A 57,671-nucleotide genomic window follows, 5' to 3' on the forward strand; every position below is an offset into this window, starting at 1 on the left:
ATCCATACCCATATCCATACTCATATTCCTCCTTTTTTCATCTGACGGTAGTATTCTATGACAGAAAGCATGGATGGCTTGGACAAATGAAACGGTATGCTGAAAAAGAGGCATCTCATTCGGTATAAAAAACAGGATCATACCCGCCCGATAGAAAAGAGAGGAGATGATCCTGATATTGAGACCCTATTTGATAACCGCAATTGCAATGCCGTACCCTTTTTCAGAACTGTATAAGGCTGTCAGTTTCAATACCTTCCAACCTTCCGCGGCTTTAGTCCCGATTCCGTTATGAGCCGTGATATAATCTCCCGGGCTGACCGTACTGTCGACCCGTACGTAATGCCGGCCGTTGAGTCCGACAATGTGCCATTCGTCTCTGGCCGCGCGTGCTTCATAGTCAGCTTCAAGAGCCGGACTGCAGTCTGGGTTTTGTTTCGGCACGCGTACCGTTTCTCCTGTTTCCTCGTCAGTCACATTTTCGTATATGAAACCGCCGAACTCGTTTGTCAAAAAGCGGCTTTGCCATCCGAAGCTTGCGGCTCCTGAGATAAAAGCGGCTGTTTCTGAAATGACGCCGAGCATGTAATCTCCGACGTGAGCTGATTCAATTTTTTCGCCTTTCACTGTGACGATTGTCCCGGCGGGAATTGTCTGGCCGGTTACACTTTCAAAATATTCTCCGTACCCTGACAGGGAAGAGGTGACAGCTCCGGCGAACGTACCGTGGCCGCCCGCTGAATCCAATTTCCATTTGATGGACTGATGCCCTCCGGCAACCGTGTATGGTTCTTCCAATGTAATGCTTTCTGATGACAGAATCGTTCTGGAGACTTTGCTGCCCGTAATATGGACATTGTTTGAAGCGGCGATAAATGCCCTTGAACCTTCAGAACTTGAACCTCCGGAAGAGCTGATGATCGCATTTCTGTCACCTCTGGCTGTAATATCGCCTGTTCCCGCAATAACGGCGCTTGTCGGGTTGAATGCAAAACCGGAGCTGGTCGCGAGCTGTGCGCCTCCCTTTAAATTGACGGGGATCTGCTCATAAGTCTGTCCTTTTATAGATGCGGCCGCGCTGTAACCTTCCGCTTGCACCCCGAGAATGACGGCCTGACTGTTAGGGGACGTAATTCCGACGGAACCGCCGTCTCCGATCATCGTACCGTTCATAATATTTACGTTATATTGGCCTCCTCCGATTGAGATGCCTTTAGGAGATGACTTGTATATATCAAAATTTAAAATTTTAACATAATCGGTTTTATTTGATCCGCCGGATATATTGATGTCAACACCGGCTTGTGTAAAGCCGCGTATTTTAATGCCGTTGATCGTGATATTTTGACTGCGGTATTGAAGAGCCACGACTGGATTCCCGCCATAGTCGTATGAGGGATCACCAATAGCTGTGAATCCGTTTACATTAACGTTTTTATAGGCAGAGATGACCAGCGCCCTCGGGGTCACACCGTCATAGAGAGCATTGAATACCGGTTCAATCGCGGTGCAATCGGTTAAAGTAACATCATAAGCCGTCGTGCTTTCGGGGTCTGAGGCCTGATGATGGCCGATATGACGAATATCAAATGAACGTACATCACGATACGAAACATGACCGATAATATGAACATTTTGAGAAGCCGGCCACAGGCTGTGCGCCTTTACCTCAATCCCGCGGATATTTCCGCTCGTATAGTTATTTAAAAGCCATACATGTTTAGAGCCGTCGTCAATTTCAATGCCGTTCGAGTTTGCGCTGCCCTCAGCATGCTCTGTGCCGCGGGGGTTTCCGGAATGGCAGTTGGAAATGAAAATATACTCGCTGTAATGGGTGGTAATGCCGTCGTCTCCGGCGCCGTATGCCACACAGTTATCAATCCATATATATCGGCAGCCGTCTTTCGTCCATTCTGTTTCAGGCAAATGATCGTAAGTCGGAGATGTAATATCAATACCATGGAGACCCGCGTTAACCGTTTCAACATTCTTAATCCAGCCGTATTGCACATTAGCAAACGTTAAACAGCTGGAAAACTGTCCTCCTGGGTTCCTGACCCCGCATTGACGATCAGGATTCCAGTCTAAAGTCATGTTTTCCACAAAAATATTACGGTTTCCATTTTCGTAATCATCGTTAGTAATGACCCATTCGAATGCGGGAGTGTCCTCATGAAGCTTAAGCACGGTAATCCCTTGTCCCTCACCGGAAATGGTAGTCCATGAGGGGAGTTTTATCCCTTGAACCAAAAATTCTCCTGCGGGAACATTTACTTTGACCCGGCCGTTCCCGATCGCTCTCCGAAAAGCTTCTGTATTGTCCCGGCCGTCAGGGACCGCTCCGTAGTCCTCCACATTCACTTCCCGGGTGATTTTATTCATAAGCATTTCGTATTCTGTATCAAGCCGTTCTTTTAAAAGTGAGGTGACCATTCCTTCCGCCGTCACCCGGGCATCTGCGATCTCAAGATTATCATCCGTTGCGGAATGCTTAATAAAATTCTGCATCCTTGCTTTGAGATGCTCCAATTCAGAGGGCTGTGCAGGGCGAGACTGCAATGGGGCGTTTAAAGACGGATCAGGAAAGTTTTTAAATTGAACCATTCTAAAGACACCTCTTTCTTTTGATATAAGCGCCTGAGGCAGGGGACAGAAAAGAGTCGTGCGCCCTTTAAGCGCTTATTCTTCAAATTCTTTATTCAGAACGAAATTCCTTTTGAAACCAAGGTGAAATTTTAAAAAAGCTCTGTTGAAAGAACGGATATAAAGCTTTGTATTATTGTAATTGAAGCTGTCATGTGAAAATGGAGGAAAAACTGATAGGAGGGGCCCTCATTTTAGGTTTATTCTCATTGGCTTCGCAGTGCTTCCTCTTCGGCTGTATATACACCAAAATCAACATTCTTATCAGTTAAATGGTATAATGGGGCACGGATTGGTCATCAATACGACTGAAATAGGGAAGCAAAAGGAGCAGCGAACATGACTTTACAAATCAAAATTAAATATTCAGATGATACGCAAACGAGAATCAATAAAATTGAACAGGGCGATTGGATTGATTTGCGGGCAGCTGAAGATATAACAATCAAAAAAGGTGAATTCAAACTTATCCCGCTTGGAGTTGCGATGGAACTGCCGGAAGGATATGAGGCCCATGTCGTTCCGCGTTCAAGTACATATAAGCATTTCGGTATCATTCAGACAAATTCAATGGGAGTCATTGATGAATCTTATAAAGGCGACAATGACTTCTGGTTTTTTCCTGCATTCGCGCTTCGGGATACCGACATTTCCAAGGGGGAGCGGATCTGCCAATTCAGAATCATGAAGAAAATGCCTGAAGTGGAGCTGATCGAAGTAGACAAGCTCGGGAACAATGACCGCGGCGGACTGGGATCAACAGGCACGAAATAAAACGAAAAAAGACTGCTTAACAGCAGTCTTTTTTTTATGGAAACAGCAGTTACATTCAATTTGTTTCGGGGATTCTTGAATTGGGAAATCATACGTCACGTTCGAATTTGACTTCGAAATAAGCGGCCGCTCCGTAACCGTCTATGCCGGAGCAAATATTTGAGCCGGACGCCAGCCCAGCTCAGCATATTGATAAAATGATTTCCCTGCAGTCCTCACTCTCCTCCAAAACTGGAGAAGGGTTTCATTTTTATCATTTAAGCCTTCCGTCTCTTTGAACAGAAAGACTTTTTTAGGTTAAAGGATAGAAGTTGTTTTGATGTTTTTATTCTTCAAGATGAACGGAGGTTTTGTCCAACGTATATAATATTGTGACAAAAGTGTAAACAAAAGAAAGGATGATGTTATGGCAAAAAGGGTTAGGAGAGTAGACCGTAAAGCAGCTGGCAAAGAGGCAGAGCAGAAGAAACCGTCCAAAGTCACCCTGTTCTGCCGTTCGCTTCAAAGGCTGAAGCATTTGTATTGTAACATAAACATACAAATGCCATCAATAACCAAAAAAGGAATTTTAGTTTTAATTTTACCGTTTTTGCTTCTGCCGTTCTTTCGGGCTGATGCCGCTTCAGATATTTACGGCAGTTTCGAGGAATTAAAGCTGAATGAAAATCCTTCCGATTTTTCCATTTCAACGCGAGAGCATGACCCCTCTGTCCTCATATTAGCTATACACGGCGGAGGCATAGAGCCGGGGACCAGTGAGTTAGCCAGAGAAATTGCTGAAAACCGGAGTTTATATTTATTTGAAGGGTTAAAATCAGCCGGTAATGCGGCTCTGCATTTGACAAGTTCGCATTTCGATGAACCTAAGGCCGTGCAAATGGTGAAAGAGCACTCTCATGTCATTTCATTGCACGGTTACGGCAGTGACGATAAAAAGATAAAAATCGGCGGTACGGACAGAGAACGGGCCGAACTTTTGACCGATGTGCTGAAACGGCACGGGTATCCTGCCGTTCTTCTTGGCATAAATGATAAATATGCAGGCGTCAGTCCGAACAACCTTGCCAATCAATCTTCATCCGGATTGAGTATTCAAATCGAAATGAGCACCGGCTTCAGAAAATCACTATTTGACACTTTTACGCTGAAAAGCAGAGCATCCACACAAAATGGGACCTTTTATCAATTCACAAAAACGATTTCTGATTTTATCAGTGACAATTATTAATAAGCACGCCTATTTTGTCGGCGGGGCTTTTTCTTTTGAAATTTATGAAACTTTAAGTTCTTAAGATCGTATACATAATTGACAGGATGAAAGAAAAGAGGTGGGCAAATGAAAGTGATGATCGGGTCTATCATTCTTCTTGTCATCATCGGATTCGGTTTATGGCTGATGCTTAGTCCAATCTTTAAACAAGTGGGAAGCGGAGCCAAAAAATTCAAAAAGTCATGGGAGGAAGAAGATCAGCATGAGCGAAAATAAGCGCGGAAACACAAAAAAAATTATCGGCGGTGTGATTATAGGTGCAGCCCTTTTAATTGCGGGCGTTACAGCGTCACTATTCATTGAAAAAATACCGAATGGTTATGTCGGGGTTGTATACTCACCGAATGGCGGGGTAAAATCCGACACATTGGACCAAGGCTGGCACTTAGTCGGATTATTTAATAAAGTAACGGAATATCCGGTGCGTATGCAGACAGTGAATAATGAAAATATAAAAGTGGCAACCTCAGACGGTAAAAATATAGAAATGGATATCGCTTACAACTATGTCGTGCAGCCTGATAAAGTAGTCGATCTGTTTAACAAATTCGGAGCGGTAGACGTTGAAACGATTGAAAATACATATTTAAAAACAAGGCTGTGGGATGCGGCGCGAAAATCAATCAGCAAATACTCGGTTATTGACACGTACGGGCAAAAATCTGCAGAAGCCGCTGCCGATGTTCAAAAGAGATTTGCTGATGATATGAAGAGTCTTGGATTTTTAATTGATGATCTGACGCTTGGCGTACCGAAGCCGGATAAAGCCACACAGGAAGCTATCGATGCAAGGGTGAAGTCTTCACAGGAACTTGAACGGACACAAACTGAAATTAAAATAGCCGAAGCCGAAGCGAAAAAGAAAAAAATTGAAGCGGAAGGGATCGCTGATTATAACGAAATCATAAAGAAATCAATGTCCGATGAAATGATCAAATATAAATGGATTGAAAAATGGGACGGAAAAACGCCGAAAGCGACAGGCACAGACTCACTGCTGCAGCTGCCGCTGGACGATCAGAAGCAAAAATAAAAAGAGAAGGAGGCGATTGCGCCTCCTTTTTATGTTTTTTCCTGAGGGTCTTTTTCCGGCACTAATTCTTCAGACGCCTCGGTTTGATAGCTCCATAGCGTGCTATCCGTCTCTGTTGTGTCCTGATAATCTTCGGGAAGTACATATTGCTGCAAATACCGGTGAAAAAATGCCTCAAAAACAGAAATGCAAAGTGCAGAGATAACCGATGCCGCGGCAGGAGAGACATTAAATCCGCCAATATTCATAAGGAATATCCATAATATAATGAATGAAATTCCGAAATCAGCTGCAACGGCTGTGAAATTGCTTGTTCTCGGCAGAATCATGCAATCACCCGCAAAATAAGTGATTAAACTTAAGATCACTGTAATAAACAGAACGTTTAAAAAGGTTACTTGGTACATAAGATCCAGAACAATGTACAGTAAAGCAAGTGTGAGCGCCGTTTTAGAAGCGAAAGCAATTACGTGTTTCATTTGAACCACCTTCGTTATTTCGTTTAGTCTTCATTGTGAGCAATCCGCAAATTTTTAAACTGGTATATAGTGGTTATAAAGTATACGTTTTAATAAAATGTGAATAGACATCACAGGATTCGCAAGTTAAAATATGTAAAAAGGGGGATGTAAATGAAAAAATACTGGATATGTATTGCTGTTTTTTTATTATGTTTTAGCGGAATACACTCAGCTGAAGCGGCTACCACTGAATTCGGATCAAAAACAAGCTTCACTTTGGAGGGAAATGCAAAAGAGTTTCATATTGAAAATCCGGGGGCTGTAGCTGCCGACGATTACTTTTTAGGATATAAGTTCACCATAATGAACAACTCTTCGTGCGGTTTAAGCATGAAACTCCAGCGGATGGCGCTGAACGGGAATTTTTATACATTAAGTTCTAAAAACTACAGCGGCAGCTGGTTAAACCTCAGTGCCCAGGATAAAAAATCAATTGATCCGTATCACAAATACAGAATTCTGGTTGAAAGTTCTTCAAACGTCTGTGGCCCCGTCTATATTAAAGGGTTTTACGGTGTAGAGTATTATCATTTTGATTGAAAATAGATACTCGCTAAAGGCAGCGGGTTTTTTTATATTTAAATATAACTTATTGTACTATGTACTAAATATTCATATATAAATTTTAATGCACCCGCCCAAAGGAAACATAAATAAAAGTAAATTCATCACGCACAAATATACAAAGTTAAAAAATGAATGAAAAGTTTCTCGGGGGAAACATTATTAGTTGACTTCAAAAGTGTGATGTCGGATAATAAGGATGTAAGTTTTTCCTCCTTAGCAGATTCGTTTCTTAAGCCAGGGCGAATCTGCTTTTTTTATGCAAAAAAACCCCTTACAGAGGGGTTTTTTACGATAAATGAAGTTTAATAGAATTAATGTACGGCTCTGAATACGCCGATAACTTTCCCCAAAATGCTTACGTTTTGCAGGATAATCGGCTCCATCGTCGGATTTTCCGGCTGCAGCCGCACATAATTGTCTTCTTTATAGAAGCGCTTGACCGTCGCTTCATCATCTTCGGTCATAGCTACGACGATTTCTCCGTTATTGGCCGTGTTCTGCTGTTTGACAATGACGTAATCTTTGTCAAAAATGCCGGCGTCGATCATACTTTCTCCCATGATTTCTAACATAAAGACATGTTCGCCCGGAGGAACCATCCGGTCAGGAAGCGGAAAATACTCGTCGATATTTTCAACAGCCGTAATCGGAATACCCGCCGTCACTTTCCCGATGACCGGAACGTTTACGACCTGGCTTTTCGGAATGTGGACTTCTTCTTCATCCAATATCTCAATCGCCCTCGGTTTAGTTGGGTCCCGTCTGATCAGGCCTTTTGTCTCCAGCCGCGCCAAATGGCCGTGCACGGTTGAACTGGAAGCCAGTCCTACTGCTTCTCCTATCTCTCTTACAGAAGGCGGATATCCTTTCGTTTTTACCTCTTCTTTAATAAAACGCAGGATATCAAGCTGCCTTTTTGATAGCTTCGTCATATTTCGCACCTCAAAACGTCGATTTTAAGTAGATTATAGCATGATTTTCCTGACAGTACAAACATAGGTTCGAAAAAAACGATTGACAGAAACGTTTGTTCGTATATACTGAAAGATATAAAAAGCGAACAAACATTCTTATCGGAGGTTGTTTACATGGCGAAAGAATCTATTATATTTGTCGGACTGTTTACTGCGATTTTAAGTGCCGCTATTTTACTTGTCTCATGTGCGGGAAATGATCAGTCCCTCAGCCAATATGTTAAAATAAAGGTTCAGGACGGCGATACACTCTGGTCACTTGCGGATCATGTAGCAGAAAAGAAACACATTAATAAAGAAGATTTCATTGAGTGGGTGACGGAGAATAATCATCTCCAAACTGCTGATATAAAGCCCGGAGACGAACTTATTCTTCCGGTTAAGAAAAAGCATCCGGCCGTATATCAGCTGGCCATTGTCAATTAGAGAGGAAAGAGAGAAATGAAGGCGCTCATTTATGCCCGCGTAAGCACAAACAAAGAACAGCAGCAAACGTCATTAAAAAGACAGGAGGAGGAGCTCAGTGAGATCGCTGCTGCAAACGGCATGGAAGTCGTGAAAGTCATTTCTGAGAAAGCCAGCGGTTACGAAATGGACCGCGACGGAGTATTTGAAATGCTTGATGAAATTAAAAAATCACATATTGACGCGATATTGGTGCAGGACGAAACGAGATTGGGAAGAGGAAACGCCAAGATTGCGCTTTTGCATTGCATTTACAGGGAGAACGTAAAAATATATACGACGGCTCATAAAGGTGAACTGGAGCTTTCCGAAGCTGATTCGATGGTACTCGAAATCGTCAGTATTGTTGAGGAATATCAAAGGAAAATTCACAATATGAAAATCCGGCGGGGAATGAAAAGAGCCGTGAAAAACGGCTACAAACCTGAACGGAATCTGAAAAACAGACATGAAAACAGCGGAAAAGAAAAAAAAGAGGTTCCGGTTTCGGAAATTATCAGGCTGAGAGCCAACAAGCTTACCTTTGCAGAAATCGCAGCGACCTTAAGGGGATTCGGCTACGATGTGTCCAAAGCCACGGTTCACCGGCGGTTTCAGGAATATACCGCAGACACAGAAGGCAGCTGACGCGCATCAGTTGTAAAAAAGACTGCGTTTTAGTAGTATATAATCAACACGCACCAAAGGAGCTTATTATGATTTCTAAAGAAAAAATCGCAAGAATTAACGAATTGGCTCAAAAAGCTAAATCAAACACGATAACGGATGAGGAAAAAGCTGAACAGCAAAAGCTTCGCCAGGAGTATTTGAAAGGATTCCGCTCCTCAATGAAAAATACGTTAAAGAGCGTAAAAGTGATTGATCCGGAAGGCAACGATGTCACCCCTGAAAAACTAAAAAGAGAACAACAGAAAAATAATCTTCATTAAACAGAAAGAATACGGCAATACGTATTCTTTTTTCGTATATACTAATATCAGGATGTGCTTTACGACAATTTTCAACAAGTTTATCTCAAATTTAAGCTGAAAGAGTTGAGAAAAAGTCAGCATCGCTTTATGATGAAAAGGTACAACAATATGGAAGGGGATTATAATGGATACAATTGAAAAGAAATCAGTTGCCACCATTCGTACACTATCTATAGACGCAATTGAAAAAGCGAATTCCGGACATCCGGGCATGCCGATGGGAGCCGCTCCGATGGCATATACGTTGTGGACGAAATTTATGAATGTAAACCCGCAGAATCCGGGCTGGTTTAACCGCGACCGCTTTGTTTTATCAGCAGGCCACGGTTCAATGCTTTTATACAGCATGCTGCATTTAAGCGGATATGACCTCAGCATTGAAGACTTGAAACAGTTCCGTCAATGGGGAAGCAAAACACCGGGACATCCGGAGTTCGGGCATACAGCCGGAGTAGACGCAACTACCGGGCCGCTTGGACAGGGTATTGCAATGGCAGTGGGAATGGCAATTGCAGAACGCCATCTGGCTGAGACATATAACCGTGATTCATTCAACGTAGTTGATCATTATACATACAGTATTTGCGGAGACGGCGATTTAATGGAAGGCATTTCTTCCGAAGCCGCTTCTCTTGCAGGCCATCTTGAATTAGGCCGCCTGATCGTATTATACGATTCTAATGACATTTCCTTAGACGGCGATTTAGACCGTTCTTTCTCTGAAAATGTAAAGCAGCGTTTTGAAGCAATGAACTGGGAAGTTCTTTATGTTGAGGACGGAAACAACATTGCTGAATTGACGGCTGCAATTGAAAAAGCGCGCCAGAATGATAAAAAACCGACATTGATCGAAGTGAAAACGACAATCGGTTTCGGTTCTCCAAACCGCGCGGGCACATCCGGCGTTCACGGCGCTCCGTTAGGACAAGAAGAGAGCAAGCTGACAAAAGAAGCGTATGCTTGGACGTTTGAAGAAGATTTTTATGTTCCGGAAGAAGTATACGGGCATTTCAATAAAGCGGTAAAAGAAGCCGGCTCGAAAAAAGAACAGGAATGGAATGACCTGTTCGCGGCTTATAAAGAAAAATATCCTGAGCTTGCTGAACAGCTGTCACTCGGTATGAAAGGCGAGCTTCCTAAAGACTGGGATCAGGAAGTTCCCGTTTATGAAAAAGGCAGCAGCCTTGCTTCCCGCGCATCTTCAGGTGAGGTGCTGAACGGAATCGCTAAGAAAATTCCTTTCTTTGTCGGGGGATCTGCTGACCTTGCGGGTTCAAATAAAACGACAATCAAAAATGGAGGAGACTTCACGGCCAAAGACTACGCCGGGAAAAACTTCTGGTTCGGTGTCCGTGAATTTGCGATGGGCGCTGCATTAAACGGAATGGCGCTTCACGGCGGCCTCCGCGTATTCGGCGGCACATTCTTTGTGTTCTCTGATTATTTAAGACCTGCCATTCGCCTGGCGTCATTGATGGGTCTTCCCGTCACTTATGTATTCACGCATGACAGTATTGCCGTAGGAGAGGACGGGCCGACTCACGAACCGATTGAGCAGCTTGCTTCTTTACGCGCACTTCCTAACCTTTCTGTGATCAGACCTGCTGACGGAAATGAAACCGCAGCTGCATGGAAGGTTGCCGTTCAAAGCCAAGATCATCCGACAGCTCTTGTATTGACACGCCAAAACCTGCCGACGATTGATCAGCAGGCTGAAGAAGCGTATGCGGGCGTGGAAAAAGGGGCTTATATCGTTTCCAAAGCCCAAACGGAATCACCGGCCGCTCTTCTTTTAGCGACAGGTTCTGAAGTCGGACTTGCGATCGAAGCTCAAGCGAAACTGGCTGAAGAAAACATTCACGTATCTGTAGTCAGCATGCCGAGCTGGGACCGCTTTGAAAAACAATCGGCTGAGTACAAAAACAGCGTGCTTCCTCCGAATGTGACGAAACGTCTTGCGATCGAAATGGGTTCAAGCTTCGGATGGGGTAAATTTACCGGTCTTGAAGGAGACGTTCTCGCAATTGACCGTTTCGGTGCTTCAGCTCCGGGAGAAACAATTATGAAAGAATACGGATTTACTGCAGGAAACGTGGTTGACCGCGTGAAAAAACTTTTAAACAAATAACGAGACAAAAGAGGATGAGTCAAATCATCCTCTTTTTCCTGTTTATGCGACAAAAATAGAAGGAGCGGCGTAACAGTAATAGACAATTCTTTCTTTTCTCCTTTTGTATAATAGAAAGCAATAACGAAGCGCTGTAAAAGGGGATGAGGAAATGGAACGTCATTACTATACGCACCTGATAAAGGATGAGTTTGCCAACCACTACTTCGGGCGGGAAACGGCTATGTTTGAGTTGTTTCGAGACTATCATTGGACAGATCTGACGCCCCAGGAATATCAAATGACAGAAAAGCAAGTTCAATATATAACGGAACCGATTCCGGTGATACATATGCATCAGCGTCTCCAGCTGCATTTAAACCGAATGAGTTACAGCTGTTTGGATTCCATTTACCGGCTTACACTGCCTGGAGAAAAGGGCCGCGCCACCTTCATGATGAAAGACAGTTTAATTGAGATTGCGGCTTCGGGAGATTATGAGGCGGAAACGATTTTCTTTGAGATTCTGCGTAAAATCAGCCCCTGTTTTCTTGCAATGGATTTCAAGACACGGCGCTACGGGTGGTTAAATCCGGTCAGAGAAAGAAATTTTGTCTAAAAACGAGGAAAAAGAGATGTAAATGTTGTATAATAGCCTTTGGTTTAGTACACTTTAAACTAGACAACATGAAGGAGGAAATAAAATGACTTTATGGGTTGGCATCCTAGTGGGCGTTGTCGCATTGCTCATAGGTGTTGCACTCGGGTTTTTTATTGCTCGTAAATATATGATGAGCTATTTGAAAAAGAATCCGCCTATTAATGAACAAATGTTACGCATGATGATGATGCAAATGGGAATGAAACCTTCTCAAAAGAAAATTAATCAAATGATGAAAGCCATGAATAATCAAGCGAAATAATACGTACAGATTATGATATAGAGATACATGGTTATAAAAATAAAAAACCCGGAGAGGGTTTTTTATTTTGGCGTCATGTTTCACCCCAACTGCCGGTGTGCAGTTCTTTTTGGTATTGTATGAGAAGGTGGTCAAGCTCCTGGCTGAGTTCTATCGTAATGTTTGATGTCATTCCGTTTGTCATGACGATTTTAAGCAGCTCTGCCCGTTTTTTTTCAATTTCATTTAATAGATGCTCTCTAATCACAGGGATATATCCTTTCATACATAAATCTTTCACCTGAGTCGCTATTATTATATCCACATTTATACTGTTTTTCAAATAAGAAGGAGTATAATATCTCGATGTCAAATTAAATTATATAAGCTTTTTCTATAAAAAGTAATCCTTCTCGGAAAAGTGTTAAAAAAATGAAATGATTTTGTCATAACTCGAAGGGAGTGTGTCATCGTGAGTTTTAATTACTTTCTGACGTTTGGGGCCGGATTTCTGTCTTTCATTTCTCCATGCTGTCTGCCGTTGTACCCCGCCTTTTTATCTTACATAACTGGTGTCAGTATGGACGAGGTGAAAACAGAAAAGGTGATGCTGCAAAAGCGTGGCCTCGTGCATACACTTTGTTTTTTGCTTGGTTTCTCCGTGATTTTTATCGCATTGGGATATGGAACTTCGTTTATCGGCAGTTTTTTTACCCAATATCATGAAGCGATCCGCCAGTTTGGCGCTATCATGCTGATCCTTTTCGGGCTGATTACTGCCGGTGTGTTTCAGCCGAAATTCATGATGAAAGAGCGGCGCATTCACTTTAAGCGCCGTCCGGAGGGGTTTATCGGTTCGGTTCTGATCGGTCTTGCGTTTGCAGCCGGCTGGTCGCCGTGCAGCGGGCCCATTTTAGGGGCCGTGTTTTCGCTGGCCAATACAAATCCTTCTTCAGCAGTGCCGTATATGTTTTTATATGTTCTCGGATTTGCGATTCCTTTTCTTGTTCTTTCATTTTTTATTACCAGAATGAATTGGATTCGCAAGCATCAGCTGCTTATCATGAAAATCGGCGGCATTCTTATGATTCTGATCGGAGTTATGCTGTTTTTTAACTGGATGAGCTACATTCTGATCGTTCTGTCAAATCTTTTCGGAGGATTTACGGGTCTGTAACGGATTAATAACTTTTGAACTATTATATACCCTTTTGTTTTTGGTACAATAAGACTAGTTAATGTTAAATATGTGGAGGGGAATATGACACGAGTTTTAGTTGTAGATGACGCCAAGTTCATGAGGGTGAAAATCAGAGAGATTCTGGAATCGGCGAATTATACAGTTGCCGGGGAAGCGGCTGACGGTGAGGAAGCCCTGGCAGTATATCAAAAAATCCGTCCCGACCTGGTGACAATGGATATTACCATGCCGGTCAAAAACGGTATACAGGCCCTGCAGGATATTTTAGCTTTTGACCCGAAAGCCCGGATCATCATGTGCACCGCCATGCGGCAGCAGCGGATCGTTCTGGAAGCGATTGAATTAGGCGCTAAAGACTTTATCGTTAAACCGTTTGAAGCATCTAAAGTGCTGGAGGCCGTAGGCCGGGTAACGGGAACGTAAACGTGTTCTCTTTTCAAATTGGTTTTTTTTATGTTTTTGGAGTATAGTATATAGTATCAAACTCCGTGCAAGCAAAGGAATGATAAAGATGATGATTATAATTTCATCCGTTATTGCAGCGGCCATGGCAATTTCCGTGATGATCGTCAGGATTAAATCCTCCGACAAGCCCGCTTCACCTAAAAAAATAATTCTCCCGCCGATTTTCATGAGTACGGGAGCGCTTATGTTCCTTTTTCCGATTTTCAGAGTGACGGGCGAAGAATTTTTGGAGGCCATTACGCTGGGCGTGATCTTCTCTATTTTTCTGATTAAAACATCTAAATTTGAGATTAAAAATAATGAAATCTATTTAAAACGGTCAAAAGCGTTTGTGTTTATCCTGATTGGTCTCTTGGTTATCAGAATCGCTATGAAATCCATTTTGAGCACGACGATTGATTACGGAGCTTTAAGCGGAATGTTTTGGATTCTGGCTTTCGGAATGATTGTCCCGTGGCGCATCGCGATGTTTTTGTCTTACCGCAAACTTTCGAATGAACTGAAGACCGCTGATATTCAGATGAATTAAAACCTTTCCGTACGCCGGAAAGGTTTTTTATTTGAGCAGGGCTTGATAAGGAGTAAGATCAATCTGTTTTTCACGGAGATGCTTTTTTAAAAATTGATGATCACGCTTAGGAGTGGCCAGTATGTAACCCCTGATGATTAAATCACGATTTATTTGTTCAGCTTCCTCCGCTAAGGAAAGTTCACCGATTTTTCCGGCGATTTTCGCTTTGGCTACATCCCGAAAGAGCTCCGGCACGGGGGCGACCAATTCATCCAAAAACGCCTTGTCACCCTCATTCCATAAGTGCCTGCTTTTTTCAATATAATAGTCCTGCCAATCCAGTTCTGACCGGCCGTCTTCTTTCGGTAAGCGTTTTAAAAATTTTCGAAACATAAAAAACCCGCCGATAGACAGCAATCCGATCATCACGATGACCCAAAATAAAATAAACCACATAAACCAGCCTTCCAGCATTGTTCTATCTCCTCCTTACTTTAACCATATTGTAAACGAAGACAGAATAGAAGAACACATGAAAAAAAGAATAGAAAAAATGATAGATGTCCAGTCATTCCGGTTGGTAGAACATATTCTATCGTATAGTGATTCTGCTATTTGGCCATGGGAGATTCACTTTGAGGGTATATGACTGATATGACCGGACAAAAAAGCCGCTTCCATTGAGGGATGAAAGCGGCTTTTTTATGTTATAGAGGAAATTGAAAGGAAAATGAGGCAGGAGTCTCATTTGGCTCCTTGTTCATGGAGACGGTCAGAATATGGTTGGTGAAATCAGTGAAAATATGTTTGTCATTCAGATAAAAAGGAAGCACCATTTGTTTGTTTAACGTCCGTTCAAGCGTTTTAACAGAGAGCATAAATTCATTCCCCGAAAGAGTGACGGTTATCGCTTGCACCTGCTTCAGCGCCGTCAGGTCGGCTTCAATGATATATTGACGGCTTGTTTCATATAGATCGATCGGCAGCGTCTCGTCATACCAAGCATACGGGTCCTCGTAAAACTGCCGCAGCCATTCTTCCGTATCATCAAATTCTTCAGCGTTTTTTGAGTGATTCATGGAAGCATCCCTCCATATTAAAAAGCCTTGCTATAACGTATGCAGAAGCTTTGAATGGGTGAATGGCACAAAAAAACAGACACGGGGTCTGTTTTACATATCGTGGCTTGTATTATGTTTTTGTCTTGTATGGTTGCGGTTTTTTACTTTTTTGCTTCCGCTCAGCGGTTCCGGCTGGCCGGGGTTATGGCCCTTCGGAGCATTTTTATGCATATCTTTACTCGTATTTTTATTTGTCATGTTAATGCCTCCTTTTTAAGGTGTTCCGGCTATTGGTTTGTTTTTCTTTTTTTATTGTTCTGCCGTTCTTCTTCCGTCAGGACGAGCTGGTCATTTTCTATATAACCCGCGCCTTTGCCTTGGCTTTTCGCATCATTCATGCCGTTAATGACATGATTGGCTTTCCGTTTTACCATGATCATCACCTCAACATTAATATGGCTCTTTACAGCCCGTTGTATGAGGCGGAAAATCGGACAAAATTTACCGAAAATCATGCTGATAAGACGATCTTATTGTATTTAATAAAAACATTGATATTTACTTATGTATGATTTTATACTAAGATGAAATTGTGAGAAAATTGTGATGGAATGTGAACATTCATCTAAAGAACGATCTTGATCATTGAAGGGGGATTTTGGAGAATGACAAATCAGCAAAAAGTCGCAACACAAGACGTTTTCCAAGCAAGAAAAACATTTTCTTCAAATGGGAAAACATACAACTACTATTCATTAAAAGCATTGGAAGACGCAGGGGTCGGCAATGTTTCAAAACTTCCTTATTCTATTAAGGTTCTTTTGGAATCCGTTTTGCGTCAGGTAGACGGACGCGTCATTACAAAAGAGCATGTTGAAAATTTAGCAAGATGGGGTACTGCTGAATTAAAAGATATCGATGTGCCGTTTAAACCGTCACGGGTTATTCTACAGGACTTTACCGGCGTTCCGGCCGTAGTTGACCTGGCATCTTTAAGAAAAGCCATGGCTTCTGTCGGCGGAGACCCTGATAAAATCAATCCTGAAATTCCGGTTGACCTGGTCATTGACCACTCCGTACAAGTCGACAAAGCCGGTACGGAAGACGCGTTAGCCATTAATATGGACTTAGAATTCGAAAGAAATGCAGAACGTTATAAATTTTTAAGCTGGGCAAAGAAAGCGTTTAACAATTATCAGGCCGTTCCGCCTGCAACAGGTATCGTTCACCAGGTAAACCTTGAGTTTTTGGCAAGTGTCGTTCATACGAAAGAGGAAGACGGAGAACTTGTGACATATCCTGATACTTTGGTGGGAACAGATTCCCATACAACAATGATTAACGGAATCGGCGTCCTCGGCTGGGGTGTCGGCGGTATTGAGGCGGAAGCGGGAATGCTCGGCCAGCCTTCATATTTCCCTGTTCCTGAGGTCATCGGCGCGAAACTTGTCGGAAAATTGCCTAACGGAACGACGGCGACTGACTTGGCGCTGAAAGTCACTCAAGTGCTGCGCGAAAAAGGCGTAGTCAATAAATTTGTTGAATTCTTCGGTCCTGGTGTTGCTGAGCTTCCGCTTGCGGATCGGGCGACTATTGCCAATATGGCGCCGGAATACGGAGCGACTTGCGGATTCTTCCCGGTTGACGAGGAAGCACTTTCTTACCTGCGTCTGACCGGCCGTGAAGAAGAGCAGATCGATATTGTGGAAGCATACTGCCGCAACAACGGTTTATTCTATACGCCTGACGCGGAAGAGCCGATTTTTACAGACGTTGTGGAAATTGATCTGTCAAAAATTGAAGCGAACCTATCAGGACCGAAACGTCCGCAGGATTTAATCCCGCTTTCCGTTATGCAGGAAACGTTTAAAAAACATCTAGTCAGCCCGGCCGGCAACCAAGGATTCGGAGCGGATGCTGATGAAGAGAACAAAGAAATTTCATTTAAACTTAACAGCGGCGAAGATGCGGTTATGAAAACAGGGGCGATTGCAATCGCCGCTATTACAAGCTGTACGAATACATCAAACCCTTATGTATTAATCGGTGCCGGATTGGTAGCCAAAAAAGCGGTAGAATTAGGCTTGAAAGTGCCGAATTATGTTAAAACATCACTTGCACCGGGGTCTAAGGTTGTTACTGGATACTTAGTCAACTCCGGCCTGCTTCCTTACATGAAGGAGCTCGGATTTAACCTCGTAGGGTATGGCTGTACGACATGTATCGGGAACTCCGGCCCGCTTTCTCCAGAGATTGAAGAAGCGGTTGCTAAAAATGATCTCTTGATCACTTCTGTCTTGTCAGGTAACAGAAACTTTGAAGGCCGGATCCATCCGCTTGTCAAAGGAAACTACCTTGCGTCACCTCCGCTTGTTGTCGCATACGCATTAGCAGGCACTGTGAATATCAACCTGAAAACGGATCCGATCGGTGTCGGAAATGACGGACAAAATGTTTATTTCGATGACATCTGGCCGTCCATGGATGAAATCAATTCTCTCGTCAAACAGACTGTTACGCCGGAATTATTCCGCAAAGAGTATGAAACGGTATTTGACGACAACCAGCGCTGGAACGAAATCGAAACGACGGATGAAGCGCTGTACAAGTGGGATCAGGATTCCACTTACATTCAAAACCCGCCGTTCTTTGAGGAAATGTCTGTAGAGCCGGGAAAAGTTGAGCCTTTAAGAGGACTTCGCGTTGTCGGCAAATTCGGCGATTCTGTGACGACTGACCACATTTCTCCGGCCGGAGCGATCGGAAAAGACACACCGGCGGGCAAATACCTGCAGGAAAAAGGCGTTTCTCCTCGTGACTTTAACTCTTACGGCTCACGCCGCGGAAACCATGAAGTCATGATGAGAGGAACATTCGCCAATATCCGCATTAAAAACCAAATCGCACCGGGTACAGAAGGCGGATACACAACACATTGGCCTACCGGGGAAGTGACATCTATTTATGATGCCTGCATGCGGTATAAAGATGATAAAACGGGTCTTGTCGTCCTGGCCGGAAAAGATTACGGAATGGGCTCTTCACGTGACTGGGCTGCAAAAGGAACAAACCTGCTCGGCATCAGAACAGTCATTGCCGAAAGCTTTGAAAGAATTCACAGAAGCAACCTCGTCTTCATGGGTGTGCTGCCGCTTCAGTTCAAACAGGGTGAAAACGCGGATACACTCGGCTTAACCGGTAAGGAAGTCATCGAGGTGGATGTTGATGAATCTGTACGTCCGCGCGACTTGCTGACTGTCAGAGCAATCAGTGAAGACGGTAAGGTAAAAACATTTGAAGTTGTTGTCCGTTTTGACAGTGAAGTGGAAATTGATTACTATCGCCACGGCGGCATTTTACAAATGGTGCTTCGCGATAAAATGAAACAGTAGCAGTATGAACAAAGGAGAGAAAGCAGTCTGCTTTCTCTCTTTTTATGCGGGAGGCCTTGAGATGCTTGCGAAATGGCTGGGCGGAATGTTACTTATCGGGTTGTTAGTGTATGCGGGCTGGAACATTTATTCTGTACAAAAAAGTCCGAAAGAAGGGACGGAAGAAGGGATGAAAGCCCCTGACTTTACACTTGATACCTTGTCAGGAAAAAGTATCTCCCTTTCTGATTATAAAGGAAAAAAAGTGCTCCTCAATTTCTGGGCGACGTGGTGCAAGCCGTGCCGAATGGAAATGCCCGATATGCAGGAGCTGCAGAAAGAATATCCTGATATTGCGGTAGCAGCCGTTAATTTTACATCCTCTGAAAAAAATATACAGGCTGTGAAATCATTTGCTGATCATTATCAGCTGACCTTTCCTATTCTGATTGACAAAAGCGGAATTAACGGAGATTTCAACGTGCTTTCTTATCCGACAACATACATATTAGACGAAAAAGGAACCATTCAGCATATTCGCGTAGGCACGATGACAAAAAAAGAAATGAAAGAAAAACTGGATCTCAAATAGAGGTTCAGTTTTTTTATTGTGAAGGGCTTAGGTTTTGAAAAATTGGAAAAAATGAATGAAAACACGGAGGTGAGAAGATTGAAAAAAATGCGAAAACGTTCTTTTCATGAATTGGTTATGGAAAATAAACGTGAGCTGATGACCAATACGGAATATTTGAATCAGCTTGAAGAAAAGCTGGAGCAGCGGTTCAAACAAAAATAACCTTTAATTTGCAGTCATGTTTGCACCTCCTTTTGCAAAATATACTCTTAAGGAGGGATGAACATGGGCATAAACAAGAAAGACGGCCAGCCGCAATACGCTCCGAGCCACTTAGGGACAAAACCCGTTAAATATAAACGCAACAAAGGGGAAAAGTTTCATGACAAGTCAAACGGACATCCGATTGTCATGCAGACGAAAGGCGAATAACATCATCAAAGGAGAGCAGACATTATGACAAACAATTATCAAAAACCGAATCCGGATGACCGTTCCGATAACGTTGAAAAGCTGCAGGATATGGTGCAGAATACCATTGAAAATATAGAAGAAGCCAAAGAATCAATGGAATTTGCGACAGATGAGGAAAAACAGCGCATTCAAGAGAAGAATGCCAGACGCAATGAAAGCATTGAATCGTTCCGCAGTGAAATCCAGGATGAATCGGCTGCAAGAGAAAACGGCTATCAATCATAATAAAAACCAGGGAAACCTGGTTTTTTTCTCTTTCCGGCTCGTTGTGATAAAATGGGGCTAATCTGATAATAAGGGAGCAGAGAACGTTGCATGTGTCAAAAAAAGAAATAGAAGTGCGTTATGCGGAAACAGATCAAATGGGTATCGTCTATCATGCCAATTACTTAGTCTGGATGGAGGTCGGCAGAACGGCGCTGATTAAGGAACTCGGATTCCTTTACAAGGATATGGAAGATAGAGGAGTGCTGTCCCCTGTATTGGATATCAGCATTTCTTATAAAAAGCCGCTCCGCTACGGAGAAACGGCTGTCGTACATACTTGGATTGAAGAATATAACGGATTTAAAACCGTTTACGGCTACCACATCTATAATCCGGATCAAGAACTTGCCATCAAAGCGACATCCTCTCATATATGCGTTGATAAAGAGAGCTTCAAACCGATTCAGTTTCGCAAGGCTTTTCCTGATTGGCATGCCGCTTACGAAAAGGCAAAAAAATAAGGAGCGGCTGCAGTTATGGCATTTGGAATTACGCGCAGGGAACTGGAAAGATGGAAGCGGGATGTATCGGAAGGGAAAATCGCTTTTTTAACGCATTACTGGCTGGATGACCGTTTTCCGGAGGCTAAGACCGTGACGAAGGCCGGTTCAAGCGATCTCAATAAACTGATCAGATGGGGAGCGGAATACGGGCTGAAGCCGGAGTGGATTCACCATAAAAATGAATTTCCCCACTTTGACCTGCTCGGTGATACGCAAAGAAGCATATTAGAAAAAGAACATCTGACTGATCATCTCAAAAGGTTCAGGCTGTAAAAAAAAGAACGCATCCGCTGCGTTCTTTTTTTCTTACACGTAATCAAATACCGGCTCTTCTGCCTGATCTGAATATGTGACTGACAAATCGTGATTATCAAAGTACCATAAGTCGCTTTCTTCAATAAAAAAGGTAATGCCTTCAACTTCCGTGCTGGTGCCGATGTTCATCGGCCGGTCTTTTAAAATGCCGAGAGAAAAGCCTTTCTGAACGTTGCTGCATCCCCCGTAACGGACAAAGAAACGGACATGGTCGCCTGTTTCCAGATCGAGCTCTTCTTTGTACCAATCCAGCGCGCCTTTCGTTACTTTCATGTTCATCCGGAACACTCCCTTTTTGTTTCTCATATAAAGAAATTATCTCTATTATAAACGCATATGGCATTTTGATGTCAAAATTGAAGTTTCATCAAAACCATTTAATCTTCGGTTCTGTTTTGTTTATAATCCTTTTGATGTTTGCCCTGTGTCTGTAGATAACAAACGCAGTCAAGAGCGTCACTACGACTAATAAATAAGGGTCTTTTACAAACAGACAGTAAATAATCGTATAAATCCCTGTTAACATTGAAGACAGAGAAACAAATTTCGTAAGGAATAAAAATACGAAAAATACTGCAACCATCGTAACGAATAACAGCGGAGCATAAAACAGCAGGACGCCCCCTGATGTGGCTACGGCTTTGCCTCCCTTAAACTTTGCGAACACGGGGAATACATGGCCGATTACTGCTGCCACCCCTGCGAGAAGAGGATGAATGGGGACGTGCAGTAAATATGGGAGCGCCGCGGCCAAGGTGCCTTTTAAAATATCGGCTGCGATGACAACAGATCCCGCTTTAACGCCAAGCGTGCGAAAAGCATTTGTAGCGCCCAAATTGCCGCTTCCGTGTTCTCTAATATCGATCCCTTTCGCAAGTTTGCCTACGATTAAACCTGACGGGATGCTGCCTATTACATAGGCCAAAATAATCAATAAAGCAATCAACATCTACATTTCTCCTTTTCAATGTCCCTTCACTCTATTTTAACACGAGTTGTTACCGTCTGATGACAAGTTTTTTGAGAATTAAGCTGACAAAGCGCTTTTTTTGATTCCGGCGAAGCGGTCATGTACAATATATCAAAAGGAGATGGTAAAGATGCAAAATCCTTCAAAATCAGAGATTAAAGAAATCCTGGACCGGAGCAAACGGATCGCAGTCGTCGGGCTGTCAGATCGTCCCGACCGGACTTCTTACATGGTTTCCAAAGCGATGCAGGATGAAGGGTATGAAATTATTCCCGTCAATCCAACGATTGATGAGGCGCTTGGCGTTAAAGCCGTCGCTTCATTAAAAGACGTGGAGGGACCGATTGATATCGTGAATGTGTTCAGACGCTCTGAGCAGCTTCCCGGCGTCGCTGAAGAATTTTTACAGACGGACGCTCCCGTTTTTTGGGCGCAGCAGGGCCTTGCAAATGAAGAAGCGTATCGCATGATTACAGACAAAGGACGGACGGCTGTTATGGATTTATGTATAAAAGTCGCCCGCGCTGTTATAAAATAGGAACAAAAAAGGCAAAAATCCTTGGCAAATCAGGGGTTTTTGCTTTTTTATTGAAAGAATACTCTTTGCGTATGATGATGAAACAGATACAATAAAGCATGAACAGCTTTTTTAGAAACCCCTTTATACAGGGGTTTACAGTCTGTTTGCGATGGCCGGCATAAAGCTATATAATAGAAAGCGAACTCATGTTCTTATTCGCTGAAAAGGGCACCAGAAAGATGAAAAGCCGTTCGAATGTATGTCTTGCGGCCTAAAAAACGAGCCATTCGCTTAAATATGTTGCGAAATCAAGCATATTGGTTATAATTGTGAGTCCGAGGAGAATTGGACCGAAGCTTGCGCATACTGAAAAACAAAGACATGAAAACATTTAAAAAAGAGAATGATTAAGAGCAGGTTTTTTGAAAGGGGTTTGTACGTTTGGCTAGAAAACAGCAATTTGATTACAACGAAGATGCCATACAGGTGCTTGAAGGCCTGGAAGCCGTCAGAAAACGACCGGGAATGTACATCGGTTCGACGGACGCACGCGGCCTGCACCATCTGGTATATGAGATCGTCGACAATTCCGTCGATGAAGTTCTTGCCGGCTACGGAGATCATATTATCGTAACGATACATAAGGACAACAGCATCTCTGTACAGGACAGAGGACGCGGAATGCCGACCGGGATGCATAAGCTCGGAAAGCCGACGCCGGAAGTTATTTTCACCGTGCTGCATGCCGGGGGGAAATTCGGACAGGGCGGCTATAAAACAAGCGGCGGTCTGCATGGTGTCGGCGCATCTGTCGTAAACGCATTATCAGAGTGGCTGACGGTTACTATTGAGCGTGACGGATATGTGTATAAACAGCGGTTTGAAAACGGCGGCAAGCCCGTGACTTCACTTGAAAAAATCGGAACGACCAAAAAAACGGGAACGCTTACCCATTTTAAACCTGATCCGTCAATGTTCAGCGCAACGGTTTATAATTTTGACACGCTGTCAGAACGTCTGCGCGAATCGGCTTTCTTGTTAAAAGGTTTGAAAATAGAATTAATTGATGAACGGAACGGCGTAAAAGAAGTATTTTATTATGAGAACGGAATTGAAGCATTTGTCGCTTATCTAAACGAGGAAAAAGACGCTTTATGCGAAGTGGTTTCCTTTGAAGGCGAGCATCATGACATTGAAGTCGATTTCGCGTTTCAGTTTAATGACGGGTATTCAGAAAATATGCTGTCATTCGTTAATAACGTCAGAACAAAGGACGGCGGCACCCACGAATCAGGAGCCAAAACGGCAATGACAAGAGCGTTTAACGAGTATGCGCGAAAGGTCGCCCTTTTAAAAGAGAAAGACAAGAACCTTGAAGGCGCCGATATCAGGGAAGGTTTGTCCGCAATCATTTCCGTGCGTATCCCGGAGGAACTGCTGCAATTTGAAGGCCAGACGAAAGGGAAGCTTGGCACAAGTGAGGCGAGATCCGCCGCGGATGCCGTCATTTCCGAGAATCTTGCTTATTTCTTGGAAGAAAACCGCGATACGGCAACCCTGCTTGTCAAAAAAGCGATTAAAGCAAGCCAGGCCCGTGAAGCGGCCCGTAAAGCGAGAGAAGAAGCGAGAAGCGGCAAAAAACGCAAAAAATCAGAAGCGACGCTGAGCGGAAAACTCACACCGGCCGGTTCCAGAAACCCGGCGAAGAATGAATTGTATCTGGTGGAGGGAGACTCTGCGGGAGGTTCTGCAAAACAGGGAAGAGACCGGAAATTCCAAGCCGTGCTGCCCCTTCGCGGAAAGGTCATCAACACAGAGAAAGCAAAGCTTGCAGACATCTTCAAAAATGAAGAAATCAATACGATTATTCATGCGATCGGAGGCGGTGTCGGCGCAGATTTTGAGATAGACGACATCAATTATGACAAGATCATCATCATGACGGACGCGGATACCGACGGCGCGCACATTCAAGTCTTGCTGTTAACGTTTTTCTACCGCTATATGAAACCTTTAATCGAGCACGGAAAAGTCTTCATCGCCCTTCCGCCTCTTTACAAAGTGAGTAAAGGAAGCGGTAAGAAAGAGATTATTGAATATGCTTGGTCCGACGAAGAAATGGACGGCGTTTTAAAGAAAGTCGGCAAAGGGTATACCATCCAGCGCTATAAAGGGTTGGGAGAAATGAACGCAGACCAGCTCTGGGAAACGACGATGAATCCCGAATCGCGAACGCTCGTCAGAGTCAAGATCGACGATGCGGCACGGGTAGAACGCCGTGTAACGACATTAATGGGAGACAAAGTAGAACCGAGAAGAAAATGGATTGAAAAAAATGTTGCCTTCGGATTAGATGAGGAAAGCAATATTTTAGAAAATGAAAACTTGTCGGTCGCTGAGGAGGTTTAATAGTGGCACAGCCAGAATTATTTCATGATTTACCGTTAGAAGAAGTAATCGGCGACCGTTTCGGACGCTACAGTAAATACATTATTCAAGACAGGGCGCTGCCCGACGCTCGTGACGGTTTAAAGCCGGTGCAGCGGAGAATTTTATACGCCATGCACGCGGACGGAAATACATTCGATAAAAATTTCCGTAAAGCGGCGAAAACGGTCGGGAACGTTATCGGTAATTATCATCCGCACGGTGACAGCTCTGTTTATGAAGCGATGGTGCGGATGAGCCAGGATTGGAAAGTGCGGAATGTGCTGATTGAGATGCACGGCAACAATGGAAGCATTGACGGTGATCCGCCGGCTGCCATGCGTTATACGGAAGCGAGATTATCTTCTATCGCGTCAGAGCTTTTGCGTGATATTGATAAAAATACGGTTGAATTCGTTCCGAACTTTGATGACACTAGTAAAGAACCGGTTGTTTTGCCCGCCATGTTCCCTAACTTGCTTGTCAACGGATCAACCGGGATTTCAGCGGGCTATGCGACTGATATTCCCCCTCATCATCTGGGTGAGGTCATTGATGCCGTCATTAAACGGATTGAATCTCCGGATTGCACCGTCGATGACTTGATGCAGGTGATTAAAGGGCCTGACTTTCCGACAGGAGGCATTATTCAAGGAGTCGACGGCATTCGGAAGGCTTATGAAACCGGAAAAGGCAAAATTATTATCCGCGGCAAGGCTGAAGTGGAATCCGTAAGAGGCGGACGGGAGCAGATCGTCATTACAGAAATTCCGTTTGAAGTAAACAAAGCCAATCTCGTAAAGAAAATGGACGAATACCGCATCGACAAAAAAGTCGAAGGCATTTCTGAAGTCCGGGATGAAACTGACCGCACGGGGCTTCGGGTGGTCGTTGAGTTAAAGAAAGAAGCCGATGCAAAAGGCATCCTGAATTTCTTATATAAAAACACTGATCTGCAGACAACTTATAACTTTAATATGGTCGCCATACATAACCGCCGGCCGATGCTGATGAGTCTTACGGCCATCCTGGATGCGTATATTTCCCATCAGAAGGAAGTGGTGACAAACCGCTCCGTCTTTGAATTGCAAAAAGCAAAAGAGCGGCACCACATCGTTGAAGGACTGATGAAGGCACTGTCTGTGTTAGATGAGGTCATAGCCGTCATCCGGGCAAGCAGCGACAAGAAAGATGCGAAACAAAACGTAATGTCTAAATTCGCATTTACGGAGCCGCAGGCCGAAGCGATCGTATCCTTGCAGCTGTATCGTCTGACAAACACGGATATTACGGCGCTAAAAGAGGAAGCGGAAGAGCTCAGCAAGAAAATTCAGGAGCTCGAAGCCATTTTAAGTCATGATAAAAAGCTGTTAAAAGTCATTACAAGCAGCCTGAAAAAATTGAAAAAGACCTATGCTGACAGCAGACGGTCTGTCATTGAAGAAAAGATTGAGGAAATTAAAATCAATCTTGAAGTCATGGTTGCCTCTGAGGACGTATATGTGACAGTCACAAAAGACGGCTATGTAAAACGAACAAGCCAGCGGTCATTTGCCGCTTCTAACGGCCAGGATTTCGGTATGAAGGATACTGACAGGCTGATTCACCAATTTGAAATGAATACAACGGATGTTCTCCTGCTCTTTACCAATAAGGGAAGCTATGTTTATTGTCCGGTTCACCAGCTTCCCGATATCAGGTGGAAAGACATGGGGCAGCACGTAACGAACATCATCACGATTGACCGAGATGAAACCATCGTGAAAGCTATACCGGTAAAAGAATTTGATCCATCTTCATATTTATTGTTTATGACGAAAAACGGCATGGTGAAAAGAACTGAAATGACGCATTACAAAGCGCAGCGTTACTCGAAAGCGCTTGTTGCCCTTAACCTTAAAGGGGACGACGAGCTGATTGATGTTCATGTCACAGACGGCGGCAGCCAGCTGTTTATCGCCACTCGCCTCGGGTATGGTTTATGGTTCGGTGAAGATGAAGTAAATGTAGTCGGTGCCCGTGCGGCCGGCGTAAAGGGCATAAATGTAAAAGACGGTGATACCGTCGTATCAGGACAAATCCTGCATGAGACAGATTCGCTTGTCCTTGTCACACAGCGGGGAGCAATCAAGCGGATGAACCTATCTGAATTCGAAAAAACATCCAGGGCGAAGCGCGGTGTCATCATGCTGCGTGAGCTTAAAAAGAACCCGCATCGCGCAGTCGGCGTATTCGCGTGCGCTTTAGCCGACATGATCGCTGCGGAAACAGAAAAAGGCGAGAGAATCGAAATCGCCGTGAAGTCCTTGCGGGCGAATGACCGATACAGCAACGGCTCCTTCTTTACCGATGAAGATGAGACAGGGCCGGTAACAGATGTATGGCGTATCCCCGCGTCTGATGTTTAAGAGTAAAAATAAAATAAAAAAACCTCCGCTCATTGAGCGGAGGTTTTACTATTTAGCTTTCATGGCTGCCGAATAAGTCAGTGATAGCGTGAACGACTTCGATTCCCTGCCATACAAATAAATTCAATGCAGTGAATGAAAACAACCCTAAAATCACCATTCGTAAGATAAACAACATGTTTAACAACCTCCTCATTTTATGTTACATAGATAGGCGATGTTGAACATGAAGCTCATCGAAATACGAGGACTGATAAAATTTAGCGATTAAAAAGCTTTTCTTTCGCTGTCTTCTCCGGGAAGCGGGGCGTCTCCTGTCTGATATCACGATCAGTGAGACAGAAGCGGCAAAAAGCGCCGTCAAGATATATGAGCCCGTCAGCGATTTTTTCTCATCATCAGCATTTTGGCCGGCCTTCATTTCGTGCATTTCCTGCTGGTCGGCTACCGCTTTAAAATGATGAGCAGTATCGAACGCATGGGGAATGGAGAGCAAATGAAAGCTTGCAATCGCTAAAAATAAAATAGAAGCTTTTAAAAACAAGATTTTTTTCAAATGTTCTCCCCCCTTCATAAGTCTGAATATTTTTATTATAATACCCTAATTTAAATGTAAAGTAAACATATTTATTAAATTTAAAAAATTATTATCCTGGTTAAGTATATACCATTCCATCCATCTTTTCATCTCTTTTTTCTTAAAGACCTATTTGTTATGATATGCACGCATTCCTTATGGCGTGACAACATTTTTCGGGCTGTAAGATAAAAAACGGGGCATGACAGCAAAAGACGTGATGTAGAAACCGAAACATTTTCTTAAAAAAACTTCTCAACCACTGTTGTTGTGATATAATAATACTCGTTGTGTTAAAAGATCTAACATATGCAGCAAAAATGACAGTAAAAGATATGTAAAAGGGAGGTTAAACATGGAGGCTTTCATCAGTGAAATCATAAATGTTCCAAATGATTTTATTTGGAAGTATCTTGTTTATATTTTAGTCGGGATCGGATTGTACTTTACGTTCCGTTTTCGCTTTATTCAATTCCAATACTTTATTGAAATGTTTAGAATCGTCGGGGAGAAGCCGCAAGGAAATAAAGGAGTGTCTTCAATGCAGGCATTCTTTATCTCAGCCGCTTCTCGTGTCGGAACCGGAAACTTGACCGGCGTCGCGCTGGCGATTGCAACAGGCGGTCCAGGCGCAGTATTTTGGATGTGGATCGTAGCGATTGTCGGTATGGCTTCCAGCTTTGTGGAAAGCACCTTGGCGCAGCTGTATAAAGTGCGTTCCGGTGACGAATTCCGCGGCGGTCCGGCATATTACATGGCAAAGGGACTGGGCGCCCGCTGGCTCGGTATTTTATTCGCCGTATTGATTACCGTTTCTTTCGGACTTATCTTTAACGCCGTGCAGTCAAATACGATTTCTGTGGCGTTTGACGAAGCATTCCATGTGAATAAAACAGTTATCGCAATCATTTTAGCTGTATTAACGGCTTTCATTATATTCGGCGGTCTGAAACGTGTTGTTTCCGTTTCGCAATTAATCGTTCCGGTCATGGCGGGTATGTATATTCTGATCGCGCTGTATGTCGTGATTGTAAATATTACAGCGGTACCTGAATTGCTTATGACGATTGTGAAAAATGCGTTCGGTCTTGAGCAGATCGTCGGCGGAAGCTTAGGAAGCATCATTATTATCGGTGCGCAGCGCGGCCTGTTTTCAAACGAAGCGGGTATGGGAAGCGCGCCGAATGCCGCAGCGGCTGCACATGTGTCGCATCCGGCTAAGCAGGGATTAATTCAGACGCTCGGCGTGTTTTTTGATACATTTATTGTTTGTACATCGACTGCCTTTATCATTTTATTGTACAGCTTTACGCCTAAAGGCGACGGCATCCAAGTGACACAAGCCGCATTGCAGCACCACCTCGGCGGATGGGCGCCGACATTTATTGCGATTGCGATGTTTTTATTCGCATTCAGCTCTGTTGTCGGCAACTATTACTATGGTGAAACGAATATTGAATTTATTAAAACAAGCAAAACATGGCTTAATATTTACCGCGTATTCGTTGTAGTGATGGTGGTGTACGGATGTTTGGCTGACTTCCAGATCGTCTGGGACATGGCAAACTTGTTTATGGGACTCTTGGCTCTCATTAACTTAGTGGCAATTTTACTGCTGAGTAATGTAGCCTACAAGATCTATAAGGATTATGCCGCTCAGCGCAAAAAAGGTCTTGATCCTGTATTCAAAGCCGAGAATACCCCGGAGCTCAAGCATATTGAAACATGGGCGGAAGAAGAAGGTACAAGCCCCGAACGTAAGACTGCTAACTGAGGAAACATGCATACAATTTTCAAAAAACCCCTTACATTTTGTTGTGAGGGGTTTTTTCATGTGAAAAATCGGATTATTTTTACTGAAAACAGATTTTTTTGAATTTATTGTATTTTTATCTTGTGTGTGTAAGGGTTTTCATATAAAGTTTTACTAAACCGGTTTACCAAACCGATTTAGTCTTAAAAGAAAGGAGTATTGATGTGGCTTCTGATTATGGCATTTTTACGATCGGTGATGCGATGATCACCTTAAATCCCGCAAGCACAGGACCTTTGCGTTTTGTTACCCATTTTGAACGAAAAGCAGGAGGAGCTGAACTGAATTTTGCGATTGCATGCGCCAGATTGAATCTGCACTCAAAGTGGGTCAGCAGACTGGGGAAGGATGAGTTCGGCAGAGTGATTTATCAGTTTGCCAAAGGAGAAGGAATTGATGTGACTGACGTCTCCTATGTTGAAGGCTTTCCTACATCTTTAAATGTCAAAGAGATCAGAAATGACGGTTCAGGCAAGACGTTTTATTATCGTTTCAATTCACCAATTCTGACCCTTGCACCGGAAGATATAACAGAGAATATGTTTGCCGGCATTCACATCGTTCATCTTACCGGTGTGTTCCTCGCGCTTGATAAGAAAAATCTTGAAATTGCTGAAAGGGTGCTTTCCATCGCCAAAGCAAGAGGGATTCCCGTATCTTTTGATCCGAATATCAGGCTGAAGCTGTGGACGATTGAGGAGGCGCGTGCGGCATTTCATCAAATCTTTCCGCATACTGATATTCTTCTGGCGGGCCGGGACGAAATGAAACAGCTGACAGGTATAGGGGAAAATGAAGCATTAGCCCGGTTTGCAGAGACCTATTCAATCAGTCAGCTTGTCATAAAAGACGGTGAAGCAGGTTCTGCGCTGTATCATGATCATAAGTGGGTTCACAAAGAGGCTTTCCCGGTTGCGCCTGTTGACACGGTAGGAGCGGGTGACGGCTTTAATGCCGGCTACCTGTACAGTTATCTGCATGGTTTTGAACCGGAAAAACGTCTGGAGTTTGCCAATGCGGTCGGTGCGCTCGTCGCCACAGTTTCCGGTGATAATGAAGGGCTTCCCTATCTAGAAGAGGTTCTGTCATTTGTAAACAAAGAGACTGTGATTGAACGGTAGCAAGCACAACTTAAAAAGCGGGTGAGAAAATGAAAGCGGTTCTAGTACGGAAAGCATTTGATCTGACGGTGACGGAATGTGAGAAACCGTCTGTTGTCCACGCGGATGATGTTCTTGTCAAGGTGAAGCGGGTCGGAATTTGCGGATCAGATTTGCATATTTATCATGGGACAAATCCGTTAGCGTCCCTGCCGAGAGTAATCGGACATGAAGTCACAGGGGAAGTCGCAAAGACCGGTTCTCATGTTCGGCGTTTCAAGCCGGGTGACCGCGTAGTGGTTGAACCGATATCTTATTGCGGAACATGCTATGCCTGCCGGAAAGGACGTCCGAACGTCTGCAAAGCGCTTTCGGTGTTCGGCGTTCATGAAGATGGCGGGATGCGGGAATATATCGTGGTTCCGGAAAAGCAGCTGCATGCCGTTTCGCCCGATCTGTCCTGGGAGGAAGCGGTCATGGCAGAACCATATACGATCGGCGCCCAGGCCGTTTGGAGAGGCCGTGTCGAGAAGGAAGATACTGTTTTGATTCAGGGGGCGGGACCGATCGGAATCTGCATATTAAAAATGGCAAAGTTCAAAGGCGCTTCCGTCATGATAACCGACTTGAATGATGAACGCTTGGCATTCGCTGAAAAAAACGGTGCGGACGTTACCGTCAACGCGCAAAAAGAAGATCCCGTTTTGCGGGTGAACGAATGGACAAAAAAAGAAGGCGCCAATGTCGTCATTGATGCCGTCTGTCTCCCCTCAACGTTTGAAACGTCCATTGACGCGGTGTCTCCGGCCGGTCATGTGGTTGTGCTTGGTTTTGATGAGAGGACTGCCGGCATTTCTCAGCTTCCGATCACAAAAAAGGAAGTCACGATAACCGGTTCAAGATTGCAGACGAATCAGTTTCCGTACATTACAGACTTACTGAATAAAGGCCTGTTAACGCACGGCGGTCTTATTACACATACATTTTCAGCAGATGACGTCCATCAAGCATTTCAGTTGATCGAACAGCACCCGGGCAAGGTGGGAAAAGCAATCATTACGTTTGATTAAAGGAGGAGCGAGAATGTTGCCTAAGTACGCCATTTACGAAAAACTTCTGCATGCACAAGTGGTGGCTGTCATAAGGGGACAAAACAGCCAAGAGGCGCTTGAAGTTTCAAAAGCGGCCATTTCAGGAGGTATCAGCGCCATTGAGCTTACATACACAACTCCTGAAGTGGAAGATGTCTTTAAGGAACTCCGGCATCAAGATATTCTTCTTGGAGCCGGTTCTGTAATGGATACAGAAACGGCGAGACACGCCATTTTATCAGGCGCCTCATTTATCGTCAGCTCTCATTTTGTAAAAGAGATAGCGTCTCTATGCAACCAGTACAGCGTACCGTATCTTCCGGGATGCATGAGCGTGTCTGATATGGCTTTGGCGCTTGAAGCCGGATGTGATGTGGTAAAGCTGTTTCCCGCTAATTCGTTTGACCCTTCATTTATCAAGTCGGTCAACGGTCCTCTGCCGAATGTCCGCATTATGCCGACCGGGGGTATCTCATTAAACAGCATGAATGACTGGCTATCTGCCGGAGCGGTCGCGGTCGGTGTGGGAAGCGACTTGACAAAAGCTTATCAAAAGGGCGGCTATGAAGCTGCTGTATCCCTCAGCAAAGAATACGTCTGCCGAAAAAACGAATATACGGGGGTGTAACATGAATATCACGTTTCGCTGGTACGGCCAAGGTAATGATACGGTGACTCTTGAACATGTCAGACAAATTCCCGGGGTCAAAGGCATCGTCTGGGCTCTTCACCAGAAGCCCGCGGGCGAAGTATGGGAAAAGGAGGACATTGAAGCGGAAGTCAGATACATTCAATCCTATGGGTTTCATGCAGAGGTCGTGGAAAGCGTGAATGTTCATGAAGCCATTAAACTCGGTCATGAAGAACGCGGACAATATATTGAGCACTATAAACAGACCATTCGCAATCTGTCCGAATTCGGCGTGAAAGTCATCTGTTACAATTTCATGCCGATATTTGACTGGACGCGTACCGATATGTTCCGCGCGCTGGAGGATGGGTCAACCGCTTTGTTTTTTGAAAAAGCGAAAGTGGAAAGTCTCCCTCCGGAGGAACTCATCCGCACGGTTGAAGAATCTTCTGATTTGACGCTTCCCGGGTGGGAGCCGGAGAAAATGGCCCGGATCAAGGAACTGTTTGAGGCCTATCAAACGGTTGATGAAAAACAGCTTTGGGCCAATCTAGAATTCTTTTTACATGAAATCCTTCCTGTAGCGGAGGAACACGGCATTCAAATGGCCATTCATCCGGATGATCCGCCCTGGTCAATTTTTGGCCTGCCCCGTATTATCACCGGTGAGAAAAGTTATGAAAAGCTGCAAGAGATTTCAGATTCACCCGCCAACTGTATTACGTTGTGCACGGGTTCGATGGGAGCGGATCCCGCCAATGATATGGTGAAGATCACCAAACACTATGCGGGAGCTGCGCCGTTTGCCCATATACGAAATGTGAAAATCTGCGATAACGGTGATTTTACGGAAACTTCGCATCTTACCAGTGATGGGTCCATTGATATTACCGGTGTGGTAAAAGAATTGCACGGCCAAGACTATAAAGGATATGTACGGCCTGATCACGGCCGTCATATCTGGGGCGAACAATGCCGGCCGGGTTATGGTTTATATGATCGTGCTTTAGGAATTATGTACTTGAACGGGCTGTGGGATGCGTTCTCGTCTCATGAGAAAGGGGTGAAGAGATGAGACCGATTCATGAACGTTTATCAGGAAGAACCGCTGTCATAACAGGCGGGAGCGGTGTTCTCTGTTCAGCAATGGCAAAGGAGCTTTCACGGCAGGGGATGAAAATTGCGATCGTCAGCCGGAATGCTGATAAAGCAGAGCGTGCGGCGGGCGAGATTGCTGACGCTGGAGGAACCGCGGTTTCTGTACCGGCTGATGTTTCAGCCCGTGATTCGCTCGAAAAGGCAAAAGACGAGATTATCAGCCGGTTTGGTTCTGTCAATCTTTTAATTAACGGAGCCGGGGGAAACCACCCTGATGCGATCACTGCCAGTGAGACGTATGAAGAGGATGAGCAGGGCACATCATTTTTTGATATGGACGAAACGGGGTTTTCCAGCGTATTTTCAACCAACTTTACCGGTGCATTTCTGGCATCGCAAGTGTTTGGAAAAGACCTACTGAAGGCGGAATGTCCCGCGATTATTAATATTTCTTCTATGAGTGCGTATACACCGATGACAAAGGTGCCCGCCTACAGCGCGGCCAAGGCGGCGATTCAGAATTTTACGATGTGGATGGCTGTTCATTTCGCAAAAAAAGGGCTGCGGGTGAATGCCATCGCTCCGGGTTTCTTTTTGACAACGCAAAACCGTGAGTTGTTATTACAGGAAGATGGAAGTCTGACAGACCGATCCAATAAGATTATGGCACATACACCGATGAAACGTTTCGGGAAACCGGAAGACCTTCTGGGAACGCTCCTGTGGCTTTCGGATGATTCATGCTCAGGCTTCGTCACCGGGGTCACCGTTCCCGTCGACGGAGGTTTTATGGCTTATTCCGGAGTGTGACAGAATCCATGTCCCTGTCAGATTGTAAACCATTTACTTCTGACTTATACTAGTGAAAAATGAAGACAGACGGGGATGAGTCTATGAAAACCATTACAATTTCTGATGTGGCGAAATATGCAAACGTATCCAAAAGCACCGTATCTCAATTTTTAAATCAGCGCTATGACTATATGAGCGAGAAAACGAAACAAAAAATAGAAGCGGCCATACAAGAGCTGAACTATCAGCCGAATTTCGTCGCCCGCAGCTTAAAACAGAAATCAACATTTACAGTAGGTGTGGTGGTGGCTAATATTCTTCACACTTTTTCCACTCAGGTCATCAGGGCGGTGGAAGACTATTTTCATGAACAAGGATTTCATATTATTGTCTGCAATGCGGATGATGAACCGGAAAAAGAAAAGAAATATATTGAAATGCTGCGGGCTAAGCAGGTGGACGGAATTATTATTTTTCCGACGGGCGAAAATCTCTCTTTATATGAAAAGATGAAACGCGATACGTTTCCGGTCGTGTTTATGGACAGAACCATTGAAGAACTCGGGATTCCGACAGTGATGCTTGATAACCATCATGCAGCCGGTCTTGCCGTTGACCGGTTTATCGAAAGCGGCATTAAGAGAATTGCGATTATTACGACGTCCATTATTCGGGAAATCAGTCCGAGGGTAGAAAGGATTGAAGGGTATAAAAAGGCGCTTGACCGCCACGGAATGATGGTGCGGGACGAATATATCAAAACAGCCGATGCGGCTGATATTTCCAATGTTTTGTCAGAGCTGTTCTCACTTGAGGAGCCTCCGAAAGCGATATTGGCGGCAAACGATATCGTTCTTGTTGAGGTGCTGAAGTATATGAAGGAGCATGATATGACAATTCCGGATAAGGCAGCCGTCATCGGAATTGATGAAGTTCCTTTTGCGGGTTTTTTTACTCCTCCGATTACGACGATCGTCCAGCCTGCGGCAGAAATGGCGCGAAAAGCGGGAAGCCTTCTTCTTCGCCAGATACAAGAAAAAGATGGCGGTGAAAAACGGATTCACCGCTATAAACCGGCGCTGCTCGCAAGGCAATCCGGATAACCGGTTTCATTGCATAAACCGGTTTACTCCGGCAATTTAAATGTCTGAATATTATGAAATGAGAGGGGGATTTTATGTTCTCAAAAGATAGATTCCCTATTATTCTTCTTTTATTTTCAGCCGGGGTGATTAACTATTTAGACCGCTCAGCGCTGTCTATTGCAGCGAGGTTCATACAGCAGGATCTCACATTGTCTGCAACCCAAATGGGGCTGATTTTCAGCAGTTTTTCTGTCGGATACGCTGTGTTTAACTTTCTCGGCGGTGTTGCATCTGACCGGTACGGGGCTAAATTGACATTGTGTACGGCGATGATCGTTTGGTCCCTTTTCAGCGGAGCGGTTGCGCTTGCTTTCGGATTTGTAAGTCTTTTGATTATCCGTGTTTTATTCGGTATGGGAGAGGGGCCGCTGTCGGCTGCCATAAGCAAAATGGTCAACAATTGGTTTCCTCCGTCTCAGCGCGCCACGGTCATCGGCCTGACATACAGCGGCACGCCGCTCGGCGGGGCGATTTCCGGCCCGATTGTCGGGATGATTGCTGTGGCGTTCAGCTGGAAAGTTTCCTTTGTCCTGATCATGATCATCGGTTTAGTCTGGGCGGTCATCTGGTTTAAATTTGTCAAAGAACAGCCGGCGCTGACGGAAGACGCCCCGGCAATGAAAGCGGCGATTCAATCGCATGAGCAGCATATCCCGATGACCTTTTATTTGAAACAAAAAACGGTTCTCTTCACGGCTTTTGCCTTTTTCGCCTACAATTACATCTTATTTTTCTTCTTAACATGGTTTCCGAGCTATCTGGTGAAAGAACGCGGTTTAAGTGTTGAATTTATGAGCGTGGTGACTGTTATTCCCTGGATTCTTGGATTTATCGGTTTGGCGGCAGGCGGAATGATTTCTGATTATGTATTCAAAAAAACCGCCGGAAAAGGGGTTTTGTTCTCACGGAAAGTCATTCTTGTCACTTGTCTGTTCGCTTCCGCTGTACTGATCGGATTTGCCGGACTTGTTACCACTACCGTAAGTGCCGTTATTCTCGTTGCTTTATCAGTCTTCTTTTTATATATAACGGGCTCTATCTATTGGGCGGTGATTCATGATGTGGTTGATCAAAGGAATGTCGGATCAGTCGGCGGCTTTATGCATTTTCTTGCAAACACGGCCGGTATTATCGGGCCTGCTTTAACCGGCTTTATCGCGGACAAAAGCGGATCATTCTCCGGGGCGTTTTTGCTTGCAGGCGGATTAGCCGTTTTGGCCTCGGCTGCGGTAATCCGTTTCGTGCGCCCAATTATCATTCAAACCGCTTCTGAAGATAAAAAAGACACGATACCTTATTCATAAGTTATCAAAGCCACTGAGGCTGTCCTGCAGATAACGGGATGGCCTTTTTGTTCTGCCGCTTGATCTGTTCCTATGATAATATAGGAATTGTTTACAAAAGAAGGGAAGAGGAGGGGGCATGAAACAGAAGCCGATATATGTCGAAATCAATATTGCATCTGATATAGAAACGCTTTGGGAATATACGCAAAACCCGCATCTTCATAAGGAATGGGATCTGCGGTTTTCTGACATTACATATCTTCATAGGCTGCCAGATGAACCGCAGAGATTTCTATATGAAACACGAATCGGTTTTGGGCTGAAGGTATCCGGCACGGGCGAATCAATAGGTGACATAAGGCCTCGCTCGTCAGAAAGAGTGTCTTCGCTCGCTTTTGCCTCTGATCATCCGCTGTCACTTATAAAAGAAGGCAGGGGCTACTGGAAGTATATAGAGCGGGATAACGGACAAACCGCATTTTTGACTCAATATCAATATGAAACGGCCCGCGGTCTGCCGGGAAGTTGGATAGACCGGTTTTTATTTCGTCCTCTGCTAAGCTGGGCTACCGCATGGAGCTTTGATGCGTTGCGGCTTTGGATAGAACAAAACAGACATCCGAAGATATCAATCCGTTTCGGGTTTGTCTATGTCTTTATGTGTCTCGTATTCAGTCTGTATTGGTTTTTTCAAGGCTTTCATGATGGCTGTGCCGATGCAGAGATCGTGAGGGGAGCGCTGGAGACAGGGTTAGGGGTATTATGGCTGCTTCCCATGCGGAGAAAGTGGCTGATTCACACCGGGCAGTCAGTCTTCTTTTGTGTAACGGTACTGCTATATTCGGGCGGCGGATTCGTGATCTCATTAGGAGTACTTACAATAGCCGGCATGATTCTTAAGCTCAAGCTGCCGAGCGCCTGGCATACAAAACGAAAGAGAGAAGTGAAATGACGGATTCAATGTATGAAAAAGCGATTACTCATTATCAATCACTGCACCCGATGCTGCAGAAACGGTACAGATTTGACGAATCACGCACGTTTTGCGGAGAAGGCGTTATGTCAGAAATAAAGGGAGGTTCTTTTCTTGTCAGAATGCTTTTAAAGACAGGTGTTTTTTTCAGATGTTTTTTCTCAGAGAGGGGAAACGATATCCCTTTCACTATCGAAAACAAAAACAGGCAAAATGGCGTGGAATGGAATCGTACCTTTTTCTTTAAAAGCAAAACGCGTTTTTTTGATGCCGTCATGGAATATGATGAGCGGGAAAACAGAATTCTTGATTACTTCGGCAAACCCCGCATCCTACTGTCTGAACTGCATTTAGAAGCGTCTTCAGACGGAGGGCTTGTTATTACATCCGGAAGGCAGTGGCTCCTGATAGTCGGAAAGAAAATCCCGCTTCCGGCATGGCTGTGCGGCAGTTCAACCGTTTATGAGGCTTATGATGAGGAAATGAATTGCTTCAGCATAAAGGTTCATGTGAAAAACCGGATACTCGGCACGCTTTTCTCTTACCGGGGGACTTTCCGTGAAACAGAGGGGGAAACATGCTGAAGCGTCATCTCATGGTATGTGTGATTTGCTTTTTGGGATTTGCGGCGGCTGAAGCTCCGCATATATCAGCTGCTGAGACGTTTGTTTTATTTTCCGTACTTTTTTTCGTTCCCGCTGTATTCGATTTTGCTTTTCGGCCGTCAAAGACCTTAGAGAATGTGTTATTACGGAGTTATCCTGTTGCCGCTTTATGTGCGGTGCTTGCGCTTGTCACAGACTTCAGTTTTTTTGCCTTTGTGTGGCTCATTTATACGCTTGGGCTGGCACTGTATGCTGTCCGGCGGCTGATGAAAACAAATATTCACAGAACAGAAGAGATGTCTGTTATGGCGGGTTTCATTTATTTGGCCGGGGGCGGATTCTGGTTCTTCGCATATGTCCTTGAGATTCCCGTCATGAATTTCGGCCCGCTTATCGTTCTGCTGACGGCGGTGCACTTTCACTATTCCGCTTTCCTCATTCCGATCTTTAACGGATTGCTCGGCAGGATCATACGGGAGAAACGGGTTCTTTACAGATGGAGCACGGTCATTATTTTGATTTCGCCGATCCTTATTGCCTTGGGGATTACATTTTCAAAGACACTTGATGTGATTGCTGTCGCTCTGTATCTGGCGGGTCTGTATGTAAATGCATATCTCGTCTTTACGGCGCCGTTTGTTACGAAAACAGGCAGGATCTTGATCAGGAGTTCTTCGGCTGTGTTAATGATTACAATTGCTTTTTCTTTGATATATTCGTACGGTGTCTACCGCGAGGAGGCAACGCTCACGATCAGCCAGATGATTTGGATTCACGGGGCCGTCAATGCATTCGGCGTTATCCTGCCGGCTTTGGCGGGGTGGAGGTTAGAAAATCCGAGATCGTTTGATGAGGGCAGTGAAAGAACGTTCAGCCGTATTTACGGGAAGAGAACGATAGGCAAAGACTTTTTGACTGATATTCATGCAGCAAATGACATCCAATATACCGGCCTTCTGGATCAGATGAGAGAACTGCATTCTGAAGACTTTTCAACTCAAAAACTGGCGCCGGCCGTTAATTCCTTTTATGAAGAGACAATTGATTATGACATCATGGCAAAAGTGACGTGGAGCGGATGGTTTCGTCCGTTCGCGCGCGTGTACGAGCCGTTCAGCAGAAGAGCGGGGCAGATTCACCTGTCCATGAATCCGGATTGGTATATCATGCACAGTGATATTATAGGAGTTGACTCTGACAAAGACGGCAGAAAAAATGTCCGTGCGTGGATCAGAACAAATGAAAAGCAGGAAACCGTTTTTACTGCGCTGTATTCAGCGTACAGGGCAAAAGGGGAAGGATACATGAATATCTCTCTTCCGTTGCCGTACGGCCAAATGACGGGCATTTTAAAGCCTTATGCGCGTAAGCAGAATCTTGTTTTGACAAGCAGACGGCGAAAAAGCGGAGCGGGTGATGAAGGGATTTATCTGCAGACGAAATGGGGGACGTGTCATCTTCCGCTGGCAGAGACATTTCTTATTTCAGCCCAGAGCGAAACCAGCCTGAAGGCCGTTCATCATATGTGGCTGTTCGGACTGAAATTTTTAACTGTGCATTATCGGATCACTCATGCTTCCGCAGGTAACCGAATGGAAGAAAAAAGATGAAGGGTATGCCTACGCTTCCGTGTATCAAACTTGGTTCGGAAACAAGGCTTTTTGGAATACAAAATAAAGAAAACGATAGCAAAGTGATTTTTTAATTTTCCTTCCGGTGTGGTCAAACTTGAATACAAGTCAGCACCGGATTTCTTTTTATGGAGGCTGTCCAATGAAGAAAACAATCTACATATTGTTCATTTTGGTTTTGCTCTCAATGAATATGTCAAGCTATCATTACACTCTTAACAAACAAATCTATTACACTTTATTCTCAAATAAAGAAGCATTGATAATCAATTATACTTCAGAATTTAAAAGTGAGGACTTTATAAAGAGATTGGTCGCCTTCTCCAAAGAAAACAAAGTGAACATTTCTCAATACAATTTCTTGGATGAAAAGAGCTTAAACATCTATTCTACAAGCCCTGAAAATGAACCATCAATACATAACGGCAATAAACTTGTGTCAAATTTTCTAAGAGGCCATTCAGAGCAGAAGATGATCGGCAGCATTTCTTTTCCGCTGTCAACATGGGAAATCAGATATTTTGACTTCAATCAAATAAAGAATATAGGCATAGGAAGCAAATTTTATATTTCATCTAACGATGACAAGGTATTGGAGAAAGCACAAAACCTTTTTGCTGACTATGGTGAAGTAAGTTTTGAAAACATCACTGAGAATACTGCTTTTATGTTTAACAAAACTTTGCTTATGCTAGTGTTGCTTTCTATGCTGATTTTGTTTATTGGTGTCCTTTATTTTGTAATTAAAAATCGCAAACGGCTTCTGCTGCAAAAGTTATGGGGGTATTCCAAAGTTAAAACACTGCTTTCTTACCCAGCAATGTTCTTGAAGCCTCTAATTATAATCATATTTTGCGGTGCAATTATTGTAGCTTTACTAGCTTTTTCTTTCAATTTAAATGACTGGTTGGCTGCATATCTTAGAATTTACATTAGAAACGCGATGATTGGTGCGCTTATCATGATGGTATACACCATCATTGTTACCCTCGTCTTGTATAACAACAGCGACATTAGTGGCTCGATCAAAGGCAGCACACCGATTAAAAAATTCCAATGGTTATCTGTAGGCTTTAAAATTGTTGTCACGATATTGCTTTTCAATATTGTTGCGTCCTCACTTTCTAACGTATTCGATCTCAAACAGCAGCTTGATAATCAATCGTACTGGAAAAAGACACAAAACACTTATAAGACAAGCTTTGCAAATACCGGGATAGACTATAGTGATTTAAAATTAGACAGGGAGAAAAATGTTAGAGTTCGCGCGTTGTATCATCAATTAGAGAAGCATAAAAATGCGTTCGTCATTGATGCACATAACTATGCTGTACTAAGGAAAGATGGAAAAAAACCTGTTTATTTTTACACCTTAAATACGACAAAGAAAAATGAAATTTACTCTCCATCTGGACGAAGTATTACAATCAGCCCTAATTATTTAAAGGTGAATCCGATTATCGGCGCTAATGGGGAAGCCATAAGCCATAAGCAATTAAGGGTTGATTCAAATACATTGAACCTGCTTGTTCCACAAAAGTATGAAAAATATAAAGAAAAAATAATAGCTGCATACAGGGATCAGTTTTTCTTTGACAAAGTTGAATTAGATAATATGTATAACAAGGAGATGAATCAACCTTTAAACACCCTCAAAAAAGATGAATTGAAAATCAACATCATTTATACTAAAAATAGGCAGGAGTATTTCACCTTTAATAGTGAGTTTGGGGATGCCGGCAATAAAAATAACATTGTTGATCCAATAGCTGCAATTTTCACGGACAACGTTGATCCATCTGTTATAGGTGCTTGCTCAACCTCAAGTTTATTCTTTTCAGATTCTTCAAAAGGCATGGCGTATGACCGCATAGTTCCTTATTTGGAGAAGACCAATACGAGAGATCTAATTGATTCATCAATTTCGGTTTATCAAGAAGTAAGCGACGGTATAGCAAGTATTCAGAATCAATTCTTGCAGAATTTAATTGGACTAACAATAACAGTTATCCTCTCCATAGCCTTTCTTGTTGCTTATATTTGGTCGTATTACAGCGCAAATGCATATCGGCTGTACCTTAAAGAGCTTTTTGGATATTCATATTGGGCCAGAAATAAAAATTTAATCATCTTTTCCCTTTTAACCAATTGCCTTATAGGTTTAGGATGCAGTATTTATTACAAAATCTTTGAATTAACAATTTTCATCGCGCTGTTTATTGTAATCGAGCTGCTTATTCTTTATTTTCTGAGTGTCTATTTAAACAGGAAAAACATGAATAAGATCTTAAAAGGAGATAGAATATGATTACACTCAACAACATATCAAAGACGTTTGATGAAGAATCTGTTCTTTCGAATTTCTCTCTTCAGATAAAAGAAAATGAATTTGTTTCAATTGTTGGTAAGAGCGGTTCAGGGAAGACTACCCTGCTAAATATCATAGGTCTTCTTGATACTCCATACTCAGGAGATATTGAGATTTTAGGCTTTCGAAACCCTAAACCTAACGACGTGATGAAACTACGGAGAGAGAACTTAGGGTATATCTTTCAAAATTACGTGCTTATGGACAACGAAACAGTATTAACAAACTTACTGCTTTCTACGGCATATGCAAAAGATTTCAAGAAAGAAAAGTTGACAGAAGCATTAGAAATGGTGGGCCTTGATAAAAGCTTTTTAAAGAAAAAGGTCTATCAGCTGAGTGGCGGAGAGCAGCAGCGTGTGGCTATCGCAAGAATTATTTTGAAGCCTTGTGATATTATCCTGGCTGATGAACCGACAGGAAACTTAGACGAATATAACAAAAGCATTATTTTGTCTTTATTCCATCAGTTAAAAGGTATGGGGAAAACGATTATTTGTGTTACACATGATCAAGAAATCGCCAATGGGTCTGACAGAGTTATTAATCTTTCATAAGGAGAGGTTTAAATTGAAACACATTACTTTTGCGTTATCAGCAAGCATCCTGGTCATTATTGCCGGAGTGGTACACAGAATAATTTTTAGAATGTTTGGCTTCCCATTTGATCAGGCTATCTTCTTTTGGGGTGGATTCGTTGTTGTTTATTTTGTGTTAGCTCTGCTTTCTTCTTTACTCTTTAGGAATTTAGGTTCAAACAGCAGAAATTACGAGGCTTAATAAAGGCTTTGATGCTTCCTCACGAAGTATCAAGAAGGGTACATGTTGTTCTAGAAGAAAGGACCGGCCAACACGCCGGTTTTTTTATGTAAGCATATTTGCAAAAAGGATCGCTATCAGAAGCCCTTCGAAAAGTTTCAGAATTCAAGAATGGAAAAGAATCGCCATAATTTTGTATTTTTTCCGAAAGTAATACTCTCATCTACAAAATATGACAAATTTCCCTCTTGCAAGGTGATAAAATCAGATTGCCTGCTAAGTGAGTAAGCAGCAGGCAACAAATCAAAAGGGGGCAATATTAATGTTAAAAAGTAAAATTAAAAAAATAGCCGGTGCGGCTGTAATTGCTGGAGCATTATTGGTTTCCGTGTCGCCAGCAAAAGCAGAAACTCTTCCGGGATTGATCTGGGTCATGGACAAATATACTGACGCTTTTAAATTCGACATGTTTATTAAAAACGGAAATGAAAAATGGGTTTATGTTTACACAAGATTATCCGATGGCAAAGTTGATGTGGAAGAAGTAAAGTGTGAAACAATTTATAAAGATCGATGCTATGTAAAGCAGTAAGAAATAAATACAAATCGTAAAACATCCTATTTTTTAATTCTGTCTCATCAACTAAGTATACTTAAGATAACGAGACAGGATTTTCGTTGAAGATTTTACTTCCTAGAATATATATTATGTAAACTAGGAATGATGTAGAGAATATAAAAGTGGATCCATATTCTAAGAGCATCCCCTTTTGTAAGGAAAACCTCTACGGCCTTAATAAATTAAATTGGTCATAAAGGTTTTTCAGTTTGAGTATTTTAATCGGTTATGTCACTTGTTGCTGGTCTTCTTGATCAAGTCCACGCCATCGTATGCCAGACTTTCCACACTTGCAGCCTTCTGCAGTATGTAATGATCAAAAAAGTTCTTCGTATAGTCTGTAACAAGATTTCGCATCTCCATGGCATCCCGTTCACCTCTAAGTTCCTTATTCACACTGGTAAACACGATGTCGCAGTAATCTAAATGCGCAGCACGATCAACAGAGAAATAATAGGTATCCATGCTATTGTTAGCGCCAATGATCGCATTCATGTTATAGTTCGGTTCAGAAAACAGCAGCAAAAAGGGTTTCTTAAGGTCGCTGCCCTGAAGGCCGAACGCACCGCTATCCAAGCCAATCCCGCAGGCGAACCGTTCGTCGTCCCGGCAAACAATCGCCGTCGTAGGCCCTCCATAAGAATGTCCGACTATGCCCATGCCGATATCAAGCAACAATCTGCCCTTAAAGATGGAATTCAGCTCTCCAGAATCCAATTTGACAAGATAATCGGCTACATACCTTACATCTTCTGCCTGTAATTCACTATACTCTGTTAACTTGTCAAGTATCGGCAGTGTAAGCACGTTTTGGCACATCTCAATGGCAGTTTCATCGTCGGGCTGCATTTCCATCTTACCAGCCAACGCCAGCATCTCCGGATCTTCAGAAAACGCCATAATGACATCCGAAAAATCCTTTGATACATTAAACATTCGCCCATCTTTACGCTTATACATCGTGCTATTTTGATGGCCGATGCTTACTACAACATATCCCATGCTTGCCAAGTCTGTACAGATCACTGTACCCCATTCTGGAGAACCGCCCCCGCCGCAAACATAAAATAACACCGGATAGCGTTTTTCCTTCCCGGAGAGAGCAAGGTCGTCGTAACATTGGGTCTTGATATCTATAGAGTAAGCATCTTTCAACGCAGAGAGAAGCGGCTGCTCATCAAGCATTTCGCAGACTTCAGGAAACATGTACGTTGATGTAGTCTTCCCTTCGCTGCTGTCGGACGGATAATACACAAACGCCGTCAGTTCTCTTTTTGTATGATCTGATGCCGTGTACTCAAAATCCATCTGGGTTCGGCCGACAGTATAGCCGCCAATTGGCTCCGGAAACGCGTCATACTTTTTCATTCTCTTGTTCCCCCTTACGTAATAAAAGTGGCGGATGTGAAATACACACATTGCTCTACAAACGCTTTTCATTACATCATATGTTCAGTGAATCATAGCTACTCCTTGGCTTTCTTGAGATTGCTAACAACCCTTGTACTGGCCCATATACTGTTTCAGAGTTTCATCCGCCACGTAAACCTCCTTGTATTGCTGTTTAAGATGACAAAAGCGGACATCGTTGCTGATGTCCGCCTAAAGCTAACTAATTGGGTTCTGTTCCCCAAATCAGTTTTCCTTGATGATATAATGTGATTTTTTTCGTTGTTTTAAACGTATTTGATTGGAAAAAGGAATAATCGCCGCTTTGTGCATAATTGCTCCAGTCATCATTGTGAAGACGAAGCTGAATATTCCCTGTGCTTGCTCCCGGTGACAGCGTTCCTGTTTTAAACCCCAGTTCCAGATAGGTATCTGCACCTTGCTTAGGTTTATGCAGCGTCACAAATTTGTGGGTCAGATTGCCGCATCCCATCTGCGCGTAGTCACAGTCAAAGTTTTGGCCTTTGTTTTTCACGTTATACCAGTAACGGGCAGTGACATCTTTTAAATCAACCGTCGCATTGCCGTTATTTTTTATGTGAAGCTGCGGGCGGATTTGATTGCTGTTCACAAGCCCATCCCCTGCTTTGTATTGTACAGAAACGCCTTTTTCCTGTGTGGGGTTATCTTGTGCTGGCGTTTCAGGGCCGTCCTTCGTTGAATCTTTAGTGCCGCGAATGTTTTCTCTTACGAATGTTCCTGAAGCAGTTAAATCTGACAGCGGCCAGCCGCCTGTTTTAGATGCTCCCGGCTTTAACGCTGAGGATGATTCCTGCTTATCAGAAAGATTCCAGTTCACCCAGCTGATTTTCTTGCTGTCGAGATAATTCAGCCATTCCCGCGACTGGTCAAGGAATATACCGCCATTTCCAGACGCGTCGCTTGTTCCCCATTCCGTCACGAAAATAGGCGCTCCTTTGCTGAGTGCGTAGTTTGCTTTATCCCGTAAAAATTGGCCATGTGTGCCGGCATAAAAATGAAGCGCGTACATGACGTTTGCATCTTTTAACTGGTCATCGGCAGCATCATTCACATCCTGGCTCCATGTACCGGTTCCGACAATGATGATGTTGTCTGGATCATTTTTGCGGATAACGGAAATCACTTCTTCCGCATACGGTTTAATATCACGCTTCCAGTTCACGTCACCGTTTGGTTCGTTTGCAATTTCATAAATGACGTTTGGCGTGTTTCCGTAAAGACTTGACATCTCCTTGAAAAATTCTTTTGCCTTCTCTTTATTTTGGTTTGGGTTGCCGTCATTTAAAATATGCCAGTCAATGATGACATATATCCCAAGTTCTTTTGCCGCTTCAACCGCTTCTTTTACTTTATTTTTCACGGACGGGTTGTCAATATAACCGCCATCTGCCGTATACATCGCCGCGCGGAAAACGGTTATGCCCCAATCGTCTCTCAGCCATTTTAAGCTGTCTTTATTGACGAAATCGCCATACCATTGCAATCCATGTGAACTGATCCCTTTCAGTTGTACCGCTTTGCCATCTCGGTTTACAAGTTGTGTACCTTTTATGCTAAGCTGACCATTCTTGGCTACTGGCGTTTTTGTCCCTGCTGCTGATGCCGGCGAAGGCAGCAAGCCGCCCATTGTCAATACCGCAATCAATAAACACGTAATAAAAACAGAAATTGACCGTTTCATATCTGATCTTTTCCTCCTTCGCATCATTTTGGCTCTTTCTTATGAGCTCGAACTCATTGTAAAAATCTTTCTCATGATTGTCTATCAACCTAATTTCTTGTTTTTGGGAGGTGTAAAAGCCTGTCAATTTGCTCTATCTCTATTGAATAAGACACACCTGACACATATAGAACAAAGAAAACCGGGCTGAATCGGGACTTTACACGTCATTTTTCAATCGAATCGAAAAATTAAATGTATTTCCAACGTAGACACGCTGAATGTGATGAGTCTCAATATGGCATTGAATCTTATGATTGCTGTAAGAAGACGAGTCCTTGTTAATTTAAGGTTGATGTAAGGTTCGGATTAATACGGGTTAAGGTTGGAGTTGTACAATAAGATTGTACTTCAGTGAGGGATTCAGCCAGAAGAATTCCCCCTTCAATAAATCATAGAGGTGAAAAGGTTTGAGAGAAAATAAAATTTTGTCTTCATTATGTTACTTCAGTATATTTTTTGCGCCGTTTCTGTTTCCGATTATCGTCTATTTCTTAGGCCAGGACGATGTGAAATATCATGCGAAAAAATCTTTGTGGACGCATCTGATTCCTTATTTGATTTTTGTAATTGGCATCATCGCTTCAGGTTTACTTGGTATGAATGACATCAGGCACGCCGGGCCTTTCCTGCTTGCGACTTATGCTGTTACATTCCTTGTGGCGATCTATTTTTTCATTTGGAACATTGTCAAAGGAATCAAAGTGTTTTCGGAACAATAGGAAAAAACGGTTCTGTTATTAATCAACAGAACCGTTTTTTTGTATAGCCATTATCATAATTGTATATCTATCGTTGTCCCTTCTCCCGCGGTGCTGTGAATGGTGATGTCCCCTCCGTGCTTTTGGATAATATCCTTTGCTATGGCCATTCCAAGACCAGAGCCTGCATGCGTCGTTCCTGTATTTGTCCCCCTGTAATAGCGATCAAACACTTTTTCCAGCTCCTCTTCTTCTATCCCTTTGCCGTTGTCCTTAATTGTCACATGAGTTCGTTCTTTTTGTTCAAGCTGTACAACGATCTTCACATCAGGATCATTGTGAACGAGGGCATTTAAAATGAGATTCGTGACCGCTCTCCTAATCAATATCGCATCAAGGTTCAGCATCAGCTTTTCCACGTTCGTTTGAAGCTCAATGGACTTATCCGCATATCTAGAATCGTTTAACATATCAATTAACGTTTCCCGCAGCAGCGATACAAGGTTTACCCGCTCTGTATGTAACATCACATCGTTGTTTTTCAGCCTTGTCGTTAAATTTAAATCTTCCATCACATCTTTCATATAGAGGGATTTACTCTCAATGATCTGGGCGTACTCTCTGATCTGTTCGGCTGTTAGATGGTAATTTGGATCTTGAATGATTTCTGCATAGCCTTGAATAGATGTTAATGGTGTTTTAATGTCATGAGAAATATGACTGATCCACTCTTCACGCATTTGCTCTAATTTATCTTTTTCTTTTTTGCTTGAAGATAGTTGTTCCGATAAATGATTGACATTATAGAAGACATCTTTATAAATGCCTTTGGATTTCATTTTGATCGTATAATCTCCATTAGCTAACCGCTGGATTCCTTGAATGACACGGCCGAGCGGTTTTGTGAGCTGCCGGCTGAATAGATAGCCAATGACTAACGCGATCAATGCATCTATTGATAATAATATGATGGTCCCTGCATTGAACTTCGTCACAAATTCCTTGGTATCATATGAGAGGACATATTTTCCGAGAGAGGGATTTTTAAACCCTATAAAGTAACTGTACTCCTTGCCGTTTACTTTTTTTCCGCCGGCGTAAATGGTTGATAATAATCGTTCATCCTTATATTTATGTAAATTTACAATTTCAATAGGCGTATATTTTTTCTTCAGTCCTTTAGGTTCTCTATCATGATAAACATCCTGTCCGTTTTCATCTAATATTTGAATCCATGCATTCTGCTCTTTTAAAGCTTTTTGGCCCTCTTTGTTTACTGTGATACCATTGTTCGATAACGTGACATATTGTCGGAATGATCTTGTGAAAGTTTCCGGTGTACTTTCTTCGTCATGTTGGCTGTTCGCCTGGAAAACGAGCCAAAACATAAAAATAAATAAATTAATGAAAACTGTAATGATGGTCACGATAATGACAGAGACCATATATCTGCCTGTTAATCGCCAATTCATCCTTACGCATCCTTTACAACAAATTTGTAGCCTAACCCTTTCACAGTGACGAGAAAGTCTGGTTTTGATGGGGTGTTTTCTATTTTCTCACGGAGCCTGCGTATATGAACCATCACCGTGTTGTCAGAACCGAAGAAATCTTCTCCCCATACAGCTTGATAGAGTGTTTCTTTACTGATCACCCGATTGGGATGCTGCAGAAAATAGGTCATAAGCATAAGTTCTTTAGGTGTTAACTCAATAGCCGCTCCATTTTTGGTGAGCTCGGCTTGTTGTTGGTTTAATTCAAATGGCCCTTTTTTTATTAGGGTTCCGGTTTGAGAAGGCTGTAAGTAAGAGACCCGTCTCAGCTGCGCTTTGACCCGGTATGCAACTTCCTTAGGGCTGAAGGGTTTTGTAATGTAGTCGTCCCCGCCGATGGCAAGACCTACAATTTTATCCGTTTCCTCCCCCTTTGCAGACAAAAAGATAATAGGAACGTGTGAAATGTCTCTTATTTGCTTGCAGATATCATAGCCTTCACCGTCTGGCAGCATGATATCCAATATCACCAGATCGGGATTTTCTTGATGAAATTGAGCCAATCCGTCACGGGCAGTCGAAGCGGTGATCACGCGATCAATGCTTTCTCTTATTAATACGGTTTTGATCAGTTCCAAAATTTCTTTTTCGTCATCTATGATTAATACTTTGCTGTGAAGCCGTGACATATATTGATCACTCCTTGAAGTCATTGTCATTATTATACCCAATGTCTGTGTATCGTTAAAAAAATCAACACTTCTATCCCACAGAAAATAAGCCAATTTTCTTTTTCAAGTAAGAAAATTGGCTTATTGCGATGCTGATGCCTTTAACGCTTTACAACAAATGTTGTCACGCTTTGAGCCGGCAGATGGGCCCAAAAATGATTGTCCGTTACTTTGAGATCCGTTCCAGGTTGAAGATTGCTGCTGCTGCTCGTGATCCATCTGGATACTTGCGAAGCAGTTCCATTCTGCAATACGAAGTTTTGGTTGACCCCTGTGTTATTTTTATTAATGGCAACAATCACGACCTTATTGTCTCCTTTATAGGCTGACACGTAAACATTCGGTTCAGGATTTTTCGTTGCATCAATCCTTACATAGCCAGGGCGCACAAATTTTGAGAAATGAGCCATATTGTATCCGCGTTTGCTGATCATCCCATCTTCTTTCATAGGGCCGTATGATCTGCGGATGTACCACCACACATAAGCTTGAAAATCTCCCTCTACCATTGAATGGTGAATATGCTCTGAAACACCTAAAGCCTCAGGCCAGCGATCCGCTGAATTGTTGTCACTATTCGGATAGTATACCTCCGTCATCCATAGCTCTTTCCCTCCTCCTTTTTGTTTGAAAAGAGGATAAGGAAACTGACTGACCTGAGTGCCGTACAGGTGGGTTCCGAGGATATCCATATTCCTAAGCGCCTGCGGATCGTTCAAAATGGGGTCCGATATATTTTTCAGGTATTGAAATGATTCCGGCGCAATCACACGAGCATTAATGGAACCGGCATTCTCTCTCATGAAACGCAGGATTTCTTGGGGCGTCCACCATGTCCATTCGTGAGCGTAATCAGGCTCGTTTTGCATAGAAATCGCATACAGATTCACACCATTACTTTTCATGAAATTAACGAAATCGTTAAGATGCTGCGCGTATGCGGCGTACTTATCGTATCTCAGCCGCTTAGCTGTTGTGTCACCATTATGATTGAAAGTCTCAACCATATCGTTTGGCGGATTCCAAGGGGAAGCAAAAACGATTGCTCCATGTTTGATTGCACTCTTTGCAGTCTCCACTTCCTTGTACCAATTATTTCTATTTTCATCTACATGAATTCTTAAGACCGAAAAACCTAACTGATTCTGTCCATTGCCAAAAGCGGTCTCCCGTTGAGCCGCAGTCAAGTCCCCAATCCAAGCCGGGTGGTTCATTCCTCCAAAACCGCGAATCACTTGTCTATCTGCAGATATATTAACTGTTGCATCACTTGCTGCTGAAACTTCAGTAACTCCCGGTCCTAAGAGCATGACGGACAGCATTGTGAAACATACCAATAATACACAAATTGTTTTTTTTACGCTCGATATCATTTTTTCCTCTCCTTCATATGTCGTTTATGGACTTAGAAAACGTACCTTTGTCTCCCTTTGCTTATCTTTGTGTAAACTGCCAGTAATCGAAATTAAACAAGTTTCCTGTACCAGTTCCGGTAAATACAAAGAATACGTTGTGAACACCGGATGCGCCGCTTACCGCAGTTTCTATTTCTCTCCAAGATTGCGTTCCGCCTGTGGAAGGGACATTCAAGGTTCCGACAAGCTTACCGTTTGCACTATCTAGCCGCACTTCTATTTTCCCGCCAAGAGCGGACGCTACATTTGCTTTAAACGTCCTGGCGCCGCCTGACCCGAAATCTGCATTTCCAACAGCAATCCAGTCTCCGTTATGAATGTTTGTGACATGTTGATTATTGACCGGGCCGCCGGGTGCTGAGGATGCCTCTGTCAAAATCCGTCCGTTCCAGGCAAACGTTTCCGCTTCTACGCGGTGATATGGATTCAAATTGGATAGCTGTTTGACACCTGCAAAATTTGCCGCTACCTCTTGCAGGGAGCCATCTGGATTATGCACAAGCTTATTAATATGGGGAGAACGGTAACCTTTGCCGGCCCCGTAAAGAGCGGAGCTGACAGTTTGAGTATGATACACCACATACCACTCGTTTTTAAAATTGAAAACAGCATGATGATTGTTCCCGCCGCCTCCGAAAAATGCTCCCGGATTTTTCAGAAAGTGCCCTCTATACGAAAAAGAATCCATAGGACTTGAGCTGGTCATATAACCGATCTCACCTGGAGGTTTATCGGCCGGGTGCGCGCCCCCGAAATTGATACAATAGGAATAGTAATATTTTCCGTTATACTTATGCATTCCCGAATCTTCAAACATAAAAGGCGCATCAATCGTAGACGCACTTCCGGCAACACTGGTCATATCAGGACCTAATTTCATGACTCTTGCTGTTTTAGGATTGGCCCATTGCCCCTGTGCGGGATTTGAACCGCCCGGAACGCCTCCGCCGGCATATAGGTAACCGGTACCATCATCATCTACGAATACTGCCGGATCAAAAAGCCATACAACACCGGACATTCCTGGCGTATTTGGCGTTACCAGCGCTTTTCCGATCGGATCGGTCCATGGGCCGGTCGGGCTGTCTGCGGTGAGAACCCCGATACCTCCGCCGCCGTTTGCGAAATAAAGGAAAAATTTATCCTTACCATTGATCTTTTTCACCGCGGCTGACGGGGCCCATGATGCTCCTGCCCATTTGGCAATCCCCCGGCCGCCATTCGCCCCATTGGCACCCGCTGCGGGAATCGTTCCGTGATCTGTCCAGTTCACCATATCCGCTGAAGATATGACGGATATTTTATTCAAATTGGCAAATGAATTATCCTTAATCGTGCCGTCGCTATTATATTCATAGTCATCGCTTGACATATAGATGTAGACTCTTCCGTTATAAGTCAGCGCAAACGGATCTGCGCCCAGATGATGGTCAATAAGCGGATTTGAATTCCCAACATGTTTTGCAATTGGAGTGCTTACCGCATTCGCATATTCCCCAGGTAAACAGCTCAATAATAAAGCAAGGACCCATAGGCATACCCAACATTTTTTACACATAACTTAACGCTCCTCCTTTTTTTAAAAATTTAGGCAACTTTTACCATCTGAGAACAAATTGCAGTACCCGCAGTAAAAAGCAGACTCCGCAGTTAAGCAACTCAATAATAGAGCTAGTACCCATAAACATACGCTACACTTTTTTCTAATAACTTGACATCCTCCTTTTTCCTTAAAATGTATGATGATTTTTTTACCATTTGATGACAACTGGTCATGGAGAACGGCTCTGGAGTAAGCCTTGCGAACACAGGAGTATGACTCTCGCCTTTTTAATAAAAACGCCGCTGACTGTCATCCAGCGGCATTTTACACTGGATCATTTACATGTTGTCAAACTTCGTATTTCCCGCAAATGATCCCATTGACAGTTGTTCTTCAAGAACAAGTCCGTGATGATGCCGTTCTTCAATCCGTTTAATAATAGATCGAATGGCTTCCGCATTTTCTTCGATATTGTGAGGTTCAAAGATCGTCACGTGATCTCCTTTTAATTTGTACTCAAGATAATGCTGTGCTGTTGATTGTGTCCAGCCCCTATCATCGGTTACATCGCCGCATAGCAAATGATGGATGTTGGCGTTAACGGCGCCGGAATTGATCACTTCATTGTGGTACGCAAGATAGCCTCTGATTTTATCCTTAATCGAAGGAATGGTTAATATTTCTCTGTAATAGTCCGGAATAATGTCCATATTCAGATGGACGATCTCTTCGATTTCCTCTTCCGATAAATGAGTTACAGAAGTGGTTATTTTAGAATCCAGCATAATCACATCAGATACGGTGCGGCCTCGCTTCTCCAAAGCTTTGGCAGCCTCAAAAGCCAAATTCGATCCCGAAGAGTAACCAAGCAAAACAAAAGGCCCTTGTTCCTGAATGCGTATCATGCTTTCTGCATATCGGTCAACGATTTCTTTCTCATGAGACGGCTCTTCTAAGAAATCAGCAGCATAGACGGTGCTGACGCCGTCAAGTCTTTTCGCCATTTCATTATAAACGAGTCCATATCCGATTAAAGGCGGGAAACAGAACACAGGGATTGAATCTTCCTGGTTCAGCTTGACGAATACGTTATGATCCGTCTCGGATTCGAAAACTGCCGCTTGAATGGCGCGTGCCATTGTTTCGATGGTAGGAAAATCGTATACGGCTTGATAATGCATGTTGAGTCCCATACCGGCGTTAATTTGATGAATGAGCTGCAATACTTTAAGTGAATGGCCGCCAACGTCAAAGAAGTGATCTTTAATCCCGGGGTCAGGCAGAGCTAAAATATCCTTCCATATATCGGCCAGCTGCTTTTCAATTAACGTTCCTGGCGCTGTGTATTCGGTTCCGGTAAGCCTATTTCCCTCAGGAGCCGGCAAAGCTTTTCGATCGATTTTTCCATTAGCAGTTATCGGCATCTTCTCTACTTGTACAAAATAAGCCGGAATCATATACGCAGGCAGTTTGTTCAGCAAATGACGCTTCAGCTGCGCCGTATTTAATGACTCGTCTCCTGACAAGTAAGCACACAGCTGCTTTGAGCCCTCTTTTTCAATCGCGATGACGACCGCTTCTTTGACAGCATCGAGTTGTAATAAAGATGCTTCAATCTCGCCGAGTTCTATCCGGTAGCCTCGGATTTTCACTTGATGATCAATTCGTCCCAAATACTCGATATTTCCGTCCGGCAGCCATCTTGCCAAGTCGCCTGTCCGGTACATCCGCTTCCCTGCTTCAAATGGGTGAGCTGCAAACTTCTCAGCTGTCAGCTCCGGACGGTTCAAATAGCCCCGAGCGAGCCCGTCTCCGGCGATACACAGCTCTCCTGCCACACCGAGCGGCTGGAAATATTCCGATCCGGGCTGTACGATGTACAATTGAATGTTGGAAATCGGTTTACCTATCGGAACGGAGTTAAGCGTTTCTCCCGCTTCACATTCAAAATACGATACATCGATCGTCGCTTCGGTCGGTCCGTATAAATTAATGATTTGAGCCTCGCCCGCCGGTGTGATCATGCGATGAAACCCGGCAACGTGCGCAGGCGTCAAAGCCTCGCCGCTTGCAAATACATATTTTAATGACGCCAGCTTTCTCTTTAATTCCTCGTCGGATTTCTGCTCCATGGACTCAAGAAAAGCATGCAGCATCGCAGGCACAAAATGCATAATGGTGACATTTTTCTGCGCAATCGTATCTAAAATGACGTCAGGGTTCTTTTCTCCTCCGTTTGACAGCAATACCGCTTTAGAACCAGTCATCGACCACCAGAACAATTCCCACACCGATACATCAAAGGTGATTGGGGTTTTTTGCAGAATGACATCCTGCTTATCCAGCGGGTAATGTTCCTGCATCCAAACGAGACGGTTGATTACGGATCGGTGTTCCACCATAACCCCTTTCGGTCGGCCTGTTGATCCCGAAGTATAGATAACATAAGCTAAGTGATTCGGTCCGGCCGTCTGTTTCAAGTTTGAACCATCTTCCCAAGAGAATCGCGGATCTTCCAGGTCAAGCACTTTTCCCGTAAAAGGCACGCTTTTCCTCAAGTGACTCTGTGCTAACAACAGCTTCGTATCCGAATCCTCCAATATATAGTGAATCCGTTCTACCGGATAGCTCGGGTCGATCGGCACATACGCGCCGCCGGCTTTTAAGATTCCGAAGAGTCCTACGATCATTTCCAAGGAACGTTCGGCCATAATCCCGACCGGCTGATCCGGCTGCACGCCTTCTGATTGCAATGTCCGGGCAAGTTGATTCGCTCTTTCATTCAGTTCCCGGTATGTCAGCTGGCTTTCCCCGTATACGACAGCCGTTTGATCAGGCGTACGCTGTGCTTGTTCCTCAAACAATTGATGAAGCGTCTTTTCCTTTGGATAATCTGCTTCCGTATCATTAAATGCCTCTATAAGGAGCGAACGTTCATCTCCCGTAAGTATATCCAAGTCTTGGACGCGAATCGCCTGACTGTTCACCATCTGCTTAATGATTTGCATAAAATGCTCTTCCATCCGCTTGATACTTGCATGATCATAGACGTTGCTATTGTATACAAAATGAATGTCGATTTCTCCAGCCGGCATGACAATGAAATTGAAATCGTAATGGGTATGCTCTTCCATATGGAAATTGATAATGTCCAGCGCGTCACGATTCGGTTTCATATGCTCCATTTGTTTCTCGACCGGATAATTTTCAAATACCATGATATGACTGATCAGCTGCTGCTTTTGTTCGGTTTGAGCCTGAATTTCATACAACGGAAATGTATCATACGCCTGAGAAGCCAATGCCTGCTCCTGGCTCATTTTCAACACTTGTTCCACAGTCATTCCAGGCTGAGCGGTAATACGTACGGGAATGGTGTTGATAAATAAGCCGACCATGGATTCAATACCCGGAATTTCTGCCGGGCGTCCGGATACAACCGACCCGAAAACGACATCCTGACTGTTGTTGTATCTTTGCAGCAATAGCCCCCACGCACTTTGAATGAATGTATTCACGGTGACGTGATGCTTGCTTGCAGTCTGTCTGATTTCTTCTGACAGCTGCTTTCCGAGCCGGCATGCAAGCCTTTGTTTTTGATATTTCTTGGCTTGGTTTGAGACAGGTTCTTTCAGTAAAACGGTTTGTCCTTCATAACCGTCCAAATATTTTTGCCAATAGGCCAAAGCGTTCTGATGATCCTGGTCTTCCAGCCATTCGATATATCGGCTGTACGGGGTGACGGCTTCCCGCTCCGGTTGTCTTCTCTCAAGAAGCTCATAATAGGTTTCAAACACTTCTTTCGTAATAAGAGGCAGACACCAGCCATCCATTAAAATATGATGGAAGCTCCATATCAATCGGACTTGGTCGTCCTCTGTACGAAGGATTGATACGCGCATTAACGCATCTTGGGTAAGGTCGAATCCTCTTGCCTTATCTTTTTGTACAAAGCCGGCAATGAACTCGTTTCGTTGTTTATTCTTCATGCTTCGAATATCTTCAACAGTTATTTCGATCGGTTTTTTTTGGAATACGATCTGTAAAGGCTGATCTTTCCATTCCGTATAAAAATGAGTCCGGAGAATCTCGTGTCTTTCCGCCAGCTGCGACAAACTCATTGTAAATGCCTCAATATCCAAGTCGCCTTTGAGGTCAAAAGCGGCTTGTTCAAAGTAAGCTCTGGAAGCCGAATCGATTAAACTATGGAACAGCATACCTTTCTGCATGGGAGTTAAAGGATATATATTTTCAATGTCGCCGATATGCTGTGTTTGCTTAACAAATTGATCTAATTCCTCGATTGTTATGTCCTTCAGCGAAATATCGCTTGGCGTCAGGTGAATGTGTTCTTGAGCTGCGCAATGTTCGATGACTTCTTTTAGGCTGTTCTTTAAGAGAGCTGCACATGTTTCCATTGTTTCTCTTCGATATTGTTTACCGCTGTAACTGATGGCCAATGACAGCCGACCGTCTGAGATCATGCCGTTAATGTCAAGCGTATAGGCAATGGGGTGCCTGTCGCTCGCAATTTTCCCTCCGGAGTAAGGAGATACCTCGATTCCTCCATTTTCGAAATCTTGATCAAATTGTCCGAGGTAATTGAAGCTGATTTCCGGATGTCCGGTCCATTCTGATGCCTTCGGATGATCGGACAAATATTTCATCAGGCCATATCCTATTCCTTTTTGGGGAATCTGACGCAGCTGTTCTTTCACCGTCCTAATCCGCTGGGAGATGTCCCGGTCCGCCTGGATTTGAAGAGAAACCGGGTATTGGGTTGTGAACCAGCCCACCGTACGTGAAATATCAACGTCTTGAAAAACAGATTCCCTGCCGTGTCCTTCCAGATGAA

General features: G+C 43.6%; 60 protein-coding genes and 1 pseudogene (2 of these 61 only partly in view). 40 read left to right on the top strand and 21 right to left on the bottom strand.

The features are described 5' to 3' along the window. Positions 1 to 18: the start of a hypothetical protein gene (locus tag NSQ37_RS15695; protein WP_257726787.1), read on the bottom strand. It extends 168 nt beyond the left edge of the window; only the first 18 of its 186 coding nucleotides appear in the window; it begins with the start codon at positions 16 to 18; its stop codon lies beyond the left edge, outside the window. A 168-nt stretch (positions 19 to 186) separates the two neighbouring features. Next, a complete protein-coding gene (locus tag NSQ37_RS15700; RefSeq protein WP_007410336.1) occupies positions 187 to 2,604 on the bottom strand; it encodes a peptidase G2 autoproteolytic cleavage domain-containing protein in 2,418 nt (805 codons plus the stop codon). Between the two features lie 378 nt (positions 2,605 to 2,982). On the opposite strand from NSQ37_RS15700, the gene NSQ37_RS15705 reads away from it, so the two are divergent. Continuing rightward, on the top strand, positions 2,983 to 3,417 hold the full coding sequence (locus NSQ37_RS15705; protein WP_025284785.1) for a dUTP diphosphatase: 435 nt from the start codon (positions 2,983 to 2,985) through the stop codon (positions 3,415 to 3,417). Positions 3,418 to 3,505: 88 nt separating this feature from the next. Here the strand turns inward: NSQ37_RS15705 and NSQ37_RS15710 are convergent. Then, positions 3,506 to 3,612: pseudogene (locus tag NSQ37_RS15710) on the bottom strand (DUF4177 domain-containing protein); the annotation flags it as partial. Between the two features lie 211 nt (positions 3,613 to 3,823). Here NSQ37_RS15710 and NSQ37_RS15715 point away from each other — a divergent pair. The 3 genes from NSQ37_RS15715 (at position 3,824) to NSQ37_RS15725 (ending at position 5,720) form a co-directional block, all read left to right on the top strand. After that, positions 3,824 to 4,645, top strand: coding sequence for a poly-gamma-glutamate hydrolase family protein (locus NSQ37_RS15715; protein ID WP_076424209.1), 822 nt, complete (start codon positions 3,824 to 3,826; stop codon positions 4,643 to 4,645). A 108-nt stretch (positions 4,646 to 4,753) separates the two neighbouring features. After that, entirely contained in the window at positions 4,754 to 4,903 is a 150-nt protein-coding gene (locus NSQ37_RS15720) for a hypothetical protein (RefSeq protein ID WP_007410334.1), read from the top strand. Then, complete coding sequence (locus NSQ37_RS15725; RefSeq protein ID WP_007410333.1) at positions 4,890 to 5,720, top strand: prohibitin family protein; 831 nt, start codon at positions 4,890 to 4,892, stop codon at positions 5,718 to 5,720. Before NSQ37_RS15720 ends, NSQ37_RS15725 begins: the two co-directional genes overlap by 14 nt. A gap of 29 nt (positions 5,721 to 5,749) precedes the next feature. On the opposite strand, the gene NSQ37_RS15730 is transcribed toward NSQ37_RS15725, so the two are convergent. Then, positions 5,750 to 6,199, bottom strand: a complete 450-nt coding sequence (locus NSQ37_RS15730) for a YndM family protein (RefSeq protein WP_003154009.1) — start codon at positions 6,197 to 6,199, stop codon at positions 5,750 to 5,752. A gap of 153 nt (positions 6,200 to 6,352) precedes the next feature. Here NSQ37_RS15730 and NSQ37_RS15735 point away from each other — a divergent pair, with 153 nt between their 5' ends. Beyond that, positions 6,353 to 6,781 (top strand): hypothetical protein, encoded by a 429-nt coding sequence (locus NSQ37_RS15735; RefSeq protein ID WP_015239926.1) that lies wholly within the window; start codon positions 6,353 to 6,355, stop codon positions 6,779 to 6,781. A gap of 338 nt (positions 6,782 to 7,119) precedes the next feature. On the opposite strand, the gene lexA is transcribed toward NSQ37_RS15735, so the two are convergent. Continuing rightward, entirely contained in the window at positions 7,120 to 7,740 is a 621-nt protein-coding gene (gene lexA / locus NSQ37_RS15740; RefSeq protein WP_076424212.1) for a transcriptional repressor LexA, read from the bottom strand. Positions 7,741 to 7,896: 156 nt separating this feature from the next. Here lexA and yneA point away from each other — a divergent pair, with 156 nt between their 5' ends. The 6 genes from yneA to NSQ37_RS15770 all read left to right on the top strand — a co-directional run bounded on the left by yneA (position 7,897) and on the right by NSQ37_RS15770 (position 12,248). Then, on the top strand, positions 7,897 to 8,208 hold the full coding sequence (gene yneA / locus NSQ37_RS15745; RefSeq protein ID WP_003154001.1) for a cell division suppressor protein YneA: 312 nt from the start codon (positions 7,897 to 7,899) through the stop codon (positions 8,206 to 8,208). A 15-nt stretch (positions 8,209 to 8,223) separates the two neighbouring features. Next, entirely contained in the window at positions 8,224 to 8,874 is a 651-nt protein-coding gene (locus NSQ37_RS15750; RefSeq protein ID WP_003153998.1) for a YneB family resolvase-like protein, read from the top strand. Between the two features lie 68 nt (positions 8,875 to 8,942). Beyond that, a complete protein-coding gene (locus NSQ37_RS15755) occupies positions 8,943 to 9,176 on the top strand; it encodes a DUF896 domain-containing protein (protein ID WP_003153997.1) in 234 nt (77 codons plus the stop codon). Positions 9,177 to 9,342: 166 nt separating this feature from the next. After that, positions 9,343 to 11,346: a transketolase gene (gene tkt, locus NSQ37_RS15760; protein WP_015239927.1), complete on the top strand. Its 2,004-nt coding sequence runs from the start codon at positions 9,343 to 9,345 to the stop codon at positions 11,344 to 11,346. Positions 11,347 to 11,497: 151 nt separating this feature from the next. Continuing rightward, positions 11,498 to 11,944, top strand: coding sequence for a sporulation inhibitor of replication protein SirA (gene sirA / locus NSQ37_RS15765; RefSeq protein WP_253612955.1), 447 nt, complete (start codon positions 11,498 to 11,500; stop codon positions 11,942 to 11,944). An 85-nt stretch (positions 11,945 to 12,029) separates the two neighbouring features. Continuing rightward, positions 12,030 to 12,248, top strand: coding sequence for a YneF family protein (locus NSQ37_RS15770; protein WP_003153994.1), 219 nt, complete (start codon positions 12,030 to 12,032; stop codon positions 12,246 to 12,248). 73 nt (positions 12,249 to 12,321) lie between these two features. On the opposite strand, the gene NSQ37_RS15775 is transcribed toward NSQ37_RS15770, so the two are convergent. Next, complete coding sequence (locus NSQ37_RS15775; protein ID WP_012117647.1) at positions 12,322 to 12,495, bottom strand: aspartyl-phosphate phosphatase Spo0E family protein; 174 nt, start codon at positions 12,493 to 12,495, stop codon at positions 12,322 to 12,324. Between the two features lie 201 nt (positions 12,496 to 12,696). Here NSQ37_RS15775 and NSQ37_RS15780 point away from each other — a divergent pair, with 201 nt between their 5' ends. The 3 genes from NSQ37_RS15780 to NSQ37_RS15790 all read left to right on the top strand — a co-directional run bounded on the left by NSQ37_RS15780 (position 12,697) and on the right by NSQ37_RS15790 (position 14,422). Further along, positions 12,697 to 13,404 carry a cytochrome c biogenesis protein CcdA gene (locus tag NSQ37_RS15780; protein WP_088056486.1) on the top strand — a complete coding sequence of 236 codons (708 nt, stop codon included), beginning with the start codon at positions 12,697 to 12,699 and terminating at the stop codon, positions 13,402 to 13,404. 84 nt (positions 13,405 to 13,488) lie between these two features. Beyond that, a complete protein-coding gene (locus NSQ37_RS15785; RefSeq protein ID WP_007410327.1) occupies positions 13,489 to 13,851 on the top strand; it encodes a response regulator in 363 nt (120 codons plus the stop codon). A 79-nt stretch (positions 13,852 to 13,930) separates the two neighbouring features. After that, positions 13,931 to 14,422, top strand: coding sequence for a CcdC family protein (locus tag NSQ37_RS15790; protein WP_007611735.1), 492 nt, complete (start codon positions 13,931 to 13,933; stop codon positions 14,420 to 14,422). Between the two features lie 27 nt (positions 14,423 to 14,449). On the opposite strand, the gene NSQ37_RS15795 is transcribed toward NSQ37_RS15790, so the two are convergent. The 4 genes from NSQ37_RS15795 to sspO all read right to left on the bottom strand — a co-directional run bounded on the left by NSQ37_RS15795 (position 14,450) and on the right by sspO (position 15,899). Further along, positions 14,450 to 14,878 (bottom strand): DUF2621 domain-containing protein, encoded by a 429-nt coding sequence (locus tag NSQ37_RS15795; protein ID WP_007410325.1) that lies wholly within the window; start codon positions 14,876 to 14,878, stop codon positions 14,450 to 14,452. A gap of 233 nt (positions 14,879 to 15,111) precedes the next feature. Continuing rightward, complete coding sequence (locus tag NSQ37_RS15800) at positions 15,112 to 15,483, bottom strand: Hsp20/alpha crystallin family protein (protein WP_003153985.1); 372 nt, start codon at positions 15,481 to 15,483, stop codon at positions 15,112 to 15,114. Between the two features lie 93 nt (positions 15,484 to 15,576). Continuing rightward, entirely contained in the window at positions 15,577 to 15,723 is a 147-nt protein-coding gene (locus tag NSQ37_RS15805; protein ID WP_003153984.1) for a small acid-soluble spore protein P, read from the bottom strand. Positions 15,724 to 15,752: 29 nt separating this feature from the next. Then, a complete protein-coding gene (gene sspO / locus NSQ37_RS15810; RefSeq protein ID WP_003153982.1) occupies positions 15,753 to 15,899 on the bottom strand; it encodes an acid-soluble spore protein SspO in 147 nt (48 codons plus the stop codon). A gap of 231 nt (positions 15,900 to 16,130) precedes the next feature. Between sspO and acnA the strand changes: the two genes are divergently transcribed. From acnA to NSQ37_RS15845, 7 genes are all read left to right on the top strand, one after another. Continuing rightward, positions 16,131 to 18,857, top strand: coding sequence for an aconitate hydratase AcnA (gene acnA / locus NSQ37_RS15815; protein WP_094031739.1), 2,727 nt, complete (start codon positions 16,131 to 16,133; stop codon positions 18,855 to 18,857). Positions 18,858 to 18,918: 61 nt separating this feature from the next. Continuing rightward, positions 18,919 to 19,428, top strand: a complete 510-nt coding sequence (locus tag NSQ37_RS15820) for a TlpA family protein disulfide reductase (protein WP_003153980.1) — start codon at positions 18,919 to 18,921, stop codon at positions 19,426 to 19,428. 78 nt (positions 19,429 to 19,506) lie between these two features. Continuing rightward, entirely contained in the window at positions 19,507 to 19,632 is a 126-nt protein-coding gene (locus NSQ37_RS15825) for an FbpB family small basic protein (protein ID WP_012117651.1), read from the top strand. Positions 19,633 to 19,695: 63 nt separating this feature from the next. Further along, a complete protein-coding gene (locus NSQ37_RS15830) occupies positions 19,696 to 19,842 on the top strand; it encodes an acid-soluble spore protein N (protein WP_003153977.1) in 147 nt (48 codons plus the stop codon). Positions 19,843 to 19,866: 24 nt separating this feature from the next. Next, entirely contained in the window at positions 19,867 to 20,109 is a 243-nt protein-coding gene (gene tlp, locus NSQ37_RS15835) for a small acid-soluble spore protein Tlp (protein ID WP_007410320.1), read from the top strand. An 86-nt stretch (positions 20,110 to 20,195) separates the two neighbouring features. Next, a complete protein-coding gene (locus tag NSQ37_RS15840; RefSeq protein WP_003153973.1) occupies positions 20,196 to 20,612 on the top strand; it encodes a YbgC/FadM family acyl-CoA thioesterase in 417 nt (138 codons plus the stop codon). Positions 20,613 to 20,627: 15 nt separating this feature from the next. Further along, positions 20,628 to 20,927, top strand: coding sequence for a hypothetical protein (locus tag NSQ37_RS15845; protein WP_043021138.1), 300 nt, complete (start codon positions 20,628 to 20,630; stop codon positions 20,925 to 20,927). Between the two features lie 33 nt (positions 20,928 to 20,960). Here NSQ37_RS15845 and NSQ37_RS15850 read toward each other — a convergent pair whose 3' ends face one another. Beyond that, complete coding sequence (locus NSQ37_RS15850) at positions 20,961 to 21,248, bottom strand: HesB/YadR/YfhF family protein (RefSeq protein WP_007410318.1); 288 nt, start codon at positions 21,246 to 21,248, stop codon at positions 20,961 to 20,963. Positions 21,249 to 21,336: 88 nt separating this feature from the next. After that, complete coding sequence (gene plsY / locus NSQ37_RS15855; RefSeq protein WP_007410317.1) at positions 21,337 to 21,918, bottom strand: glycerol-3-phosphate 1-O-acyltransferase PlsY; 582 nt, start codon at positions 21,916 to 21,918, stop codon at positions 21,337 to 21,339. A 151-nt stretch (positions 21,919 to 22,069) separates the two neighbouring features. On the opposite strand from plsY, the gene NSQ37_RS15860 reads away from it, so the two are divergent. From NSQ37_RS15860 to parC, 3 genes are all read left to right on the top strand, one after another. After that, positions 22,070 to 22,477: a CoA-binding protein gene (locus NSQ37_RS15860; RefSeq protein ID WP_007410316.1), complete on the top strand. Its 408-nt coding sequence runs from the start codon at positions 22,070 to 22,072 to the stop codon at positions 22,475 to 22,477. 423 nt (positions 22,478 to 22,900) lie between these two features. Further along, positions 22,901 to 24,868 carry a DNA topoisomerase IV subunit B gene (gene parE / locus NSQ37_RS15865; RefSeq protein WP_007611767.1) on the top strand — a complete coding sequence of 656 codons (1,968 nt, stop codon included), beginning with the start codon at positions 22,901 to 22,903 and terminating at the stop codon, positions 24,866 to 24,868. Between the two features lie 2 nt (positions 24,869 to 24,870). Continuing rightward, the gene (gene parC / locus NSQ37_RS15870) at positions 24,871 to 27,294 is read left to right on the top strand and encodes a DNA topoisomerase IV subunit A (RefSeq protein WP_007410314.1); all 2,424 of its coding nucleotides are present in this window, start codon (positions 24,871 to 24,873) and stop codon (positions 27,292 to 27,294) included. 52 nt (positions 27,295 to 27,346) lie between these two features. On the opposite strand, the gene NSQ37_RS15875 is transcribed toward parC, so the two are convergent. Both NSQ37_RS15875 and NSQ37_RS15880 read right to left on the bottom strand, forming a co-directional pair. Beyond that, positions 27,347 to 27,472 (bottom strand): hypothetical protein, encoded by a 126-nt coding sequence (locus NSQ37_RS15875; protein WP_013352436.1) that lies wholly within the window; start codon positions 27,470 to 27,472, stop codon positions 27,347 to 27,349. A gap of 24 nt (positions 27,473 to 27,496) precedes the next feature. Beyond that, complete coding sequence (locus NSQ37_RS15880) at positions 27,497 to 27,850, bottom strand: hypothetical protein (protein WP_003153956.1); 354 nt, start codon at positions 27,848 to 27,850, stop codon at positions 27,497 to 27,499. Positions 27,851 to 28,226: 376 nt separating this feature from the next. On the opposite strand from NSQ37_RS15880, the gene NSQ37_RS15885 reads away from it, so the two are divergent. The 15 genes from NSQ37_RS15885 to NSQ37_RS15955 all read left to right on the top strand — a co-directional run bounded on the left by NSQ37_RS15885 (position 28,227) and on the right by NSQ37_RS15955 (position 43,755). Then, positions 28,227 to 29,645: an alanine/glycine:cation symporter family protein gene (locus tag NSQ37_RS15885; protein ID WP_015239933.1), complete on the top strand. Its 1,419-nt coding sequence runs from the start codon at positions 28,227 to 28,229 to the stop codon at positions 29,643 to 29,645. Between the two features lie 203 nt (positions 29,646 to 29,848). Continuing rightward, on the top strand, positions 29,849 to 30,805 hold the full coding sequence (locus NSQ37_RS15890; RefSeq protein WP_341124100.1) for a sugar kinase: 957 nt from the start codon (positions 29,849 to 29,851) through the stop codon (positions 30,803 to 30,805). 29 nt (positions 30,806 to 30,834) lie between these two features. Beyond that, entirely contained in the window at positions 30,835 to 31,854 is a 1,020-nt protein-coding gene (locus tag NSQ37_RS15895) for a zinc-binding alcohol dehydrogenase family protein (protein ID WP_043021146.1), read from the top strand. Between the two features lie 13 nt (positions 31,855 to 31,867). Further along, positions 31,868 to 32,503, top strand: a complete 636-nt coding sequence (locus tag NSQ37_RS15900) for a bifunctional 2-keto-4-hydroxyglutarate aldolase/2-keto-3-deoxy-6-phosphogluconate aldolase (RefSeq protein ID WP_012117658.1) — start codon at positions 31,868 to 31,870, stop codon at positions 32,501 to 32,503. Between the two features lies 1 nt (position 32,504). Next, entirely contained in the window at positions 32,505 to 33,581 is a 1,077-nt protein-coding gene (uxuA, locus tag NSQ37_RS15905; RefSeq protein WP_015239936.1) for a mannonate dehydratase, read from the top strand. After that, entirely contained in the window at positions 33,578 to 34,414 is an 837-nt protein-coding gene (locus NSQ37_RS15910) for an SDR family oxidoreductase (RefSeq protein ID WP_085342028.1), read from the top strand. Before uxuA ends, NSQ37_RS15910 begins: the two co-directional genes overlap by 4 nt. 83 nt (positions 34,415 to 34,497) lie before the next feature. Continuing rightward, positions 34,498 to 35,499, top strand: a complete 1,002-nt coding sequence (locus NSQ37_RS15915; protein WP_020955884.1) for a substrate-binding domain-containing protein — start codon at positions 34,498 to 34,500, stop codon at positions 35,497 to 35,499. Between the two features lie 74 nt (positions 35,500 to 35,573). Further along, complete coding sequence (locus NSQ37_RS15920; protein ID WP_341124109.1) at positions 35,574 to 36,845, top strand: MFS transporter; 1,272 nt, start codon at positions 35,574 to 35,576, stop codon at positions 36,843 to 36,845. A gap of 118 nt (positions 36,846 to 36,963) precedes the next feature. After that, a complete protein-coding gene (locus tag NSQ37_RS15925; RefSeq protein ID WP_076424228.1) occupies positions 36,964 to 37,779 on the top strand; it encodes a hypothetical protein in 816 nt (271 codons plus the stop codon). Then, the gene (locus tag NSQ37_RS15930; RefSeq protein WP_076424230.1) at positions 37,776 to 38,384 is read left to right on the top strand and encodes a DUF4166 domain-containing protein; all 609 of its coding nucleotides are present in this window, start codon (positions 37,776 to 37,778) and stop codon (positions 38,382 to 38,384) included. The genes NSQ37_RS15925 and NSQ37_RS15930 overlap by 4 nt, the downstream gene beginning before the upstream one ends. Then, positions 38,378 to 40,015, top strand: coding sequence for a YndJ family protein (locus NSQ37_RS15935; protein ID WP_122504033.1), 1,638 nt, complete (start codon positions 38,378 to 38,380; stop codon positions 40,013 to 40,015). Before NSQ37_RS15930 ends, NSQ37_RS15935 begins: the two co-directional genes overlap by 7 nt. A 163-nt stretch (positions 40,016 to 40,178) precedes the next feature. After that, positions 40,179 to 42,344, top strand: coding sequence for a DUF1430 domain-containing protein (locus tag NSQ37_RS15940; RefSeq protein ID WP_122504034.1), 2,166 nt, complete (start codon positions 40,179 to 40,181; stop codon positions 42,342 to 42,344). Next, positions 42,341 to 42,961: an ATP-binding cassette domain-containing protein gene (locus NSQ37_RS15945; RefSeq protein ID WP_122504035.1), complete on the top strand. Its 621-nt coding sequence runs from the start codon at positions 42,341 to 42,343 to the stop codon at positions 42,959 to 42,961. Before NSQ37_RS15940 ends, NSQ37_RS15945 begins: the two co-directional genes overlap by 4 nt. Before the next feature lie 13 nt (positions 42,962 to 42,974). Continuing rightward, on the top strand, positions 42,975 to 43,184 hold the full coding sequence (locus NSQ37_RS15950; protein WP_122504036.1) for a bacteriocin-like WGxF protein: 210 nt from the start codon (positions 42,975 to 42,977) through the stop codon (positions 43,182 to 43,184). Positions 43,185 to 43,485: 301 nt separating this feature from the next. Beyond that, the gene (locus NSQ37_RS15955) at positions 43,486 to 43,755 is read left to right on the top strand and encodes a hypothetical protein (protein WP_014418037.1); all 270 of its coding nucleotides are present in this window, start codon (positions 43,486 to 43,488) and stop codon (positions 43,753 to 43,755) included. 258 nt (positions 43,756 to 44,013) lie between these two features. On the opposite strand, the gene NSQ37_RS15960 is transcribed toward NSQ37_RS15955, so the two are convergent. Together NSQ37_RS15960 and NSQ37_RS15965 are read right to left on the bottom strand one after the other, a co-directional pair. Beyond that, positions 44,014 to 45,150: an alpha/beta hydrolase gene (locus tag NSQ37_RS15960; protein WP_094031748.1), complete on the bottom strand. Its 1,137-nt coding sequence runs from the start codon at positions 45,148 to 45,150 to the stop codon at positions 44,014 to 44,016. A 244-nt stretch (positions 45,151 to 45,394) separates the two neighbouring features. Next, positions 45,395 to 46,894, bottom strand: coding sequence for a cellulase family glycosylhydrolase (locus NSQ37_RS15965; protein ID WP_099566769.1), 1,500 nt, complete (start codon positions 46,892 to 46,894; stop codon positions 45,395 to 45,397). 449 nt (positions 46,895 to 47,343) lie between these two features. Here NSQ37_RS15965 and NSQ37_RS15970 point away from each other — a divergent pair, with 449 nt between their 5' ends. After that, positions 47,344 to 47,655 carry a DUF4870 domain-containing protein gene (locus NSQ37_RS15970; protein WP_014418041.1) on the top strand — a complete coding sequence of 104 codons (312 nt, stop codon included), beginning with the start codon at positions 47,344 to 47,346 and terminating at the stop codon, positions 47,653 to 47,655. Between the two features lie 53 nt (positions 47,656 to 47,708). On the opposite strand, the gene NSQ37_RS15975 is transcribed toward NSQ37_RS15970, so the two are convergent. The 5 genes from NSQ37_RS15975 to NSQ37_RS15995 form a co-directional block, all read right to left on the bottom strand. Then, entirely contained in the window at positions 47,709 to 49,106 is a 1,398-nt protein-coding gene (locus NSQ37_RS15975) for a sensor histidine kinase (protein ID WP_326252637.1), read from the bottom strand. 2 nt (positions 49,107 to 49,108) lie between these two features. Then, positions 49,109 to 49,816, bottom strand: a complete 708-nt coding sequence (locus NSQ37_RS15980; protein WP_098081452.1) for a response regulator transcription factor — start codon at positions 49,814 to 49,816, stop codon at positions 49,109 to 49,111. Positions 49,817 to 49,959: 143 nt separating this feature from the next. Further along, complete coding sequence (locus NSQ37_RS15985; protein ID WP_042635241.1) at positions 49,960 to 51,231, bottom strand: glycoside hydrolase family 30 beta sandwich domain-containing protein; 1,272 nt, start codon at positions 51,229 to 51,231, stop codon at positions 49,960 to 49,962. Between the two features lie 61 nt (positions 51,232 to 51,292). Next, positions 51,293 to 52,831 carry a glycoside hydrolase family 43 protein gene (locus tag NSQ37_RS15990; RefSeq protein WP_326252828.1) on the bottom strand — a complete coding sequence of 513 codons (1,539 nt, stop codon included), beginning with the start codon at positions 52,829 to 52,831 and terminating at the stop codon, positions 51,293 to 51,295. Positions 52,832 to 53,154: 323 nt separating this feature from the next. Beyond that, positions 53,155 to 57,671, bottom strand: the 3' portion of a protein-coding gene (locus tag NSQ37_RS15995) for a non-ribosomal peptide synthetase (protein ID WP_122504040.1). It continues 3,340 nt past the right edge of the window; only the last 4,517 of its 7,857 coding nucleotides appear in the window; its start codon lies beyond the right edge, outside the window; the stop codon is at positions 53,155 to 53,157.

This window comes from Bacillus sp. FSL P4-0334 (genome assembly GCF_038004825.1).
Lineage (GTDB): Bacteria > Bacillota > Bacilli > Bacillales > Bacillaceae > Bacillus > Bacillus velezensis.

Coding starts and splice junctions, on each gene's coding strand:
- NSQ37_RS15700 (WP_007410336.1), bottom strand. CDS start 2,604: ATGGTTCAATTTAAAAACTTTCCTGATCCGTCTTTAAACGCCCCATTG.
- NSQ37_RS15705 (WP_025284785.1), top strand. CDS start 2,983: ATGACTTTACAAATCAAAATTAAATATTCAGATGATACGCAAACGAGA.
- NSQ37_RS15715 (WP_076424209.1), top strand. CDS start 3,824: ATGGCAAAAAGGGTTAGGAGAGTAGACCGTAAAGCAGCTGGCAAAGAG.
- NSQ37_RS15720 (WP_007410334.1), top strand. CDS start 4,754: ATGAAAGTGATGATCGGGTCTATCATTCTTCTTGTCATCATCGGATTC.
- NSQ37_RS15725 (WP_007410333.1), top strand. CDS start 4,890: ATGAGCGAAAATAAGCGCGGAAACACAAAAAAAATTATCGGCGGTGTG.
- NSQ37_RS15730 (WP_003154009.1), bottom strand. CDS start 6,199: ATGAAACACGTAATTGCTTTCGCTTCTAAAACGGCGCTCACACTTGCT.
- NSQ37_RS15735 (WP_015239926.1), top strand. CDS start 6,353: ATGAAAAAATACTGGATATGTATTGCTGTTTTTTTATTATGTTTTAGC.
- lexA (WP_076424212.1), bottom strand. CDS start 7,740: ATGACGAAGCTATCAAAAAGGCAGCTTGATATCCTGCGTTTTATTAAA.
- yneA (WP_003154001.1), top strand. CDS start 7,897: ATGGCGAAAGAATCTATTATATTTGTCGGACTGTTTACTGCGATTTTA.
- NSQ37_RS15750 (WP_003153998.1), top strand. CDS start 8,224: ATGAAGGCGCTCATTTATGCCCGCGTAAGCACAAACAAAGAACAGCAG.
- NSQ37_RS15755 (WP_003153997.1), top strand. CDS start 8,943: ATGATTTCTAAAGAAAAAATCGCAAGAATTAACGAATTGGCTCAAAAA.
- tkt (WP_015239927.1), top strand. CDS start 9,343: ATGGATACAATTGAAAAGAAATCAGTTGCCACCATTCGTACACTATCT.
- sirA (WP_253612955.1), top strand. CDS start 11,498: ATGGAACGTCATTACTATACGCACCTGATAAAGGATGAGTTTGCCAAC.
- NSQ37_RS15770 (WP_003153994.1), top strand. CDS start 12,030: ATGACTTTATGGGTTGGCATCCTAGTGGGCGTTGTCGCATTGCTCATA.
- NSQ37_RS15785 (WP_007410327.1), top strand. CDS start 13,489: ATGACACGAGTTTTAGTTGTAGATGACGCCAAGTTCATGAGGGTGAAA.
- NSQ37_RS15790 (WP_007611735.1), top strand. CDS start 13,931: ATGATAAAGATGATGATTATAATTTCATCCGTTATTGCAGCGGCCATG.
- NSQ37_RS15795 (WP_007410325.1), bottom strand. CDS start 14,878: ATGCTGGAAGGCTGGTTTATGTGGTTTATTTTATTTTGGGTCATCGTG.
- NSQ37_RS15800 (WP_003153985.1), bottom strand. CDS start 15,483: ATGAATCACTCAAAAAACGCTGAAGAATTTGATGATACGGAAGAATGG.
- NSQ37_RS15805 (WP_003153984.1), bottom strand. CDS start 15,723: ATGACAAATAAAAATACGAGTAAAGATATGCATAAAAATGCTCCGAAG.
- sspO (WP_003153982.1), bottom strand. CDS start 15,899: ATGGTAAAACGGAAAGCCAATCATGTCATTAACGGCATGAATGATGCG.
- acnA (WP_094031739.1), top strand. CDS start 16,131: ATGACAAATCAGCAAAAAGTCGCAACACAAGACGTTTTCCAAGCAAGA.
- NSQ37_RS15820 (WP_003153980.1), top strand. CDS start 18,919: ATGCTTGCGAAATGGCTGGGCGGAATGTTACTTATCGGGTTGTTAGTG.
- NSQ37_RS15830 (WP_003153977.1), top strand. CDS start 19,696: ATGGGCATAAACAAGAAAGACGGCCAGCCGCAATACGCTCCGAGCCAC.
- tlp (WP_007410320.1), top strand. CDS start 19,867: ATGACAAACAATTATCAAAAACCGAATCCGGATGACCGTTCCGATAAC.
- NSQ37_RS15845 (WP_043021138.1), top strand. CDS start 20,628: ATGGCATTTGGAATTACGCGCAGGGAACTGGAAAGATGGAAGCGGGAT.
- NSQ37_RS15850 (WP_007410318.1), bottom strand. CDS start 21,248: ATGAACATGAAAGTAACGAAAGGCGCGCTGGATTGGTACAAAGAAGAG.
- plsY (WP_007410317.1), bottom strand. CDS start 21,918: ATGTTGATTGCTTTATTGATTATTTTGGCCTATGTAATAGGCAGCATC.
- NSQ37_RS15860 (WP_007410316.1), top strand. CDS start 22,070: ATGCAAAATCCTTCAAAATCAGAGATTAAAGAAATCCTGGACCGGAGC.
- NSQ37_RS15875 (WP_013352436.1), bottom strand. CDS start 27,472: ATGTTGTTTATCTTACGAATGGTGATTTTAGGGTTGTTTTCATTCACT.
- NSQ37_RS15885 (WP_015239933.1), top strand. CDS start 28,227: ATGGAGGCTTTCATCAGTGAAATCATAAATGTTCCAAATGATTTTATT.
- NSQ37_RS15895 (WP_043021146.1), top strand. CDS start 30,835: ATGAAAGCGGTTCTAGTACGGAAAGCATTTGATCTGACGGTGACGGAA.
- NSQ37_RS15900 (WP_012117658.1), top strand. CDS start 31,868: ATGTTGCCTAAGTACGCCATTTACGAAAAACTTCTGCATGCACAAGTG.
- uxuA (WP_015239936.1), top strand. CDS start 32,505: ATGAATATCACGTTTCGCTGGTACGGCCAAGGTAATGATACGGTGACT.
- NSQ37_RS15910 (WP_085342028.1), top strand. CDS start 33,578: ATGAGACCGATTCATGAACGTTTATCAGGAAGAACCGCTGTCATAACA.
- NSQ37_RS15915 (WP_020955884.1), top strand. CDS start 34,498: ATGAAAACCATTACAATTTCTGATGTGGCGAAATATGCAAACGTATCC.
- NSQ37_RS15920 (WP_341124109.1), top strand. CDS start 35,574: ATGTTCTCAAAAGATAGATTCCCTATTATTCTTCTTTTATTTTCAGCC.
- NSQ37_RS15925 (WP_076424228.1), top strand. CDS start 36,964: ATGAAACAGAAGCCGATATATGTCGAAATCAATATTGCATCTGATATA.
- NSQ37_RS15930 (WP_076424230.1), top strand. CDS start 37,776: ATGACGGATTCAATGTATGAAAAAGCGATTACTCATTATCAATCACTG.
- NSQ37_RS15935 (WP_122504033.1), top strand. CDS start 38,378: ATGCTGAAGCGTCATCTCATGGTATGTGTGATTTGCTTTTTGGGATTT.
- NSQ37_RS15940 (WP_122504034.1), top strand. CDS start 40,179: ATGAAGAAAACAATCTACATATTGTTCATTTTGGTTTTGCTCTCAATG.
- NSQ37_RS15945 (WP_122504035.1), top strand. CDS start 42,341: ATGATTACACTCAACAACATATCAAAGACGTTTGATGAAGAATCTGTT.
- NSQ37_RS15955 (WP_014418037.1), top strand. CDS start 43,486: ATGTTAAAAAGTAAAATTAAAAAAATAGCCGGTGCGGCTGTAATTGCT.
- NSQ37_RS15960 (WP_094031748.1), bottom strand. CDS start 45,150: ATGAAAAAGTATGACGCGTTTCCGGAGCCAATTGGCGGCTATACTGTC.
- NSQ37_RS15965 (WP_099566769.1), bottom strand. CDS start 46,894: ATGAAACGGTCAATTTCTGTTTTTATTACGTGTTTATTGATTGCGGTA.
- NSQ37_RS15975 (WP_326252637.1), bottom strand. CDS start 49,106: ATGAATTGGCGATTAACAGGCAGATATATGGTCTCTGTCATTATCGTG.
- NSQ37_RS15980 (WP_098081452.1), bottom strand. CDS start 49,816: ATGTCACGGCTTCACAGCAAAGTATTAATCATAGATGACGAAAAAGAA.
- NSQ37_RS15985 (WP_042635241.1), bottom strand. CDS start 51,231: ATGATATCGAGCGTAAAAAAAACAATTTGTGTATTATTGGTATGTTTC.
- NSQ37_RS15990 (WP_326252828.1), bottom strand. CDS start 52,831: ATGTGTAAAAAATGTTGGGTATGCCTATGGGTCCTTGCTTTATTATTG.